At 58.2% G+C, this 57,671-nt stretch carries 48 protein-coding genes (2 of these 48 running past the window's edge); 13 read left to right on the plus strand and 35 right to left on the minus strand.

Translation table 11 applies throughout. The features are described from left to right. On the plus strand, positions 1-636 hold the end of the coding sequence (locus QP381_RS02415) for a sensor histidine kinase (RefSeq protein WP_219585570.1). 1,551 nt of this gene lie to the left of the window's left edge; only the last 636 of its 2,187 coding nucleotides appear in the window; the start codon falls outside the window, past its left edge; its stop codon occupies positions 634-636. Beyond that, positions 633-1,103, plus strand: coding sequence for a response regulator (locus QP381_RS02420; RefSeq protein ID WP_006680625.1), 471 nt, complete (start codon positions 633-635; stop codon positions 1,101-1,103). Before QP381_RS02415 ends, QP381_RS02420 begins: the two co-directional genes overlap by 4 nt. A 221-nt stretch (positions 1,104-1,324) precedes the next feature. On the opposite strand, the gene QP381_RS02425 is transcribed toward QP381_RS02420, so the two are convergent. Next, positions 1,325-1,738 (minus strand): hypothetical protein, encoded by a 414-nt coding sequence (locus tag QP381_RS02425; RefSeq protein WP_006680626.1) that lies wholly within the window; start codon positions 1,736-1,738, stop codon positions 1,325-1,327. Between the two features lie 231 nt (positions 1,739-1,969). Between QP381_RS02425 and QP381_RS02430 the strand changes: the two genes are divergently transcribed. Both QP381_RS02430 and QP381_RS02435 read left to right on the plus strand, forming a co-directional pair. Then, positions 1,970-2,752: an NADPH-dependent oxidoreductase gene (locus tag QP381_RS02430; RefSeq protein WP_285067703.1), complete on the plus strand. Its 783-nt coding sequence runs from the start codon at positions 1,970-1,972 to the stop codon at positions 2,750-2,752. Positions 2,753-2,921: 169 nt separating this feature from the next. Then, complete coding sequence (locus tag QP381_RS02435; RefSeq protein WP_006680628.1) at positions 2,922-3,578, plus strand: hypothetical protein; 657 nt, start codon at positions 2,922-2,924, stop codon at positions 3,576-3,578. Positions 3,579-3,688: 110 nt separating this feature from the next. Here the strand turns inward: QP381_RS02435 and QP381_RS02440 are convergent, their stop codons facing one another. From QP381_RS02440 to QP381_RS02465, 6 genes are all read right to left on the minus strand, one after another. Further along, positions 3,689-4,462 carry an amino acid ABC transporter ATP-binding protein gene (locus QP381_RS02440; protein WP_103632854.1) on the minus strand — a complete coding sequence of 258 codons (774 nt, stop codon included), beginning with the start codon at positions 4,460-4,462 and terminating at the stop codon, positions 3,689-3,691. Beyond that, the gene (locus QP381_RS02445) at positions 4,462-5,310 is read right to left on the minus strand and encodes an ABC transporter permease subunit (protein ID WP_103633003.1); all 849 of its coding nucleotides are present in this window, start codon (positions 5,308-5,310) and stop codon (positions 4,462-4,464) included. Before QP381_RS02445 ends, QP381_RS02440 begins: the two co-directional genes overlap by 1 nt. Before the next feature lie 103 nt (positions 5,311-5,413). Next, positions 5,414-6,283, minus strand: a complete 870-nt coding sequence (locus QP381_RS02450) for an ABC transporter substrate-binding protein (protein WP_103632853.1) — start codon at positions 6,281-6,283, stop codon at positions 5,414-5,416. 124 nt (positions 6,284-6,407) lie between these two features. Next, positions 6,408-6,941, minus strand: coding sequence for a cupin domain-containing protein (locus QP381_RS02455; protein ID WP_103632852.1), 534 nt, complete (start codon positions 6,939-6,941; stop codon positions 6,408-6,410). Further along, positions 6,938-8,239, minus strand: coding sequence for an amidohydrolase family protein (locus QP381_RS02460; protein ID WP_103632851.1), 1,302 nt, complete (start codon positions 8,237-8,239; stop codon positions 6,938-6,940). The genes QP381_RS02455 and QP381_RS02460 overlap by 4 nt, the downstream gene beginning before the upstream one ends. Further along, positions 8,232-9,974 (minus strand): adenosylhomocysteinase, encoded by a 1,743-nt coding sequence (locus QP381_RS02465; RefSeq protein WP_285067704.1) that lies wholly within the window; start codon positions 9,972-9,974, stop codon positions 8,232-8,234. Before QP381_RS02465 ends, QP381_RS02460 begins: the two co-directional genes overlap by 8 nt. Before the next feature lie 152 nt (positions 9,975-10,126). Here QP381_RS02465 and QP381_RS02470 point away from each other — a divergent pair, with 152 nt between their 5' ends. Further along, the gene (locus QP381_RS02470) at positions 10,127-10,999 is read left to right on the plus strand and encodes a Cof-type HAD-IIB family hydrolase (protein ID WP_285067705.1); all 873 of its coding nucleotides are present in this window, start codon (positions 10,127-10,129) and stop codon (positions 10,997-10,999) included. 329 nt (positions 11,000-11,328) lie between these two features. Here QP381_RS02470 and QP381_RS02475 read toward each other — a convergent pair whose 3' ends face one another. After that, the gene (locus QP381_RS02475; RefSeq protein ID WP_103632850.1) at positions 11,329-11,958 is read right to left on the minus strand and encodes a hypothetical protein; all 630 of its coding nucleotides are present in this window, start codon (positions 11,956-11,958) and stop codon (positions 11,329-11,331) included. Between the two features lie 142 nt (positions 11,959-12,100). Between QP381_RS02475 and QP381_RS02480 the strand changes: the two genes are divergently transcribed. Then, on the plus strand, positions 12,101-12,622 hold the full coding sequence (locus QP381_RS02480; RefSeq protein ID WP_285067706.1) for a peptidylprolyl isomerase: 522 nt from the start codon (positions 12,101-12,103) through the stop codon (positions 12,620-12,622). Positions 12,623-12,874: 252 nt separating this feature from the next. Further along, positions 12,875-13,729 (plus strand): rhomboid family intramembrane serine protease, encoded by an 855-nt coding sequence (locus tag QP381_RS02485; RefSeq protein ID WP_285067708.1) that lies wholly within the window; start codon positions 12,875-12,877, stop codon positions 13,727-13,729. Between the two features lie 148 nt (positions 13,730-13,877). On the opposite strand, the gene QP381_RS02490 is transcribed toward QP381_RS02485, so the two are convergent. Further along, positions 13,878-14,141: a cell division protein CrgA gene (locus tag QP381_RS02490; protein ID WP_285067709.1), complete on the minus strand. Its 264-nt coding sequence runs from the start codon at positions 14,139-14,141 to the stop codon at positions 13,878-13,880. A gap of 252 nt (positions 14,142-14,393) precedes the next feature. Between QP381_RS02490 and QP381_RS02495 the strand changes: the two genes are divergently transcribed. The 3 genes from QP381_RS02495 to QP381_RS02505 are packed head-to-tail and all read left to right on the plus strand — an operon-like array spanning position 14,394 to position 16,130. Next, complete coding sequence (locus QP381_RS02495; protein ID WP_131367625.1) at positions 14,394-15,161, plus strand: DUF881 domain-containing protein; 768 nt, start codon at positions 14,394-14,396, stop codon at positions 15,159-15,161. An 18-nt stretch (positions 15,162-15,179) separates the two neighbouring features. Further along, complete coding sequence (locus QP381_RS02500; protein WP_219585845.1) at positions 15,180-15,929, plus strand: class E sortase; 750 nt, start codon at positions 15,180-15,182, stop codon at positions 15,927-15,929. Positions 15,930-15,977: 48 nt separating this feature from the next. Next, positions 15,978-16,130, plus strand: coding sequence for a hypothetical protein (locus tag QP381_RS02505; protein ID WP_006680642.1), 153 nt, complete (start codon positions 15,978-15,980; stop codon positions 16,128-16,130). A 384-nt stretch (positions 16,131-16,514) separates the two neighbouring features. Here QP381_RS02505 and pknB read toward each other — a convergent pair whose 3' ends face one another. From pknB to QP381_RS02560, 11 genes are all read right to left on the minus strand, one after another. Then, the gene (pknB, locus tag QP381_RS02510; RefSeq protein WP_103632845.1) at positions 16,515-18,521 is read right to left on the minus strand and encodes a Stk1 family PASTA domain-containing Ser/Thr kinase; all 2,007 of its coding nucleotides are present in this window, start codon (positions 18,519-18,521) and stop codon (positions 16,515-16,517) included. Next, the gene (locus QP381_RS02515; protein WP_179370098.1) at positions 18,494-20,158 is read right to left on the minus strand and encodes a serine/threonine-protein kinase; all 1,665 of its coding nucleotides are present in this window, start codon (positions 20,156-20,158) and stop codon (positions 18,494-18,496) included. The genes pknB and QP381_RS02515 overlap by 28 nt, the downstream gene beginning before the upstream one ends. Further along, the gene (locus tag QP381_RS02520; protein ID WP_006680645.1) at positions 20,155-21,609 is read right to left on the minus strand and encodes a peptidoglycan D,D-transpeptidase FtsI family protein; all 1,455 of its coding nucleotides are present in this window, start codon (positions 21,607-21,609) and stop codon (positions 20,155-20,157) included. The genes QP381_RS02515 and QP381_RS02520 overlap by 4 nt, the downstream gene beginning before the upstream one ends. Then, positions 21,606-22,997 (minus strand): FtsW/RodA/SpoVE family cell cycle protein, encoded by a 1,392-nt coding sequence (locus tag QP381_RS02525; RefSeq protein WP_006680646.1) that lies wholly within the window; start codon positions 22,995-22,997, stop codon positions 21,606-21,608. The genes QP381_RS02520 and QP381_RS02525 overlap by 4 nt, the downstream gene beginning before the upstream one ends. Continuing rightward, positions 22,997-24,319: a PP2C family protein-serine/threonine phosphatase gene (locus QP381_RS02530; protein ID WP_285067714.1), complete on the minus strand. Its 1,323-nt coding sequence runs from the start codon at positions 24,317-24,319 to the stop codon at positions 22,997-22,999. The genes QP381_RS02525 and QP381_RS02530 overlap by 1 nt, the downstream gene beginning before the upstream one ends. Continuing rightward, entirely contained in the window at positions 24,319-24,813 is a 495-nt protein-coding gene (locus QP381_RS02535; RefSeq protein WP_006680648.1) for an FHA domain-containing protein FhaB/FipA, read from the minus strand. Before QP381_RS02535 ends, QP381_RS02530 begins: the two co-directional genes overlap by 1 nt. Further along, positions 24,810-25,514, minus strand: coding sequence for an FhaA domain-containing protein (locus tag QP381_RS02540; RefSeq protein ID WP_006680649.1), 705 nt, complete (start codon positions 25,512-25,514; stop codon positions 24,810-24,812). The genes QP381_RS02535 and QP381_RS02540 overlap by 4 nt, the downstream gene beginning before the upstream one ends. 265 nt (positions 25,515-25,779) lie before the next feature. Beyond that, positions 25,780-26,742, minus strand: coding sequence for a class 1b ribonucleoside-diphosphate reductase subunit beta (gene nrdF / locus QP381_RS02545; protein WP_006680650.1), 963 nt, complete (start codon positions 26,740-26,742; stop codon positions 25,780-25,782). Between the two features lie 219 nt (positions 26,743-26,961). Then, positions 26,962-28,320: an alpha/beta fold hydrolase gene (locus tag QP381_RS02550; protein ID WP_285067718.1), complete on the minus strand. Its 1,359-nt coding sequence runs from the start codon at positions 28,318-28,320 to the stop codon at positions 26,962-26,964. Between the two features lie 182 nt (positions 28,321-28,502). Continuing rightward, on the minus strand, positions 28,503-29,447 hold the full coding sequence (locus QP381_RS02555; RefSeq protein WP_103632836.1) for a ribonuclease H family protein: 945 nt from the start codon (positions 29,445-29,447) through the stop codon (positions 28,503-28,505). After that, on the minus strand, positions 29,444-31,822 hold the full coding sequence (locus QP381_RS02560) for a S9 family peptidase (RefSeq protein WP_006680653.1): 2,379 nt from the start codon (positions 31,820-31,822) through the stop codon (positions 29,444-29,446). Before QP381_RS02560 ends, QP381_RS02555 begins: the two co-directional genes overlap by 4 nt. 56 nt (positions 31,823-31,878) lie before the next feature. Between QP381_RS02560 and QP381_RS02565 the strand changes: the two genes are divergently transcribed. Then, positions 31,879-32,073 (plus strand): hypothetical protein, encoded by a 195-nt coding sequence (locus tag QP381_RS02565; protein WP_006680654.1) that lies wholly within the window; start codon positions 31,879-31,881, stop codon positions 32,071-32,073. 315 nt (positions 32,074-32,388) lie between these two features. Here QP381_RS02565 and QP381_RS02570 read toward each other — a convergent pair whose 3' ends face one another. From QP381_RS02570 to QP381_RS02615, 10 genes are all read right to left on the minus strand, one after another. Then, positions 32,389-34,944, minus strand: coding sequence for an ABC transporter permease (locus QP381_RS02570; protein ID WP_285067722.1), 2,556 nt, complete (start codon positions 34,942-34,944; stop codon positions 32,389-32,391). Next, on the minus strand, positions 34,941-35,702 hold the full coding sequence (locus QP381_RS02575) for an ABC transporter ATP-binding protein (RefSeq protein ID WP_285067723.1): 762 nt from the start codon (positions 35,700-35,702) through the stop codon (positions 34,941-34,943). Before QP381_RS02575 ends, QP381_RS02570 begins: the two co-directional genes overlap by 4 nt. 108 nt (positions 35,703-35,810) lie before the next feature. Then, positions 35,811-37,574, minus strand: coding sequence for an ABC-ATPase domain-containing protein (locus QP381_RS02580; protein ID WP_285067725.1), 1,764 nt, complete (start codon positions 37,572-37,574; stop codon positions 35,811-35,813). A 155-nt stretch (positions 37,575-37,729) separates the two neighbouring features. Next, positions 37,730-41,281: a bifunctional proline dehydrogenase/L-glutamate gamma-semialdehyde dehydrogenase gene (locus tag QP381_RS02585; RefSeq protein WP_285067726.1), complete on the minus strand. Its 3,552-nt coding sequence runs from the start codon at positions 41,279-41,281 to the stop codon at positions 37,730-37,732. Between the two features lie 200 nt (positions 41,282-41,481). Continuing rightward, positions 41,482-42,978, minus strand: coding sequence for a sodium/proline symporter PutP (putP, locus tag QP381_RS02590; protein WP_179370100.1), 1,497 nt, complete (start codon positions 42,976-42,978; stop codon positions 41,482-41,484). A 284-nt stretch (positions 42,979-43,262) separates the two neighbouring features. Further along, the gene (locus tag QP381_RS02595) at positions 43,263-44,117 is read right to left on the minus strand and encodes a hypothetical protein (protein WP_285067727.1); all 855 of its coding nucleotides are present in this window, start codon (positions 44,115-44,117) and stop codon (positions 43,263-43,265) included. A 268-nt stretch (positions 44,118-44,385) separates the two neighbouring features. Next, positions 44,386-46,542 carry a class 1b ribonucleoside-diphosphate reductase subunit alpha gene (gene nrdE / locus QP381_RS02600; protein ID WP_006680661.1) on the minus strand — a complete coding sequence of 719 codons (2,157 nt, stop codon included), beginning with the start codon at positions 46,540-46,542 and terminating at the stop codon, positions 44,386-44,388. Next, positions 46,512-46,928 carry a class Ib ribonucleoside-diphosphate reductase assembly flavoprotein NrdI gene (gene nrdI / locus QP381_RS02605; RefSeq protein ID WP_006680662.1) on the minus strand — a complete coding sequence of 139 codons (417 nt, stop codon included), beginning with the start codon at positions 46,926-46,928 and terminating at the stop codon, positions 46,512-46,514. The genes nrdE and nrdI overlap by 31 nt, the downstream gene beginning before the upstream one ends. Before the next feature lie 194 nt (positions 46,929-47,122). Next, entirely contained in the window at positions 47,123-47,386 is a 264-nt protein-coding gene (gene nrdH, locus QP381_RS02610; protein WP_101628451.1) for a glutaredoxin-like protein NrdH, read from the minus strand. A 554-nt stretch (positions 47,387-47,940) separates the two neighbouring features. Then, positions 47,941-49,692 (minus strand): L-serine ammonia-lyase, iron-sulfur-dependent, subunit alpha, encoded by a 1,752-nt coding sequence (locus QP381_RS02615; RefSeq protein WP_285067728.1) that lies wholly within the window; start codon positions 49,690-49,692, stop codon positions 47,941-47,943. Positions 49,693-49,745: 53 nt separating this feature from the next. Here QP381_RS02615 and mtnN point away from each other — a divergent pair, with 53 nt between their 5' ends. Both mtnN and QP381_RS02625 read left to right on the plus strand, forming a co-directional pair. Continuing rightward, complete coding sequence (gene mtnN, locus QP381_RS02620) at positions 49,746-50,498, plus strand: 5'-methylthioadenosine/S-adenosylhomocysteine nucleosidase (protein WP_285067729.1); 753 nt, start codon at positions 49,746-49,748, stop codon at positions 50,496-50,498. 43 nt (positions 50,499-50,541) lie between these two features. Next, the gene (locus QP381_RS02625; RefSeq protein WP_040318353.1) at positions 50,542-51,030 is read left to right on the plus strand and encodes a low molecular weight protein-tyrosine-phosphatase; all 489 of its coding nucleotides are present in this window, start codon (positions 50,542-50,544) and stop codon (positions 51,028-51,030) included. A gap of 24 nt (positions 51,031-51,054) precedes the next feature. On the opposite strand, the gene QP381_RS02630 is transcribed toward QP381_RS02625, so the two are convergent. The 5 genes from QP381_RS02630 to QP381_RS02650 form a co-directional block, all read right to left on the minus strand. After that, entirely contained in the window at positions 51,055-52,425 is a 1,371-nt protein-coding gene (locus tag QP381_RS02630; protein WP_285067730.1) for an MFS transporter, read from the minus strand. Positions 52,426-52,484: 59 nt separating this feature from the next. Next, entirely contained in the window at positions 52,485-53,351 is an 867-nt protein-coding gene (locus QP381_RS02635) for a phosphoribulokinase (RefSeq protein WP_336619913.1), read from the minus strand. Further along, a complete protein-coding gene (locus QP381_RS02640; RefSeq protein WP_103632824.1) occupies positions 53,300-53,857 on the minus strand; it encodes a phosphoribosyltransferase in 558 nt (185 codons plus the stop codon). Before QP381_RS02640 ends, QP381_RS02635 begins: the two co-directional genes overlap by 52 nt. 242 nt (positions 53,858-54,099) lie before the next feature. Further along, positions 54,100-54,606, minus strand: coding sequence for a SprT-like domain-containing protein (locus QP381_RS02645; RefSeq protein ID WP_040318354.1), 507 nt, complete (start codon positions 54,604-54,606; stop codon positions 54,100-54,102). A gap of 1 nt (position 54,607) precedes the next feature. Further along, positions 54,608-57,671 carry the 3' portion of a DUF3418 domain-containing protein gene (locus tag QP381_RS02650; protein WP_442953395.1) on the minus strand. 2,171 nt of this gene lie beyond the right edge of the window, so the window shows 3,064 of its 5,235 coding nt (coding positions 2,172-5,235); its start codon lies off the right edge, out of view; its stop codon occupies positions 54,608-54,610.

Below are 57,671 nucleotides of genomic sequence, written 5' to 3' on the forward strand. Positions count from 1 at the left end.
CGTCCCGACGCGGTAGAACTGCACCCCATCGATGTGCGTGAAGGAGTCGATGACGTTATTCGGTTGACCGGATACAGGATGCGTGACATCGTCGTTACCCGCGACGAGGAAGATGTTCCACCGATCATGGGGATTCCCTCGAGGCTTCAGCAGGTGTGGACCAACATTCTGGTCAACGCTGCCGAAGCGATTGACGATGAGCGCGACGCTATCAAAGATCGGCGAGCGAAAGGTGAAGAATGTGCGCCTGCCCGCGGTGAAGCCCCCGCGCAGATCGACATCACCACCCGGGTTGAGGATGGTCACGTCTGCGTCGTCATCGGCGATAACGGGCCTGGCATTTCGCCGGAACTGGTGGATAAGATTTTTGAACCACACTTCACCACGAAGGCGGGCATGGTTCGATTCGGCTTAGGCATGGGAATGTCCATTGTTCGGTCGATCATTGCCGACCACGGTGGCGAGCTCACTGTTGAATCTCGCCCAGGGCGTACGGTGATGACAGCCCGATTCCCGATGATTGGTGATTCTGCTACTGAGAGTGTCACTGGTACCCATTCTTCTCAGACCGGCGCAGATTCCCCCGCCGACCATTCAACCCACGAAGCGTCCACACCAATGGAGGTAGAACGATGACACTGGCAATTCTGGTTCTCGAAGACGAAGCAGACGTGCGCGACGCGATCGAGCGTGACCTTGAAGAATTCTGGTCGAAGATCAGGCTTGAGGTCGCCGAAGATGCGGACGATGCGTGGGCTGCGGTGGAAGATATCGAGGCGGACGACGATCAGTTGGCGTTGGTCTTGTCGGACCATCGGCTGCCCGGTCGTTCCGGCGTTGACTTCCTCATTGAGCTGACGAAGGACTATCGCTTCGAGCTGGCTCGCACGGTCTTGGTTACCGGTCAGGCTGATCAAGATGACACGATCCGTGCACTGAACGAAGCAGGCTTGGACCACTACATTTCCAAGCCGTGGGATGCAGATGCTCTACGCGCCGTTGTGCGTGATCAGTTGACAAGTTTTGTCCTTGAGGCTGAGGTTGATCCGCTACCGTACATGCCACTTCTCGATGGTGTGCGAATCATGGAGGCTATCCGCTAGTTTCTGTATTCACGAGGACGGGGCCGGGGGCGTTGCACCCCGGCCCCGCGTCGTTTCAGCTAAGACTGTATTCGTTGCCATTGCGACGAGTTGTGCAGGTGTCTTCTGGCTGATGAGCCCCGTGGAGCTCGGTGTGGTGGGTGCATCCATATGAAACTCGGGGGCGGGTTGTCGTAGCAACCCGCCCCCGAGGACAGTCGTATTGAGTTCAGGTGATCGACTCAGCGAGCGCCCGGAGTAACCGACAGGTCGAAGGTGATGGTTTCACCCTCGGGGGAGGTCAGTGTTGCGGTCGTGTCGCCTTCAGCCAGAGGCTTGATCATCGGGGCATCGGAATCGGTGCCGGCAACAAACTCTGCGATCGACGCGTCTTCAACGGTGCCGGTCCAGTGTGCGGCAGCTACCTGATCAACCTTGAGAATCAGGACGCGCTTGATCGGAAGAGTCACCAGCGCACCGGAAATGGTTGCGGGATCCTTTTCGATGGTCAGCATCTGGGTCGACGCGGAAGCGGACTGAGACGTTGCAGCGGAACCCGAAGAATCGGCGGTCTCGGTTGAAGCTGACGAGCAACCTGCAAGAAGAGCGGTTGCGAGAGCAATTGTGCACAGAGAAATAGAGGTTTTCTTCATCATCTTTCAATCATACGGGTGCATTATTCTTGAAAATCCGCAGAGGTCACGTTTGAGTCCCATTTTAAACGTGACCTTTCATTCATCATTGCCAAGACCTAAAGATTAAGGAAAGACCAGTAAAATCAGGCGGAAAGTATCGGAATAGATTTGACCTGCATCGTGCGTGTATCACCCGATCATCGTCGAAAGCGTAGATGCTTTGCAAGAGCCTCGAAGAACATGGAGAAGGACATGGTTGATCTGAATACCCGCCCATCAGCACCCATCGAAAACGACACGATTGCCACTCAGCTTGGGCACCGGACAATCCGAGCTTTCACTGACAGGGCGCTTACCGAAGAAGAACTGACAACACTGTTTGAGGTTGCACGTCAGACTGCCTCTTCTTCATTCCTTCAGCAGTGCACCATCCTGCGGATCACGGATCCTGAGGTTCGTGAGAAGCTCCATCAGGCTTCCGGACAGCCATATGTTGGTGGCACGAAAGGCGAGCTTCTGGTTTTTGTCGCTGATCAGTACCGCAATGCGCGAATTCGCGAAGAAGCGGGGATCGCAGACGCCCCACTTCACACGGTCAACTTGTTTCTCACCGCCCTTCACGATGCTCTGCTCAGCGCGCAAAACGTTGTTGTCGCTGCTGAATCGATGGGCTTGGGAACGTGCTACCTCGGCTCAATTCACGCGAATCCGGAACTGGTTATCGAGGCCCTTAACTTGCCGAAGCTAACCTTCCCTGTCCTCGGCTTGCTCATTGGCCACCCCGACCAGTCGCCTCAGTACAAGCCTCGCCTGCCCCTGTCGGTCACGGTCGCCGATAACACGTATCCGTGCTTGGACTCGTATGAAGAAGCTTTGGCTGAATACGACCAGGCGATCACCGAGTACTACGACCTGCGTGATACGTCCAAGCGCGTCGAGTCATTTTCTACTCTCGTACGTACCAAAGTTGGTATCGGCGGTGCACAGGTTTCAGACATTCTGAGAGTTATCCACAAGCAGGGGTTTGACCTCTAAACAAAAACCATTGTTTCGAGTACATTCAATCTCAACAGATTTGATGTAAGCGCCACGCAACACCTGAAGCAATTCGGGGGCGTTTCATTCAATGACATCGAATGAGATAAACAACGGTAGTTTCTCGCACAACAATGCGGGTGACACAACGACCTTGAGGATGTGCGACATGGAAGGCTTCGCCTACGGATTCTCGACCTACGTTTTTATCGAGCGAAACTCAGCCAACTCGGCAGTACTTCATCCCTATCCGGAAACCAAGATTGAAGCAGTCCGAGATGCGTTGGATGATGCTGGCTACGATATGGAGATTCTCGGCAAGGGAGATATCAACACTGGGCGCGAGCGCGCTGGTGAGGGCATCTACTTCACCGAACAGCCTTTCCCTGACGAGGTCCTCGGTGACTTGGCAGACGCTCTGATTGTTCGTGGTTTCGGTGCCTTTGCGTACTCGTTGATTGAATCCTCCTTCGATTCGGGCGCAAAGATCTCGCTCTTTACCCGCATGGGGAAGAACATTGTCGAGGCCGGCAATCGTGTGATTATGACCCACATGTATATCGGCGAGATCGAAGGTAGGAAGGAAGCGCGTACCTGGTTTTTCGGTTCCCCGACCGATTTGGCTGAAGCTGAAATGCTGTTGCTGTCTCGTTTTTCCACTCAGCCGGTACATGACGTTCACGGCATGGCGGCAATTGAGATCGTGCACGCGGACTACTCACAGGGCTTCCTGTCCCACACCGAATTGATGAGCGCGATGCTGAATGTGCTTGGCAAGTCCGGGTATAACGGACCCGCGTTCGTCACCGATTCGTCCATTATCTAGCGGGGGTTATGGGCTCTCGCCCAACACATGTCCTGAACATGGATGTGGGGCTCCGCGCCTTGGCGCGGAGCCCCACATCCATGTTTTATTCCTGCACGTACCTGACAGCGTTAGTGCAGGATTCGTGACAGGAAGTCTCGAGTCGCGTCTTCCTGAGGATTGTCGATCACCTGCGAGGGTGTTCCCTGCTCGACGATGCGACCGTGCTCAAGGAAGACAACGCGGTCTGCAACGTTGCGCGCGAAGCCAATTTCGTGCGTGGCCATGAGAATCGTTGATCCTTGCGCTTTGATTTCGCGGACGAGGTCCAGAACTTCGCCGACCAAGACGGGGTCAAGTGCGGATGTGATCTCGTCCAGCAGAAGTAGTTCGGGGTTGGTGGCAAGCGCGCGGACGATAGCGACGCGCTGTTGTTGGCCACCGGACAGACGATCGGGGAATTCCTTCGCCTTGCTTTCCAAACCAATTCGGCTGAGAAGTTCCATGCCACGCTGGTCAGCCTTTTCGCGATCCCATCCGTGGACCTTGCGTGCCGCCAGAGTGACGTTGGCAAGAACGGACATGTGGGGGAACAAGTTGTAGTGCTGGAAGACAACCCCGATACGTGAACGAACCTTGTCGACGTTCACTGACGGATCAGTGATGTCTTCGCCAGCAAGGAAAATCTGGCCGTCGTCAACGCGCTCAAGCAGGTTGGCGCAGCGCAGAAGTGTGGACTTACCGGAGCCGGATGCGCCGAGCAAGACGACGACTTCGTGCGAATTGACTGCAAGGTTCAGCCCGCGAAGCACGACGTTGTCGCCGAATCGTTTGACGACGCGCTTGGCTTCAAGGACGGGCGTGCTTGCGGCGTTCAAAAAAACGTGGGCTGTGGGGGTGCTCATCAGACGGTGCCTTCCATTTGTTCGCGCTGGCGCAGGCGTGCCGTGTACCAGTCAGACAAGCGGATGAAGGGGAATGACATGACGATAAACAGCAGGCCAGCAACGACGTACGAGGTGAAGTTGTACGTCATTGCCTGGTAGATCTGCGCTCCGCGGATCGCGTCGACAGCGCCGAGGACCGAGATCAGGCCGACGTCTTTCTGCATTGAAATGAAGTCATTCATCAATGCCGGCGTGACCTTACGGATTGCCTGCGGGACGATGATGTGGCGCAAAGTCTGGCCGTGCGTCAAGCCAAGCGAACGCGCAGCGTAACGCTGGGACGGGTGAACCGATTCCAGACCTGCGCGCAGGACCTCGGCAACATATGACGTGTAGGTGAGGATCAGCGCGACCGTGCCCAAGAACGCGACTGGGATGCGCGTTGTCGGGTTGAGTGCCGGAATACCAAAGCCAATCAGGTAAAGAACCACCAGGAACGGGACACCGCGGAAAATATCCGTGTACGCAGCCGCTAAGAATCGGACGGGGAAGAAGATCGGGCCACTCAAAGTGCGTGCCGCAGCCAACAACGTTGCGAAGAAGGCAACGCCGATGACGGACACCAGAAGAATCCGGATGTTCAGCCACAAGCCTTCGGCAACCTGCGGGAGCGCTTTGATGAAGTGCTCGCCTGAGAAGAAGGTTTCCTGCGTGCGTTCCCACCCGGGAGAGCGGGTGATAACGAACCACATGACCAGTGCGAAGACCAGTGTCGAGGCCATGGAGATCAGAATCGATCGTGTTGCACGCTTACGCCGATACGCGCGACGGCCGAGCTCCACGTCAGAAACGGGGAGCCCGGCCATCACGTCGGTAGCATCAGTGTTTACTGCTGGGGACACGTATTGTCCTTCGTTATCAGTGCCGGCTATCGTCCGAGCCGGCAGTCAAACTGCGGTTGACGAAACGTCACTTGATCAGCGGGACCGCGACAGTGTCAGAGAGCCACTTGGACTGGAGTTCAGAAAGGGTGCCCTTGTCACGCAGGGAATCAACGGCTGCGGTGACGGCTGCGGTCAGCTTCGATCCCTTCGGCAGAACAATGCCATAATCGTCGCCATCGGAGGTGGCCTCGAACTGGCCGACAATGACACCATTATCGATCTGAGCGCTGGTCATGTAGAACGCGGTCGGAAGGTCGACGACGATCGCGTCAACCTGGCCGTTCTGCAGGGCAGCAAGAGTGTCGTCGGAGTTGTTGTAGATCGAAGCCTGCTTGGACAGCTGATCACCAAGCGTGTTCGTGATGAACTGCTGCGAGGTGGTGCCGGCCTGAACGCCGAACTGAACATCCTTCAGTTTTGCGATGCTCTGAGCGGAGGCAGCAGCGGAGCCTTCAATGGCAACAACAGCCTGAGAGGTCGTGTAGTACGGGCTGGAGAAATCAACGGCCTGCTTACGCTCGTCCGTGATGGAGAACTGCTGAAGGTTAATGTCCCAGTCCTTTGCGCCCGGAGCGATCGACGAATCGAAGGTTGCGCGGGTCCACTGGACGTTTTCCTTGCTGTAGCCGAGTTCTTCGGCGACAGCGTATGCGACGGCTGCTTCGAAGCCTTCACCGGATTCGGGAGCGTTATCGATAACCCACGGGGAGTAGGCTGGTTCGCCGGTGGCGATGGTCAGCTTGCCGGGGGTGACGGTTTCAAGCGCACCAGACTGAGTGGCGACCGATGTGGCAGATTCCGACGAGGTGTCAGCAGAACCCGAGCATGCGCTCAGGAACAGTGCAGCAGACGTTGCCAGCGCGAGAGCGGAGAATGAACGGACAGAACGGCGCATCACATGCCTCCAGTTAGCCTGATGGGAAACTCAGTCGCAGTTTTCCGCGACCTCTTCAGCCTACGGGGCGACCATGTACAGATTCGTCTGCAATCTTGCTTCACGGACGTTTGTGACAAGAAAATCACACGTTTTCTGCGAGTCTCCAGTCTTCGTAGGTGAATTCGGGTGAGACAACACACGTTGCCAATGCAACGCTATCGCGTGCGAACGTTCGCTGCCATGTTCCTGCTTTCACCAGGACCTGAACAGGGTTCGCCGCGTCGGTGGGCACCTGCGGTGTTCCGGCCTGATCAGGTGAAGGCGATGCGGACTGGGTTCCGGCCTCGTTCCCCGTCGAAACCTGGGGTGCACCCAAGATGATGGTTTCGGGTTGGTTGCATGGCGCGTCCCCGGTTCCGCCGAACTGGATTTCGAGCGCGCCCGGCCCATGCCAGAGCCACAACTCATCGGAGCGGACGACGTGCCAGCGGGCTTCCATGTCCTGGTCGAGCAGGAACAGGATCGCGGACGCGGTCGCTCGTCGCCCACCCTCCGTTTCCACGACCGCGGGCGCTGTCCATGTTCTGCGGAACCAGCCACCCTCGGGGTGTGGCTCAAGGCAAAGAGAGTTCACGAGGCCGATCGCCTCGGTGGAAACGTCTAGCTGATCGGTCATCGGAGGCTTCCGTCGCGCGAGAACCTGACCTGACCTGCGATCACTGTTTCAACTTGGCGACCCGCGCCGTAGCGAACAACGTCTTCGATTGAGCCCGTGATGTCGGAAACAGGGACATCGATGACGCACAGGTCTGCCACCGCGCCCGCTTGAAGCTGACCGACGCGATCCGGTCCCGTCGCGAGTCCCATGGCCCACGCACCCCCTAGTGTTGCGGCGTTGAGTAACCTACGTGCCAGGTCGGACGCGCGATACCCCTGGTTGCGTGCGATATCGAACAGGACGGCAACATCTTCCATTACGTCCAGCGAGGGCGACGATGACAGCGAGTCGGTGCCGACAGCAATCATATTGCCCTCATTGAGGTAGGCGGCCACGGGTGGCGCATCCAAACCAATGACACGGTTCGAACGCGGGCAAAGCGCCACGGCAGTCGAACGAGAACGCAGACGGCGACGATCATCTGCCGTCATGTACACGCCGTGCGCAACGTGGCAGTCGGGGCCGAGAACGCCCAGCTGGTCAACGAACTGCGTCGCTGAGAAACCGCCACCGCGAGCGCGCATCGCCGTGAACGACGACGAGTCACCAGTGCGCCAGAGGTCTGAGAGTTCGCCCGTGCGGCCTTCAGCCCATTCGGCTTCCGAGTGTGATTCACCGAGGTGAATGTGCAGTCGAACTCCGCGTCTGCGCGCCAAGTCGGGCAGATCGAGTAGTGGGTCAGCTTCGAGTGAGTAGGGGGCGTGTGGCGAAATGCCGACGGCAGGAGGGGTGGGCATCGCGTCGAGAGCCTTCTCGACGGTTGCGGGCCCACGCTCTTTCCAGTCGTCGTTCGTCCAGTCCATGACCTCCCAGTAGGCGATGCCGTGTAAGCCAGCGTTGTGAAGTGCGGACGCGGCTTCGGGATCGGTCACTACGTCGGCGGCGCTGGTCGTGCCCGCTTCGAGGAGCATGTGCGCGCCGGTCGACGCATCCTTACCCCAATCCAAACCGCCTGCGTCGTAGACGGCGTTGAACCCGCTGATCCAGTCGGGCATCCCTCTGTATTGCTTGACACCAACTTCGGCCATTCCCGTGTACTGCAGGTGCGTGTGCGCATTCACGAGGCCGGGAAGCAAAACCCCATCAAAGTGTCGCTCCGAATATGACAGTCCGCGCTCGGCCAGCGTTTCCAGAACCCAGTCGCGCGCCCCAACGTGCTCGATGCGACCATCTTTCACTGCGACAGCGCCATCCATGACGGACGGAGCGGTAATCGGGATAACCAGTCCGGCAGACCAGACTTGAACGTTAGACATGAGTTTCCTTCGCGAAAGAAATCGGTTGGGGTTCGGTCGTCCACTGCAGGGCGAGCGTGCGCCGTGCGACCAGATTATCTGCATCCTCGGGCAGGGAGTGCACGCCTGGTGATAACGGATCGTGTGTGGGGTTCTCGTGCGTGAGCAGTTCGCGCAGTGAAGACACCTGGACGGCGAAGCTCATATCCATGATTTCGATAGCATTGCCTTCGCCGGCTGTGCAGTTAATGCACCCGCCCTTGTCGAGGATCGTGATGTGGCGGTGGGTGGCCTCGTTCCCCTGCGCACTACCTGGGAGAGCAGGATCTGTAGCCGTCGCGGGAACGTAGAGCAGACCGACTGCGCGATCATCGCTATCTGCCCAAGTCCAACCGGCTTTGAGAGCCTCTGAAAGGGCAACTTCGTCGGTTACGCCACCGGATACCGTCACCACGCACCCGTCGGGCATTGCAGTGAGGGCTTCGAGGGTGATCGTGTCACGTTCGCCGGTTGCGCTCATCACCCAATCGGCGTTCGCGCAGGCATCGAGAAGCGAGGCTGTCTGGAACCCGTCCATGCGAGCGCGCAGTTCGCGCACCGGATCGAGCTCCACCACCGTCACCAGAGCGCCACACGCGCGGGCAAAGCGAGCACCGCCCATGCCAACATCGCCGTAGCCCACAACCACGAAACGCTGATTCCAGAGCGGAACCCCCTGTAACTGCGGATCAACGAGGTCCAGAGAAGTCAGCAAACAGGACTGGCCCGTCGCATACGCGTTATCGAAAAGAGTCTTCGAGCGCGCATCATTCGATGCCATCACCGGGATGCGTAACGGAAAGCCCCGAAGCGGACGAATCCCCGACGTCGTCTCTTCCGCGGCACCCTTCAAGGTAGTCAGAGCGTTAGGAGCGCGCGTCTCGTCATGCGCCATGCGGATCAGATGCGATCCATCATCGAGCAGGAACTCGATCCCACTGGTCAGAAACTGGCGAGCAAGCTCTTCTTCACGCTCCGGTGTCGCGCTCGACTCCGCAAAGACGGCAAGCCCTGCCGCACGAAGCTGATCCGCCACATCGTCCCGAGTTTCATCTGCGTGCCCAAACACGCTGACCATCGCGCCCGCTTCCTTCAGCAGGAGAGCGAGCACCGCCGTCTTCGGCTCCAATACCAACGCGAGCCCGACATGACGACCCTTAAGAGCGCCCGTTGCTACAAGATCACTGACCGTCGCGCGCGTCACCGGCATGAATGATCGCGCCCACGCCAGACGACGCTGCGCATAACTCGCATCATTCTTAGGATCATAGGGATCCCGAAGAAGCTTCCCGTCCGAATCAAGAACCTGAACGTGGGGAGGAATCTGGCGAACATCAGGCTCCTCATCCACATTCACATACATGCCAACCTGCGACGGATTCACACGCACAACGGGCGCCTCATTCACGCCCACCACCACACTAATGTGCCCTAACGATTGCTCGTCAGCCTCTTCGGGACGTACAACCACCGCGTCAGCGGTGGCCTCGTCAACCGAATTCACAAACCTGACATGCGCGCCAAACCCCGAGAGCAACGACCCCAGTGCCTCGTACACCTCGCACCACCATGGCGAGGACGCGCTCGCGGACGTCAGAATCGCAAACGAGCGACCAGCAACCAGCAGATTCGTCGTTGCCGCAAAACGACGCACCACAACCTGCGCGATGGCACGCGAATCAGAAGAGGTCGAAGCAAAAGGACGAACGTATTTCATACCAACGACGCTAGCAAGACGTAGTCTCACGCACAGTCAGAGCACAAGAATTCGAACACAATCGCATAAACGTCGACAATCTCACGCATGAAATGAGACCGGGAACAGCTTTCGTGTCGGATACGTCCCCAACAATCGGGGACAATCGAAGCATGACACTGCTTGAACCCACCGACCTGTCATCCCTCGCTACCGACTGCGACCTGCGTCTTGTCGCTGTCGACATGGACGGCACCCTGCTCGATGACGACAAAAACTTCCCCGAGAGACTCCCTGAACTCCTCGACATCATGGATGAGCGTGGGATCGTGTTCGCCCCATCATCAGGACGCCAAGTATGGACGTTGCTCGACATGTTCCCCGGACGCCCCGGAATGACAGTCATCGCTGAAAACGGTGCGATTGTCATGAAAGACGGCAAGGAAGTTTCATCCAGCCCCATCGACCACGAAACTCTCCACCGTGCCATCGACATGGTGCGCGACGCCGTCTCAACCGGAATCAACGGTGGCCTAGTCATGTGTGGCAAGCAATTCGCCTACGTTGAACGCACGGACGACCTATTTGTTGACGGCGTCCTGCCCTACTACCACCGCACCAAACGAATCGCCGATCAGCACGAGATCATCGACATGATCGATTCCGGTGAAATCGACGACGACATCGTGAAGCTCGCCGTCATGTGTCTTGACCCGGTGGGCCCGCTGGCTGAAGCAACACTTGCGAACTTCGCGGACACTCACCAGTATGCGGTTTCCGGAGATAACTGGGCTGACCTGCAGATTCGTGGCGTCGACAAGGGTGATGCTGTGCTCGCACTGCAGGACGCTCTTGGCGTGACGCCCGCGCAGACCGCAGCATTCGGCGACTTCCACAACGACATCTCCATGTTCAAGTACGCCGACTGGTCGTTCGCCATGGCGAACGCTCACGCTGACGTTGTTGCGGAAGCCCGATATATTGCGCCGTCCAACAATGAGGATGGTGTCGGCCAGGTTGTTCGCACCCTGATAGGAGATGACTGATTTTCGCGAAGTGACCCCGACTGCGCTTGATGCGACACTTTTGTCCTGAAATGTGTGGTTGTGTCGCGTGGGGTGTAGTTGGTGACGCGCGACGAGAGAAACGCGCGAGCAAAGCTGGTGACCCACAAACGCACAACTGATGCTTCTCAAACACAAAACTGGTGGTCACGCGACATCAATCGCATGACCACCAGCTTTAACGTGTGATGGCGAGGGGTGTGAGGCTCAGTTGCGCTCTTCCGAGGGGTTCACTTTCCCGTGAATTCCACTTCGCTGTCATCTTGTTGCGCCGGAGGCTCACTTCTGAGTGAACTCACTTCGCCGAGAGCTCACTCTTCGGTTGCGGTGTCAATCTGCTCGACGCCTTCGACCTTTTCAGGTTCGGTGGTGGGAAGGTCGACAGTCGTTTCCAGGTCGGCCCAGTATTCTTCGGCCCAGGGATCTTCGATCGGCTGGCTACGCTTCCAGAGCACGTAGCCGGCGCCGGCGACGGTTGTTGCAAGGGCGGTCCATCCGATGGCGCGGAGGAAGCGGTGTTTCTTCACGATGACCTTCTTTGTCGGGGTGGTGAGAGCTGCCTGCGATGCTTCGCTGGCGTGACGTGCGCGTTCAAGCAACGGCGTTCCCTCTGCGGCGAGCGCTGCGCCACCTTCGTGGACGGCTCGCTGGATGCGCGGAATGTAGTCTTCGACGACCTCTTCGCGTGCCTTTTCGAATGCGGGGCGTGCGCGGTCTGCTGCGTCAACGGCGCGAGCGGTGACGTCTTCGACGACCGGTGTTGCGCGGTCGATTGCTTCGTTCAGTGCTGCTTGGGCGCGAGGTGCTGCCCAGTCGATGCCCTGTTCAGCGAGTTCGGTGGCTTTCACTGCCACCCGTCCGGCGTGCACGGCGACCGCGTCGCGCAGTTGGAGTGCTTCGTTGCGAAGTTTCTCCGTGTCGAAGTTCGGTGTGTTGGCCATAGTCCGAATCCTTCCAATAGTTGCTGCGGTTTGTACCGCGTCTTCCCATTGTGCACCGAAGTTTTGTGATCTGCACCCCTAGCGACAAAATCGGGTGGCTCCAGATCATGCCTTTTGGCGCCTTTTCTGGGACGATGAAGACATGGAAGCAACACTGCACACCTCTATGGGTGATATCAACATTGAACTGTTCCCGAACCACGCACCGAACACGGTGAATAACTTTGTCACGCTGGCTCGTGGCGAGCGCGAGTGGGTTGACCCGATGACCGGCCAGAAGACGTCGCGTCCGCTTTACGACGGCACGATTTTCCACCGCGTTATTTCGGGCTTCATGATTCAGGGTGGTGACCCGCTGGGCACCGGTACTGGTGGCCCGGGCTACCAGTTCAACGATGAGATCCACCCGGAACTCAACTTCAACAGCCCCTACCTGCTGGCCATGGCGAATGCTGGCAAGCGTATGGGCAAGGGCACGAATGGTTCGCAGTTCTTCATCACGGTTGCGTCGACCCCGTGGTTGCTGGGCAACCACACCATTTTCGGTGAGGTCAAAGACGAAGAGTCGAAGAAGGTTGTCGACGCGATTGCAACGACTGCGACGGGCGCGAATGATCGTCCAGTGAATGACGTTGTGATCGAGTCGGTTTCGATCGTCGACTGAGTGTGAGGTTGGCGTGTCTCGTGTTCGGCGTGGTTTTCCGCTTGAGTAATTGTTGCTGATTGGCGAGGCCGCCTCCACTTGATCGATCACGTTTTCTTCATTGTGGGGCGGATGGGGGAGCGGATCCCGTGTGGATTCGTGCGTCTGTCCGCCCTAGGTGTATTCAGACGGTAAGAGCGATTTTGGTTGCTCGTGAGCGTCGGGAGCGGGATGGTGTGTCTGGTTTCTGGCGGTGTGTGGAGGATATAGAGCATGTCGACGCCTTTGTATGGACAGCGTTCGAACCCGTATGCGGCTCCTGAGTGCCCGCGTCACCCGGGTGTACGTTCGGTGGATTATTGCAAGAAGTGCAATCGTCCGATGTGTGTTGATTGCACGGTGCGGACCGAGGTTCGTTCAGTGTGCGTGGAGTGCGCGAACGTTCGCAGACCACGTGTTCCCAGTGGTCAGCCGGTTGTGACGTACACGCTGATTGGTATCAACGTTGCGTTGTTCATCTTGTCCTTCGTGTTGCCGTTGGTGGGGAATTGGCTGTTCTTTAACCCTGCGGTGGGTTACCGCCAGGTGTGGCGGTTCTTGACGACTGCGTTCCTTCACAGCGGGTTCATGCATATTGCGTTCAATATGTTGGCTTTATACTCGGTGGGTATTGAGCTTGAGCAGGTGTTGGGGCGTACCCGGTACTTGTCTGTTTATCTGCTGAGTGCGATTGGTGCGTCGCTGTTTGTTTTGGCGTGGGTCTTGATTCAACCGTCGTCGCTTGGGACGGTGACCGTGGGCGCGTCCGGCGCTGTGTTCGGTTTGTTCGGTGCGATGTTCGTTTTGCAGAAGCAGTCGGGTATGGATACGAGGGCCGTTGTGGGCCTCTTACTTGTGAACTTGCTGATCGGTTTTATTGTCCCGAATGTGTCGTGGCAGGGGCACGTGGGTGGCCTTGCCACGGGCGCGTTGGCGACGTGGATTTATTGGCGTCAGGGGCGTGCAAAACCTGGAATTACTGCGAAAAAGCAGGAACGTCAGACCTTGTGGATAACTGTGGGTATGTATGTTGCTGCGATCGCCTTGATCGGCTTGACCTACGAAGTAATTTTCGAGGTTCTCGGATAAATTCGTTGAAATCTCGAGGTTTATGCGAGTTATCCACAATCTGTGTGATTGCCTAAGTTACACGGATGTAATTTATCCCCAGGTGTGGAAACACCTGGGGATAACTCTTGTGATTGTTGAAATCTAGCGGGAAACCTTTATCAACAGGTCATCGCCAGCGGAGCGTCATCAGGAAGCCCACCATCATGATGCCCAGGCCGATCACCATGTTCCACCAGTCGATGCCGGGAATCGGGTAAACGCCCGAAGAAATGTAGTAGACCATCAGCCACACAAGGCCGATGAGAAGAAGGGCAACGAAAGTCGGTGCCCACCAGCTGGGGCTCAGCGGAATACCTGCGGTCCAGGCGTTGAGATCCTGATCTTCAGGAACCTGGTGCTTCGTATTCTTGCGCTTTTTGTTCTCAGCCACGTTTCTCCTCAATTGAACTTTGGTGCCCTTGCCGACTACTTCTCGGAAAGGCATCGCAGAACGCTAACCCCTTTAGCGTAGTCTTCCAAGTAACGACAAACCAAAGTGCAACGCGGGAAGGAGGCATTGATGGCACACAATCAGGACGATTCGCCCCATTTGACTCCACCCGAGGCGTCACAAAAATCCGATTCCTCGACCCCACCCGCCTTTGAACCGAGGTCGCGTTCGAAAAAGAAGGCGGCCTCGTCGATGAAACCCAAGCCCCACATTTCGCACTTCGACGGCCCCTGGCACGTGGCCCTGCGCAAGCTACGGAAGTTTGCGCCACTGTCTCCACGCGCGGCCACATCCGTTTTTATTGTCACCGCTGCTTGTGGCTTGCTGTTCATCGTTTCAGCGCAGGCGAAGAATGACGCCGACAACCTCGGGCGAGATACCAACCTGATTTCGCTGGTACGAGCCTCGCAGGATGAAGTCGAAACGCTTGATTTTGAGGTGAGCGCACTGCGCGACATCGTCTCTCAATACGCCAACTCGTCCGGCCAAACGCAGACCGAGGATACGTCCATTACCTCACTGGCAGCACAGCCTGTGACCGGCCCAGGTGTGACTATTACGCTCACGGACGCACCCCAGCAGGCGATTCCCGACGGTGCTACACCGAACGACCTAGTCATTCACCAGCAGGACATTGAAGACGTGATGAACGCGCTCTGGAATGGTGGCGCGGAAGCCATGACTGTCCAAGGAGTACGCGTGACCGGACAAACAGTGATCCGATGCATTGGCAACGTGATTCTTGTTGACGGACAGCCTTTTTCTCCGCCATACGTGGTGGAAGCCATTGGTGATCCGAACGCGCTCACAGAGAAGGTCAACGCAAATCCCCGTATTGTTAATTACAAGGCCTACGTTGCTTTGTATGGCCTTGGCTGGGATCTGGAGACGAACAAATCCCTTCATCTTCCCGCGGCTAGCGTGAAGACATTTAACTCATACGCACAGGTGGTGGACTAAAACATGACAAGGCGTTCCATGGCAGGCGCACATATTGCCCCCCAAAAGAAGGCCTCGCCGCTCAGCGTCGCTCTTGGAGTGATTGGTGAACTCTTCATTACCGTCGCCATCGTTTTGATTGGTTTCGCACTCTGGCAGCTCTACTGGACGTCTTTCAAAGTTGAAGGACCTCGCCAGCAAGCGATCGAAACATACGCCCACGCGCACGCGCCCGCTACCACAAACGTTGGTGAGGAACGCGCGGATGACCCGCCGTCAATGACCACCAGCGTTGACCCGAACCAGATCTACGGCCTTATTCATGTCCCAAAGTGGAACTGGATGAAGATTCCGTTGGCGGAAACCACGTCGACATTCGTCCTAGACCAGGGTTTCGCAGGCCACTATGAGGACACCGCTCAGCCCGGCGACATCGGCAACTTCTCTGTTGCCGGCCACCGCCGCACCTACGGTAATAACTTCCGCTGGATCGACCGCCTGTCCGTCGGCGACCCCGTTGTTGTCGAACTCGACAACCACTACGTCACGTACACTATGGAAACCAGCGAAATCGTTGAGGCCAATGACCCGGACAACTACCGCGTCGTCGCCCCCGTGATTGATGATGTCACGTGGAGCCAGGTGCCCACGGAACGTTGGATGACCATGACTACGTGCCACCCCGAATACGGGAACTCGCAACGTTTCATTGTTCACCTGAAGTTCAAGTCATGGACTCCTAAGGACACTGGCGTGCCCAGTGCGCTGGCGGACGAACCCGCAGCCTGATCCCATTTTCTCCGCTTGAACATCGCTTGAAAAGGACATTTGATCCACATGTACGCTTGGATTTTTCGTCATCTTCCCGGACCGACATGGTTGAAGGTGATTGAGTCGTTGGTTCTGATTGGCCTTGTTGCCTACGCTCTTCTTGAGTGGGGTTACCCGTGGGCCCAGGAATACTTAGAGTTGGGCGAAGCGTCCGTCTGACCTGTTCACCCGTTGACGCTTTCGCCGTTTCAGGTGGCGTTCGGCTGATACTTTTCCGCATACGCGCGGATGGTTCGTGCCGGTTCGTTTGATCTTGGTGTCGTTGTGACGCGTTGCCAACGTGTTCTGGCGCGTGGAATCGGCGTGATTCTATCAGGGTGGCTTAAGGGGGACGAGGCCACGCCTGGACGGGCGCGGAGCTTGAAGCCTGTTGTAGCTGAGCGGAAATACGCCACTATGAGTGAGGGCGCATAGTTAAGGTTTGCATCTGTTGATGTTGCGGTGAAAGTTCCAACAACCTTCAGCGTAACCTGGCGGGGATCATATGATCCCCGCCAGGCCTCGTCAATCAAATCCACCCACGGTGAATCGGATAACTACCCACTAGCTACCCGAGTTCGCCTGACCGGAATTGTTCGGATTAGCCGGAGGAGTCTGCGGACCCTTCGACACCGTAAGGTTCACGGTCGAACCCTGGGCGACAACAGAACCCTCAGTCGGATTCACCGCCAGAACACCGCCAGCTTCCAGATTGTTCGAGTACTGCTCCGTCACCGATGTGCGCAAGCCAAGCTCCTGCAAAGTCTGAACAACATGCGCCTGGTCGTAACCAACCAAACCTGAAGGAATCGTGATCTTGCCAGAAGACACAGTCAACGTGACCGCCGTGTCCTTATTAACCGACGTGCCAGCAGCCGGGTTAGTGGAAATCACTAGACCTTCCTTCTGGCTCGGGTCATCCGACACCTGAACGGAACCAACCGTCAAGCCCTTCGCAGCCAGAGCCTCGCGCGCCTGATCCTGCGTCATACCCGTAACATCCGGAACCTCAACGCTCTTCGGGCCCGACGACAGACTGACCTTCACGGTCGATCCCTTCTTGACCTTCGAACCAACCGACGGGTTCACCTGAGCAACCTTGCCTTCTTCCACATCCGCAGAAGCAACAGGGTCAGCGGTCTGTTCATACACAAGCCCCAGAGCCTCAATTGCCTGCTTCGCGGCATCCGGGCTCATACCCACTAGATTGTCAGGAATAACAACGGATTCAGCGCCACTCGACAACTTGGCTGTCACGGTCGAACCAACCTCAACCTGATCGCCCGACGGCGGATCAGTCTCGGCGACCTTGCCTTCTTCAATCTCGTCAGAGGCAACCGTCTCATTCGAAATCGCGAACACCAAGCCAACAGACTCAACTGCGGACTTCGCCTCCGCCTGCGTCATTCCGATCAGATTGTCGGGGACAGCGACCATCTCTTTATCCGAAGAAGCATGCGACAGTGCGTACCAAATACCGCCCATCAGTAGCAGAGCCACAATGACAAGCGCGACAATAATGCCCTTCTTCGACTTCTTTTTCGGTTCTTCCTCAAACTCCTGCGTCGCAACGGGCGCAAAGGTCGTTGTCGCATTTGACGGGGAAGCAACTGCCGGAGGCAACGTTTGAGTCGGCTGCGAATTAGCTACGTTTGCCGCAGCCATCGGAACCGTGTCCGCCCACACCGCAACGGCTGGAGCATTCACGTGGCCACCGTGCGACGCTCGCATCAAATCAGCCAGCATAGAGGCAGCTGACGTGTAGCGGTCTGTGCGATCCTTTGCCAGAGCCTTCATGACGACGCGATCAAGTGCCTCGGGAACATCCGGGGTGATCGACGACGGTGTGGGAGGCAACTGCTGAACATGCTGGTAGGCAACGGCAACAGCCGAATCGCCGGTAAACGGCGGACGACCGGTCAGCAACTCAAACAGGACAACGCCGGTGGAGTACAAGTCGGAACGCGCGTCCACCTGCTCACCGCGAGCCTGCTCGGGCGACAGGTACTGGGCAGTGCCAACGACAGCGTTCGTCTGCGTCATCGTCGCCTGCGAATCGGTGATCGCACGCGCGATACCGAAGTCCATGACCTTCACCTTGCCGTCATTCGTCAACATGATGTTGCCCGGCTTGATATCCCGGTGCACCAAATGCTGCGAATGGGAGTATTCAAGCGCGCCCAACACGCCGGATACGATGGCAACGGCCTCGTTGATCGGCACCGGAGTACCGTCAGCGAGCAGTTCCTTGACCGTGTGCCCCTCAACGTACTCCATCACGATGTACGGCACGGAGATAGCACGACCGTCAGGGCCGGTCAGCATTTCCTCGCCCGTGTCGTACACGGCCACAATATTCGCGTGGTTCAAAGAAGCAGCCGACTGCGCTTCACGCCTGAAACGCGCCTGGAACACGGAGTCTCGTGCTAGGTCAGAGCGCAGCATCTTGATTGCGACAACGCGTGATAGGCGCGTATCGAAGCCCAGGTGGACTTCCGCCATACCGCCACGCCCGATCAGTGAGCGAACCTCGTACCTGCCGGCTAGACGGCGGCCCATGGAGTCTGCCATGTCTGAACCTCCTTCGTGGTGGGGAGCCCGTCACTGAGAAGCGACGTGAGTGACCCGAACATGTGCTGAAGAATGAAATATGCGCCCGCGAGAATCGCGATGATTATCAGGGCAATGATGATTGCTTGGATGATGCGTCGACCCTTTGAAACAGGTGGCGCAACCACCGACCTGTTGTACTGAGTCGGAGTCGGGGGCACGGTGCTCACCGGTGGCGCATTCCGCTTCGACACGGAGTACCAGACCTGCCTGCTCGCCTGGCTCGACGGCTTCGGTCTGACCCGCTTGGGTGGTGGCGACGACAGTTTCTGCTGGCGCGTCTTCGTCTGGGGGGACGAGGTCACGGCCTGCGTTCCTGAGCGCTTGGCTGAATCGATGGCCGAACGTTTGTCGGTGAGAGCCGGTGGTGGTGGAAGTGTCGGCGACACCGAAGCGTGAGCCGTGTCAGCCTCTTCGCGGACGCGAGCACGTTCCTTCAGTCGTTCACTGAGCTGACGACGACGCACCGCGGTTGGATCTAAGTCCACATCCCCCTTGTTCGATGGCATGGCATCTCCTGAGAGCGACTGTGAGTGTTCTGTCTGGGAGTTTACGTTTTGAGGATCCTGCGAATCTGACTGTTGCGTAAGGTTCTGCGGATCCGTTGGAGTATCAAGGCCCGCTGGGCGTTCCAGCAGTTCCTCGGGAAGACTGCGACGCTTCGTGTGATGAACCGGCGCTGCCACGGGAGACGGGTGAACCTGCGTCGGCTCCATCTTCGCCTCTGGGAATGGGTCGGGAAGCGGATGAGTTGCTACAGAAATACCCATCTGCTTTGCCGCCTTCGACAGCTCGCGGACCAGCGCCACACCAGAGTCGGGGCGCTTCTCCGGCTTCTTTTCCAGGAGGTGACAAATGATGTCAGCAAGCGGACGCGGCACGTCAGAAGGCAGGGGAGGAACAGGATCATTCACGTGCGAGAACGCAATATCAACTTGCGTCTTGCCAGTAAAGGGTCGCTGTCCGGCAGCAGCCTCGTACGCAATTACACCCAAGGCGTACAAATCACCCAACGATGTCGCGATTTCCCCCATTGCCTGCTCGGGCGGAAGGTACTGAGCCGTGCCCATCACCATTCCCGCGGCGGTCAGAGCCGCCTGATTATTCGAGCGCGAAATACCAAAATCGGTCAGCTTCACGATGCCGTCGGGGCGCACCAGAATATTCGCGGGCTTAATATCACGGTGGACAACCCCGGCTTCCGACGCTGCGCCGAGCGCCATCGCGACCTGCATCAGCACGGGGACGAGGTCCTGCGTGGCAATGCGATGACCGTCTTTCAAGTAGTGATTGAGGGGCTTGCCTTCAACCAGCTCCATGACGATCCAGCCGCGACCATCCTGCTCGCCAGAATCCTGCACGTTCGCAATATTCGGGTGCTGGATACGCATCGCATTATTCGCTTCGATACGCAGACGCGACAGGGACAACTCTTCGCCAGAGAACTCCGGGCGCAATACCTTTGCGGCCACCATGCGACCGGTCACCTGATCGCGGGCCTTCCAGACCTCGCCCATGCCACCTTGAGCAATCGGCGTGAGTAGCGTGTAACGACCGCCCAGCTTCTTGCCCGCTGAATACTTTGTGGAAGAACTCATTGGATACCTGCCTCTAGAAGCGCGCGAGCAATTGGGCCGGCAACGGTTCCACCGTGAGGAGCTGGATCCGTATCGTCACCCTCGACAAGGACAGCGAAGGCAATCTGCGGATCATCAGCGGGAGCAAAACCCACCGCCCACGCGTTCGCGTGTCCGTTAGTGCCCGTTTCCGCCGTGCCGGTCTTCGCCGCCACGGAAATGCCGTCGATCGCCATGGATGTGCCCGTGCCATACGGCTGATTGACAACACCCTTCATCATCTCGGTCAGTTGCGTCGCAATATCGGCACTAATCGGGGTGCGCAACACAGTCGGGTTGGTCTCGGACTGGACAGCCAAATCAGCATCCACAACCTGCGACACCAAGTAGGGCGTCATCATCTGACCACCGTTAGCGATCGTCTGAGCAATCTCAGCCATTTCAAGTGGCGTCACCTGAACTGAATACTGGCCGATAGCGCTCATCGCCAGCTGGGCCGCGTCCGTCGTTTCAGGGAAAACCGAAGGAGTCACAGCAAGCGGAATCGACTGGGATGCGCCGAAACCGAAACGCGACGCCACATCGGCAAGCTGATCGTGAGAAAGAGACTGCGCGGCAAGAATGAACGACGTGTTGCACGATCGTGCAAACGCTTCAGCCAACGTCGGATTCCCATCGCCACACGTCGAAGACTCAATGTTCGACACCGTCGTCTGAGTTCCGGGAAGCACTGTTGAAACGGGGGATTCCACATTCGTGGATGGTGAAGCGACACCATTTTCGATCAGAGCGATTGACGTCAAAATCTTGAACGTCGAACCGGGTTCATAGCGATTACCCGCGATCGCACGGTTTGATAGGGGCTCGTTCGGATCTTCCGTCAGAGCCTTATACGCGTCACTCACCGCCTCGGAATCGAAGGCGGCCAGAGAATTCGGGTCATAGCTGGGAGATGAATACATCGCCAAAATCGCGCCGGTCTTTGCATTCAACGCCACGACGGCGCCCTTGCGGTTACCCAACTGATCAGCGGCAATCTGCTGAAGGGTCGGATCCAACGTCAGCACCAAGCCGCCGCCCTGGCGAGAAGCGCCCGTAAACAGGTTGTGAAGACGCTGACCAAGAAGAGCCTGAGACTGTCCGTCCAATGTTGATTCAGCGGCCGACTCAAGCCCGGTTGCCTGCGAAAATGCGGACGAGAAATACCCGGTCACCGAAGCATAAAGCGGACCCTGAGAATAGGAACGCTGGAAACGATGAGAGCCCTCAATCTTCGTTGACGACGCAATCGCCGAACCCGCAACAATGATCGGACCGCGATCCGTTTCCGCCGCGTGCAAAATAGTGCGTTCATTACGCCCATCGGCGTTTAAAGACGGAGCCTGAAGGAACTGATTGTTCGTTGCAGCCAAACCAAGCAGAGCAAACATTGCGAAGATGACGATGGACAAGCGACGAATCTGATGGTTCATGCGTTCACCTCACGTGCAACTGACGGTTGGATACCTGAGTTCCACGGAGCAGGTGTAGCGGCGGGACGACGAGCCGCATCGGACACGCGAATCAACAGCGCGACAGTCAACCACGACGACACCATTGACGAGCCACCGGCTGCCAAGAACGGCGCCGTCAGACCCGTTAGCGGGATCAGGCGAGTAATACCGCCCAACACAACGAACAGCTGAATTGCCAGCGAGAAACTCAAACCCGTTGCCAGCAGCTTCCCGAAACCGTCACGAACGGAAATGGCGGCACGTAAACCGCGTTCAATCAGCACCAGATACAGCACCAGAATTGCGGCCAAACCGGTCAAACCCAATTCTTCGGCAAGCGACGAAAGAATGAAGTCAGAATTGGCAAGAGGAACCAACTGTGGGTAGCCACGACCCCAACCTGTCCCCATCAAACCGCCCGATGCCTGACCGAACAGCGACTGCACCAGCTGGAACGACCCGCCCGTCTGCTCATAAACCTCGGGATCCAACGCGTTCAACCACACCGAGAAACGATTCGCGACGTGCGGGAATGCCTTGACTGTCAGCGCAACAGCGGGCACGAACATGACGAAACCAATGATCAGCCACGACACTCGATTCGTTGCCACGTACAGCATTGCCACGAACAGGCTGAAGAACAGGAGCGAGGTACCAAGATCGCGCTGCAAAACAAGAATCGCAATACCGATCAACCAGACAAGCAGAATCGGACCCAAGTCGCGGGCGCGAGGCAATCGCATTCCAAGGAACTGACGTCCACCAATCGCAAGATTGTCACGATTCGTCACCAAGTAGCCGGCAAAGAACAGTGCCAGCGTGATCTTCACCAGCTCGCCGGGCTGGAACGACATCGAACCGATGCGGATCCAGACTCGTGCCCCGAACGTTTCGACACCGAGCCCTGGAATCATCGGGAGCAGTAGAAGGATCAAGGACAGGACACCGAACGTGTACGTGTAACGACGCAACGAACGATGGTCCTTCAACACGATCAGAATCAACGCAGCGACAGCAATTGCGATGCCCACAAACATTAGCTGACGCATTTCGACGGTCGCCTGACCAAGCGCATCGTAGGACATATCCAAGCGATAAATCATCGCCAAACCCAGGCCGGTGAGCGCTACTGCAATCGGCAGAATCACGGGGTCAGCGAAGGGGGCCAGGAAATGCATCCCCACCTCGGCGACAATCGCAATCGCCAGCAAAATACCGGCGTGCATTGCAAGATTGCCGGGCAACTCACCCGTGCGATTAATGCTGGTCAGAACATATCCGCCAATACCGACTGTCAAAGCAACCAGCAAAAGAATAATTTCAAGACCGCGACGAGGCTTCGCGGGAGCAACGGTCACAAGAGCCATCAGTGACCACCCGCCGAACTGTTATTCGTCGAACTTGATTGAGCCCCCGACTGTCTTGAGGACGCGGATTGAGCGCTATCGTCAGACTGAGAGTTATCAGCGTTCAGTGCAGACTTAAAGCTCTTCTTGTTCAGACGCAACTGATCAATGTACTGATCGATCTTCTTGCGCGACGAACGCAGAACAGGATCCTTCAGGCGTTGACGGTCCGCATCGGTCAACTCAGCCAACGAAAGATCCGTGACTTCGACGGCGTGCGAGAACTTCCACGGTCCCAACGACTGCGGAATGCCCTGGTAGATAACGACGTAGCCATCCTGGCCGATCACGTAATACTGGCTCTGCGTCCACGACCAACCAAGCCATCCGCCAACACCGAGCAGAACAGCGACAACAAGACCCAAAAGCGGGGCGAACCAAGCGCGATGCTTCGTCTGATCCTCGCCGTCATCTTCGTCAATCGCCAAACGGCGTTGCTTCCGCAAAGCCGCCGCGCGCCCAGCCGCACCCTCGCCACCGCGAGAAGCAGCATGACGATCAATCGCCGCCGCGCCCACAATCTGGGGAGGCCCAACCGGATACGAGCCGGGCTCGACAATGTCAGCAACAACGCACGTGATGTTGTCAGGACCGCCCGCGCGAAGCGCAAGGCGAATCAACTCTTCAGCGCACTCACCGGGATCATCAATTTCGGCAAGAACAGCACCCAACGTCTCGGGAGACACAACACCCGACAGGCCATCGGAGCAAAGCAACCAACGATCGCCGACAACCGCTTCGCGGATCGTCTCATCCGGAGTCACATCCGCCTGAGAATCGCCCAAAACACGCAAAACAACATTCTTATTCGGATGATGTTCTGCCTCTTCAGGCGTGATTTGACCGGACTCCACCAGATACTGAACGAACGAATGGTCCGTTGTTACCTGCGTGAGAGCCTCTCCACGCAAAACATAGGCGCGCGAATCGCCGATATGAACCATCGCCAACTTATTGCCCGAACGCATCACAGCAATACATGTCGTCCCCAGACCCTCAAGATCCTTGTCTCGACGAGAACGATCCGACAGTTCATCGTGCGCATCCATCAACGCTTCGCGAAGCAACGGCAGCATCTTGTCCGCAGGATACGAATCCGAATCCAGAGGAACAAGGTGCGCAATCGCAACGCTTGACGCAATATCGCCACCGGCAGGACCACCCATGCCATCGGCTAAAACAAGCAGGTTCGGACCCGCATAACCAGAATCCTGGTTATTGCTTCGAACCAACCCAACGTCAGAACGGGCCGCGCAACGGAATTCAATCGGGGCAGCTGCCATCAGCTCACCAATTCAAACGTGGTCTGCCCAATACGCACAACATCGCCCGAATGAAGCAGACGAGGCTCGCTAAGACGCTCATCATCAACGAAGGTGCCATTACGGCTACTCAAATCCTCGATCCACCAGCCTTGCTCAGAAGGCTGAAGGCGAGCATGACGCCCCGACGCGTACTCATCCTCAAGCACAAGCGTCGACGCGGGCGAACGCCCAATCACAATCGGTGTCGTTCCCAACGGAAGAACAGTTCCCACAAGCGGGCCACCCGTCAGCAACACGTTCCGTGGCACATCGGGCTCTAAGTTCCGAGCCTGGTGGCGGTTTCGTCGATTCTCTTTACGACGCTGATCAGCGGCCTTTCTGCCCTTACCACGCGGGGTAACAACCGTGCCAAACACGTCGCGACGCAACGTATTCACGGCACCCAACACGAGCAACCACAGCAGGACCAGGTACCCGATCCTAAAAACCGTAAACGCGAGATCCGAGGTCATTCATCACCCCCCGTTTCCGGGTGAGTCCAAAAGTCGATGACAGTACGACCAATCGTCAGCTGGTTACCATCCAGCAGGGTCGCAGCATCAATCTTGTGGCCCTCAACAAACGTGCCATTCGTGGAACCAAGATCAGTAGCAATCACACCGGTCGGCGTGATCCGCAGTTCAAGGTGACGGCGCGAAACGCCGGTGTCGGCGACGATAATATCGGCTTCGGTACCGCGACCAATCACCGTCACGGGCTCCGTCAGTAGCCAACGCTCGCCATTCACCTCAATGATCGGGTGCTCAGGCGAAGGAGACGAGGCAGTCGCTGGCGCGACACTCCCACGCTTATTCGAAGCCTCGACGCGCAACTTGCCCGCCTGCTCCTTGTCATCCTCGCGGAACTCAACGCTTACCGGGCCAAGCAGGGCGTACCCGTTGTCTGCAGCATGCTCGGTCGCCTGCGCTGCGAATTCGTCCGCAAGAACATTCAAGTCAGCTTCCAACGAATCCAAATCAGCCGGCGTAGCAAACACCGTGAAATGATTCGCCGCGATCGTGCGCTCCGTTGACAGCTCCTGCGCCGAATCGTCCATCGCGCGACGAATTGCCGAGTTCACATCAACCGCTTTAATGCCGGAACGAAAAACCTTCGAAAAGGCATCGTTGACACCACGCTCAACTGCGTTCTCAAAGCGATCAAAGATGCTCATGCTCGGTACTCCTAGGGACAGGCGGTATTGGACGCTTTTCTGGCGGTTGATCGCCGAAATATCGACTCTCTTCCAACGGAAAAACGCTTCGCGTGAGCGTAAATGCACACACGTAACAAAGACAGTTTAACCGTCAACGCGAAAGCGAGGGTTTTTTGCGGACGCTTCTCCGCGATTTCTAGGATAAATCCAGGGGTGAAACGAAAGGGCCCCGACAACCGTGCTGGTTGCCAGGGCCCTTGTCAGTTGTCTTGAAGGAGGGGCCTTAGAAGTCCCAGTCCTCGTCCTCGGTGTCGACGATCTCGCCGATGACGTAGGAGGAACCTGAGCCCGAGAAGAAGTCGTGGTTCTCGTCAGCGTTCGGCGACAGAGCCGCCAGAATTGCCGGGTTCACGTTCGTCTCGTCGGCCGGGAACAGGGCCTCGTAGCCGAGGTTCATCAGCGCCTTGTTCGCGTTGTAGCGCAGGAACTTCTTCACGTCCTCGGTGAGGCCGAGCGGATCGTAGAGGTCCTCCGTGTACTGCTCCTCGTTCTCGTAGAGCTCGTAGAGGAGGGAGTAGGTGTAATCCTTGAGCTCGTCGCGGCGCTCGGGAGAGGACTCGGCGACGGCGAGCTGGTACTTGTAGCCGATGTAGTAGCCGTGAACGGCCTCGTCGCGGATGATCAGGCGGATGAGGTCAGCGGTGTTCGTCAGCTTCGCGTGCGCCGACCAGTACATCGGCGCGTAGAAGCCGGAGTAGAAGAGGAAGGACTCGAGCATCGTCGAGGCGACCTTGCGCTTGGCCGGATCGTCGCCCTCGTAGTAGGACTTCACGATCTCGGCCTTCTTCTGGAGGGCCTCGTTCTCTTCCGACCAGCGGAAGGACTCGTTGATCTCCTCGGTGGACAGGAGGGTCGAGAAGATCGACGAGTAGGACTTCGCGTGCACGGACTCCATGAACGCGATGTTCGTGTAGACGGCCTCCTCGTGCGGGGTGCGCGCGTCGGGGATAAGGGAGATTGCGCCGACGGTGCCCTGCAGGGTGTCCAGCAGAGTCAGGCCGGTAAACACGCGGTTCGTCATCAGCTGCTCGTCCGGGTGCAGGGTTTTCCAGGACTGAATGTCGTTCGACAACGGCACTTTTTCAGGCAACCAGAAGTTGCCGGTGAGGCGATCCCAGACCTCGAGGTCCTTCTCGTCCTCAATGCGGTTCCAGTTGATCGCTTCAAAAACAGGCTGAGTGCTCACTGGTCTTCTTTCAATCCGGGGTGTGCTTCGTATCCAAGCGCGGGCGTTTTGGGGGTATGGACATAGCCTACCCGCGATGTGGGTGGGTAGGTGAGGTGGGCGGGCGGCCGATCTTGTGAGATCGGCCAGTTGCGCACACATCGAGTGTGCACCAATCGACGAGGCCGCCTGCCGATCTTGGCTCTGCTCTTATCGCAGGCGGAGCCAGGGAGTCGGTGCTCAGTCGCGTACCAACTCGAAAAGGTGGTCGATAACGTTCGTTCCGGACGCGCGCAGGCCGTCGTGCTGGTACTCGTTCGTGATCCACGTGCGTGCGCCACGGATTGTCGTCGCGGTATCGAGGGACAGTTCACGAGGCACAAACATGTCGTCGTAGTAGACGGCTGCTGCGACCGGGACGGTGTTGTGAGTCAGAACCTCGGGAATGTAGACGGCCGGCCAATCCGTGCGTGTCGCCAGAATGTCGCAGGCTTTGGCGAACGGGCGGAGGAACGGATCCTCGTCGAAGAAACGGCGCATCATGTGCTCGCCGGTCAGGTAGTAGGGCTCAGATTCGTCGAGTGGATCGGCATCCTTAGCGAAACCGGGGATTTCTTCGGCTAGACGGTCGGCGGACCAGTTCGTTGTCGTGCCCGCCAGGTCGGGGGTCGCACCCGCATAAATTGTTTCGTGCAGGACCGCGTACATGGGTGTACCTGCAATTTCCGCCGCGATGCCTTCGAGGAACTGGTGTGACAGGCGACGCTGCCCACGCACCGTCGTCCACGGGCCTTCGAGCAGGTAGTGCAACATGTCTGTGCGCGTTGTTGTTCCCAGGCCCATGCCGATCATGCGGAATCGTGCGGGGCTGAGGCGTTCTCCTGTTGGCAGTAGTTCTTCGGTGTCGCGCAGGTGAGCGGCGATTTCACGGATCGTGCGCTCGTCGGATGCGTAGCGCGAGAAGTAGGTCTGGTTACGCTTCGCCGTGGTGGCGTATGTCCGGCGATAGATTTCGTCAACGTGTGTAAGGCCCGGCAAACCACCCGTAAGTAGTGACTTTTCGAGGCCCTCTGGGGCGAGCGACAGATAAGCGGTCGTGATGAATCCGCCGAAGCTCTGGCCCAGAGTCGACCACTGTGCGTCGCCAGCCAGCTCACGGCGAACATACTCGGCATCCCAGACAATTTGATCCTGGCGGAAAAGCATCAGGTAATCAGCCAACGCCTGGTCGTTGATGGACCCATCCGGGTTATCGAAGCGACCGGACTCCACCAAACTGCGCGCATCAAGGCGTCCCGACTGGCCAGTGCCTCGTTGATCTAACAGAACCAAGCGGTGGTCGTCGAGCAGACGCCCAAGCCAGCCATCGCGGAAGTCACCCGAACGAGGCGCGCCAAAACCGGGACCCCCCTGCAAATACACCAAGTAGGGGAGGTTTTCGCCACCGGGGCGGATCACCTCGCGCGCGAAAACCTCGATCGTTTCCAGTGTCTGCGGAGTCGATGCGGGTGAGTTCAGCGTCTTCCGGTGATCCAACGGGACGACGAAACGGTGTTCATTGACGGTGCAAGAGTGCTGAATATACGAGTTCACGAGCATGAACCCACTGTATCGCGGGCGGCGATCCAATTCGCATACCCGCAACGATGTCAGTGAACCGAGAGCAAGCTGGCTCTTTGCGGGAGTGTGGTTGCAGGCTGGACATCACTCAGCAATTCTTGCGCGTGGGTCGCTACTGCTCGTTCGAGGGTCGCACCGTGGACGTCAGTGTGGCCTGCCTCTTAACCTTTCAAGGTTGTCTGATGATGAACCAGGCTCAGCCCACGCGAATTCTCACTTGGCTCCCAGACCGACAGCTCAACGCTGGCGCCGTTCTTCCATCGCATCTCGTAGCGAACAAGCCAAGCGCTTCCTGCGGGAGTCACCGTCATGCGACTGATCTTCGCGTCGAGGGGAACAGGGCCCTCCAACGTCGTGGTCACGTTCCCGTTCGGCCAAACGCGCGTGCAGTCCGAGGCTGCAATCTGCTTTAAAACCGATGATTCTCCTGTAAGCCAGGCGGTGAGGAACACCTTTTCATTCTCAATCAGACGCGACCTGTTGTCCGATCCGGAACCGTCACGCATCTCCATGAAAGAAGAGTCAGAAGAAGAAACCGCCGGCTCCGCGACTGCGCTCGCGGAATCATCGCCGAAATCACCGGTTTCGTTGGACTGCGAAGCAGGAGTTTCTCCCCCGCTACCAGCAAATCCGGGGCCAGGCTTGGGGATGCGACCCGCCTGATATTCCTCGGCGCATCCGCGCGCGAAGTCATCGGCGAGCTCGTTCATGGTGTGCCCAGCGTGGCCTTTCACCCATTCGAAGGTTACGTTCCGCCCAGCGATGACACGGTCAATTTCTTGAATCAGTTCAAGGTTCTTGATCGGCTTCTTATCGGCTTTCACCCAACCGCGCTTCTTCCACCCGTGCATCCACTGAGAGATCACGTTGATCGCGTACTGCGAATCGGCCAAGATATGGAGCTCACAGTCAGCAAACCCAGCAGCTTCCGTGGCCTTCAATAGCTCAAGAACAGCGGTGAGTTCACCCAGATTGTTCGTCCCCGATTCCCAGCCACCGGCATCCCAGCAAGTGGCGTCAACGACCCACGCCCAGCCGGCGGGCCCAGGATTCCCAAGTGAAGAACCGTCAACGGCAGCAACGATACGGTTACCTGCAGGCGTCATCGCTGATCACCAGCCTTGTCCATTGCTTCGGATGCTTCAGACGTACCTAGTTCCGATGCTGCGGGCTCGCGAACTCCGACCTGCCCGAGCGCGAAAGCGAACTCTTCGGCGCGAGCCTTCCAGCGCCCTTCACGGCCAGACGGCCCAGCATGACCTGCAACCATCTGAGTACGCAGAACAATCGGACGCGAGGCGGCAAGGTCAGCATCTGCGTTCTGCCCTGACGCTTCTCGTAGGCGTTGGACCCACTTGGTCGGCTCAACAAATTCAACGCGTGTGTCATTCACTGACGTTGTTGCCATAACTGCTGGCAGAGTGACGTTTTCTGGCACGTTCTCGTACGGCGTGTAGCCCTTCATAATCCGGAAGATCTCCGGGCTTTCAATGGGGTTACCCCACTCTTCCCATTCACCGACCGTCAAAGGAAGACTCGGATCCAAGATTGTCGTCAGAGCGTCGACGAAAGGAACACCAGCGATCACCGTTCGGTACAGGTCGGGAGCCATATTCAACACGGCACCCATCAACAGACCACCGGCACTTCGTCCCTCAGCAATGAGGCGTCCGGGAGCAACCCACCCTGATTCGACCATCCAACGCCCAACGTCAATGAAGTCGGTGAAAGTATTCACCTTCACGGCTTCCTTCCCATCGTCGTACCACGCGCGCCCCAGTTCGCCACCACCGCGGATATGCGCGATCGCAAACACCACACCGCGCTCAAAGATTGGCAGGCGGAGCGTCTCAAACTCGGGGTCATAGGAGACCTCGTACGACCCATATCCCAATTCCCACCCGGGATGTGTGCCGTCAGGTCGCACATCAACCCCGTGAATCAACGTAACCGGGATCTGAGTCTTCCCATCGCGAGCCGTTACCCACACACGCTCTTCCACCATCGTGGACGGATCCCAGCCGGGAGCCTCCGCGACCTTCAGTAATGTCGTTCCACCGCTGAACGGATCAACTTGGATCGTTGTTTCCGGTTGAATCTGCGACTGAACGCGCACGCGGAAGAAATGGTCATCAAAGCGCGGCCCATCGACGGAATCGATCGTGCGCACCGGAGCCTCGGCGTCGACGAAGTGTCCGCAGCCCCAGAGTTCGCCCAGTTCGTCGCCCGAAAGGGGACGAGGCCGGGCATCTCCACTGACGTCAAGAGCCGTGTTTCGTACCCGGTACTCCACTTGTGTCAGAGCATTCGAACGCATAGAAAGCACGCAGAACGATGCCCTAGCTTCCACTTCGAGCAGGCGTTCGCCTGTGCCCGCTTCGCGCACAGTGACCCACGCAGATGGGGGAGCAAAAGGCGCGGTTTCGTCAATCTCAATCGCTGATCCAGTTGCGCGATCGCCAAGAGAGCTACGTGAATAGTCAGCATCAACGGGAGTTGCCAGCGAAATAAGATCCGACGGATAAGTGGCAACGGCAAGCGTGCCCTCTTGTGACAGAGCAGTGTGCACCAGAAGCAGGTGATCGCCAGCAGAATCCACCGTCACCATCACACGCTTTGTCAGACCAGTTACTGGAAGTGGGCGCGTTGACGGACGATCCGGCAACCACACCCATGCCTGACCAGCGGTCGACGACATTGAATGAATGAGAACATGGAACGGGTCCCCACCATCGGAAATCCCCACTTCAAAACGCTCGTCAGGATCAACCAGAAGCAAACGATCCTGATCACGACCGGTGCCAAGCTGGTGCCACCAAACTTCGCACGCGCGCCACGCATCATCCACACCGATGTAAATAAACGAAGCGGAATCCGCCGCCCAGGCCAGCCCATAACCAGCGTCAACCACGGCTTCATCAACGATTTCGCCAGTATCGGCAACCTGAACAACCCACGTGAAGCGCTCATCCCCAGCAGTGTCCCGCGCCCACGCGATTAAGCGACCATCGGGGCTTGGCTGAATATCGGCGACCTTAAAGAACTCCTGTCCCTTTGCCAGAGCATTCTCGTCCAGAATCAGCGTCTCGCCAGGAAGAACATCATCAACACTGGGCTGAGGCGGAAGAGCAGACGCATCAACAATGCCCTTGCGATCGGCCGGCACACGATGATGCGTCGCATACGAATCGCCCTTATGCCACTTGCGGAAATACCAATAATCACCGTCCAAAACGGGAACCGAGACATCATCCAGAGCCGTATGCCCCTTCACCTCGGCTGTAATCGCTGCAGCCAATGACTCAGTTGGCTTACACACTTGATCCGCCCAGTGATTCTCTGCATCCAGGTGCGCGACCACATCAGCATTCGACTCATCGCGCAACCAATCCCAGCCATCATCAAAATGATCGCCGTGAATATCGCGGATGCGGTAGCCAAATCGACGTTCGGCCACAGGTGGAAGGGTGAATGTGCTCATGCACAGACTTTAACCCGCACCATGCACAATTGTTTTACATGGCCCCGTACGGGTAAATGAGCCTGCGCCTCAGCATCGACACCTTCACCGTCAATCCGGCAACCGCACGCGTCGGCGCGTTTAATGCTTCCCGTGGTCAAATGCGCTGGTTCGGCAAAGAAGACATGATGACCTTGGCCGACCTGCCAGCCAATGAGCGTTTGAACTCCCTGTTCACCGTTCTTACGGCATCGGTGCGCGCTCGAAAGTAGGGGACTGGTTGGGCTTTCACTGGCTGGTTTTGAGAGACTGACCGGTTTGCGTGCACGGGCTGCACCTGACGCGACGGTTTAGTGTCTGAGGGCGTGGTTGTGTCGCGTGGGGTGTAGGTGGTGCGGTGAGGAGGCGGGTTTTGTGCCCCGAACTGCATCTGACGCGACACTTTTGCCCTGAAAACCCCAGATCCGTCGCGCTAGGTGCAGTTCGTGTAGTTCCACGCAACACGCGAAAACCGACGAGGTTCGGGCTTGAACGAAACTCGGGGTGCATCCGAATGGATGCACCCCGAGCCCCGACACGGAGCCGTGTTACTCAGTCGTCAGTGCCTCCACGGGAGAGACCTTTGCAGCCTTGCGTCCGGGCAACCACGAGGCAATCAAAGCGGCCAACACGGACACAGCAACAACCGCAATCAGCGTTCCCCACGGCATGGCGATTGCAATGGTCACATCCTTTAAAGGCAGGGCGTATGTTCCCGCGATTCCAAAGATAATCCCCAGAATCACACCGATGGTTGACCCAGCCAACGCGATACAGACAGCTTCGACACTCAGCATTGTCTTAATATTCCGGCGGGTCATACCAAGAGCGCGCAACAGACCGTTCTCGCGGGTGCGCTCCGCAACAGACAGACTGAGCGTATTCGTCACACCGACCAGTGCAATCAGAACCGAAATACCGAGCATTCCGATCACGACCAGTAGGACTTGATCGATCGCCCGGTTGTAGGTTTCGCGTTCAAGAGCAGTACCGTTCACCGAGTACTGGTCGTTGAGCGACAGCAGAGCGGACTGTACTTCGGTAGCACTCGCCTGGTCGTCCAGCTTCACTTGAATCGCGCTTACGCCGGCTGATGAATCCAGTTTGCCGAGGGCGTTCGCAGAGATTGAAACGTAGTCAGCCGGGGAGCGCTCATCGATGAGAGCGGTGAAATCCGCACACTTTCCATTCGAGGTACACACCTGAACCGTGTCTCCGGTCTTCACTGTGCTGCTCGAAAACTTTGCGGTCGAATCATCCAATACGTCAACCGTGGAGTGTGCGACCGGATTCAAGTCGGGCACGCCGTCGATGAAGACATCAAGCGAATCAGTCCCCGCTGTCATCGTTCCGCTGGTCCCGTGAATCGCAATCGCCGCGGCAACACCTTGTGTTCCAGTAACCTCCGACAGAGCGGATGCGGGTAGCTCACTGCTGACAGACTGCACAGTCAGATCGTAAGGACGAGCAGAATCAACCTCGGAAGTGAGTGTCTCCCGCATTGATACTGCGCCCACGCTCATCATGGTGATCAGGGTGACGCCAATGGAGATAGCAACACCTGTTGCAGCGGTGCGACCAGGATTGCGAAGAGTATTTTCGCGTGCCAGCTTCGCCGTGGTTCCCCGTCCAAGACTGCCCCACAGACGTGCCAAGGCCGGGATGAAAACGATCGATGCACACATCATGGCGACCAGCGCGACCATTCCGGAAAGGAATGCGAGCAGGAAACCGCTGGTCGACCCACGCATGAACAGGCCAACACCCATACCTGCGAAGGCAAGCGCCGCAATGATGAGAGAAACAATGAAGAACACGCGATGCGACTTCTGCGAGGATGCGGTTTCCGCTTGATTACCCAGTGCCTCGATCGGAGACATGCGAGCAATCGAGCGCGCGGGGCGCAGGTTCGCGGCGATCGTCATCAGCGTGCCAGCCGCCCACGTGCCCGCCAAGGCGATCGGCGAGGCAGCCGAGACAACTGCGTCAGAGAACGAGACAATCCCGAACCCGTTCAGGATCGCAAACCCACCCAATGCGCCCACGGCGGTACCGACCGCCGACGAGATGAGGCCGATCAATGCGGCCTCGCGCATGACCAACGACCGAGTTTGCTTCTTCGTTGCGCCAATGGCGCGTAGCAGGGCGAGCTCGCGACGCCGCTGAGTCATTATCACCTGGAAGGTCGTCGCAACAACGATAATTGCGACAATCATCGAAATCACGGGGAAGATCAGGAATATCGCTCTGAGTGTTGCTGACCCGACGGCCAGTTGCTCAAGATCTCTTTCGTATGCCGCTTGGCCGGTCATTACTGTCAGACCGGTGTCATCGAGTGTCGTTGTCAGCGTGTTCGCCAACTTTTCTTGCTCAGCAATCGACGGGGAGGCGCTCGATGAGGCAACCAGAATGCTGGTCGTGTACTGCGAGTGATTGGACGCGGCAACCAAGCCGTCCGGTGTCATCATCGCAACACCTTGGCTCGTCGGCCCGGTTTTCATCAGGCCCGAAACGGTCAGGCTGGTCTTTGGAGCAGAAGCATCCTGCGTGTACGCAGCGCTTGCCTGAATCGTGTCGCCTACCTTCACGCCAAGGTTGTCGGCGGCGATCGTGTCGAGGAAGATCTCAGTGTCGCTGTTCGGAAGGGCACCTTCTGTTACTTCACTGCGGTGGAAAGGTTCCGGCTGGGTAGAGCTTGCCATGCGAACCGTGCGCTTAGCGCCATTCGACAGATTGAGGAAGGCCCGCTGTTGCGGTGCAATTGCCGTGACACCGTCGGTTGCCTTCAACTGATCGGTGACCTCTAAAAGATCCGAGTGGCCGGCATCGTAGAACTCGTCAGTAGCCTCGACCACCGCGGCAGCACCGTGGTAGGAATCGCGCGCACTCGCGGTCAGTGATGCGGTCATGCCGTTGCCGAGTGCCAGGAACACCATGATGAACGCGGTTGAAATCGCGACGGCGAGGCCGGTCGCCACGTAGCGATGACCGTGCGTCTTCACGTTGGCGCGGAGCAAGTGGCCAAGGGTTCCACGCGTTGTGGAAGCGTCGGTACGAGGTTCGGATGTAGGGGCGAAATCGCCCGGTTGTTTAATGGAGCTCATCGTGCAGCCTCGCTCAGCTGAGCTTCGGTCGGCTTGGTCAGATCGGCGCGGATCTTTCCGTCGCGCATCACCAGGACACGGTCGGCAATCAGAGCGGCGTTTTGATCGTGCGTCACCATGATGACGCTCTGCCCCAGCTGATCAACGGTGGCGCGAAGAAGTTGCAGGACCTCGCGCGAGGAAGCGGAGTCCAGGTTGCCGGTCGGTTCGTCGGCGACGATCACTGCTGGCTTCGATGCGAGCGCACGGGCAACGGCGACGCGTTGCTGCTGGCCACCAGACATTTCCTGCGGGCGATGCTTCAAGCGATTCCCGATGCCGAGCACGTCGATGATCATGGAGAGCCAACGGCGGTCAGGCTTTTGTCCGGCCAAGTGAAGGGGAAGCTCAATGTTTGCGCGCGCATCAAGAGTGGGAACAAGGTTGAAGCTCTGGAATACGAAACCGATGCGGTCGCGACGAAGACGGGTCAACGCGTCATCATCCAGTTGCGACAAGGTTTTACCTTCGATCCGAACCTCGCCACTGGTCGCCAAATCGAGACCGGCAAGCATGTGAAGCATGGTCGACTTACCTGAGCCCGACGGACCCATAATGGCGGTGAAGGTGTGCTCGTAAAAGTCGACGCTGACGTCGTCGAGCGCTGCGACGTGCGTATCATCCTGACCGTAAATCTTGGATACGTGATCAAGCGCGACAACGGGCGCGGACGACGAAACGGATGAGACTGACTGAGATTGTGGAAGTGAAATGCTCATGCTTCAACTGTGCGCCGAGCAACGAGCTACGCACTATGAGGGAAGCGCCCATTTCCACCCCCATTTTCTTGTGGGGGATGTCCCCGATTAACCTCGAATAGAGGGGGCTCAGTCCTTTTCCACGGAGTCGGTGGCGACAATACTGAGCCCGCGGAAACGGTTGATCGCGGCCCCAATGTCGACGCGTCGCGGGCGAGCCAAGAATGCCGGGTATGAGCGTGCCCCGAACTTTGTCAGCGCGTCCAAGCCTTCGGATGCGAACTGACGTTCAAGACGAGCAAGCAGTTCGGCTAGCGCCATCTTGCCGGCAGCATAGTTTTCCAAAACTCCTCGGACCGCCCACGCGATTGCTTCGGTCTGACCCGGATCGACGATTTGCTCCACGTCCGTCAGGGTGATTGTCTGGCGGTCGATCGTGATTTCGTCCAGGCCCGCGGACTTTGTCTTCGGGCGGTCGGACGTGGGGCGCAGGCAATGGGGGATACGAGGCGCGGGCAACGCGAATTCCTGCTTGTCATTACGAGGCCGCGGCATTTGTGCAGCTACATCCTTGGCGCGGGCGGTGACGTCCACGCAACGGTAAGTGTCAAGCATGAGGACGCAGTCGGCAACGTCCAGATAGTCGCCAGAACCGCCCATGACCATAATCGTTGAAACATTCTGCTTTGCAAGAGCTCCGATACGGTCAACGAGGGGAGTGATCGGCTCTTTTTCGGTGGCGACGAGGGCGCGCATACGCTCATCACGGATCAAGAGGTTCGTTGCCGAAGTGTCTTCGTCGATCAGCAGAAGAGGAGAGCCGAGTTCCACAGCCTCCATGATCGCCGCAGCCTGAGAGGTTGAGCCTGAAGCGTTCGACGTCGAGAAGTTCGTCGTGTCCGCGCCGGCCGGCAAATGTGAAATAAAGGGAGAAACATCGACTCCGGTCACGGTACGACCATCGGCTGCGCGTACCTTCATGGCATCCGGAAGAGTTGCTACGAGTTCGCGACCGTCGTTTGGAACATGCGCGTACACGCCTCGTTGGATTGCTGATAATAGCGTCGACTTGCCGTGGTAGCCACCGCCGACGATCACGGTGACACCGGGAGCAATTGCCATGCCACTGACTTTGCCCGCGTGAGGAAGGTTCACCGTCTGACGCAGAGTCTGCGGGGACTCAAAAGTTACCGCGGTATCGGCGTCCATCGGAACCTGCGAAACCCCCGACTTACGGGCAAGCAACGAGCCATCGGCGATAAAAGACACCCAGTTGTTTTCCGCCAGAGAATCGATCAGAGCGCAATGATCCTCGTACGTTGCAATGTGGGTTTTCAGGGCAGAAGTCTTGGCGATGGTGATGTCATCGTCAGACACAAAATCAAACGTGTCCATCACAATGTTCGGAATATCCACGTCGAAAATACGGGCAGCTTCGCGGCCCATGATCGTTCGACCTCGCGCAGGCATCTGAACCTGGAAACGGATCTCAACATGATCGGGCATCACCTTCGCGCTTGAACGTTGCAGGATCTCTGGACCCGGGTGAGCGATCCGAATGGCACCACCACGAATGCGGTTTCTGATTGCTGCCTCGAAGGCTCGCGCCAGGAAGTCAGCCGTCGCCAGACGAGCCTGACCATTCGCCAATGCTTCAGGTGGCAAGCCCATTCGATCAGGTTTCGCAGTTGCGCGAATCTGCGACGGAGGAGCGTAAGGGTCGGACTGAATCCGATCGATGCTCAGCGAAAAATCGCCGTAATCCCAGTCGCCGATCACCGACTTATACGACCCGTAGGAGCGACCATCCAGACGGTCGAGGTCACGAATCAACTCTGCGTCAGAGCCAGAGCGTTTGTGGAACTTATCGTCGGTGTGAAAGCGAGGGACCATGCCCCTATCGTATCGGGTCGCTCCACCCCGGGCACAGGTCGCGCCGGCGGGCATTCCACGCACATAACGTGGTCGCTTTCCGATGCCCGCCGGCGCTATTCCTCACTCACACGGTTGAGGAAGCCTGCGCAGTACCCCGCACAGGGGCACCTCAGTCAGCCCTGCAAGACCTGCGTCGACAGGGGAGTGCGATTACCGAAACGATGGTTCGTGATCGACACTGCCTGCTCGTGAACGAACGGCAGAACCTCTACACGGCCAGAGTTTGTGACGGGGCCATCCCAGACGGCCACGTCAATCGAGCCGCCCACGGCGCAACGCAGGTCGTCGCCGGCCTCGTCAATGAGACGAATACGCTCGTCGTAGTTGAATTCCACCTGTGTCAGACGCATAGTGAACTGATCGAAGTCTTCGACAACAACCCCGATACCCATGTGCGCCAGTAGCGACGTGATCGACGTGGGTAGCGGTGTGGTCGTGGAAACGGTCAGCTCAACATCGCCCCAACCGCCGCCGGTGGTCTCGCGAATCATTCCCTCACCCAGTGGATTCGAAGCGAAGGAACCCGTTGCCACGCCAGCCGAGATGACGCGCAGAATATCGGTCAGCGAAGCGCCCGCTCCGGCACGAATCGTTGCACGTGCCGGAATGTAACGCAGAATATTGCGCTCCGCGGGCACCGCGCTCGGGTCATGTAAGACGTCGAATTCGGTGAACGCGGCCTCGTTATCCGACGAAATTGCCTTCGTCAAACGCTCCATCTCTTCGCCGTCAAGCACCTCGGACGCCGAATCGAGCAGATCACGCAACTGAGGCTTCAACGTGTGCGTCGACGGAGCGGAATCGAGTGGCGCGGACGCCAGCGAACCGAAGCCCAGCAGGTAGTTTGGGCCACCGGCCTTCGTGCCTTCGCCGACAACTGAACGCTTCCAGCCACCGAACGGCTGGCGACGCACGATCGCGCCCGTGATACCGCGGTTAACGTACACGTTGCCAGCTTCGACGTTGTTCAGCCAGTAGTTGATTTCGTCCGGATCCAGCGAGTGTAGGCCGGCGGTCAGACCGTACTCGACCATGTTCTGCGCTTCGATCGCCTCATTGAGCGTATCGACGCGGATAATGCCGAGGATCGGGCCGAAGTATTCGGTCAAGTGGTACTCGCTACCGACCTGGACACCCGAGCGGACACCAGGACTCCACAGTCGGTTCGTGTCATCGAGAGGCTTTGGGGTGATTTCCCACTTCTGACCTGGTTCCAACGTGGTCAGACCGCGCAGTAGCTTTCCGGTCGGCTCGGTCGCCAGCGGACCCATCTGAGCGCTCAGGTCATCCGACCAGGCGACATGCAGGGAACGAACCGCGTCAAGCAACTGGTTGCGCACGCGCTTCGAGAAGCCGACCGAACCGACCAGAATCACATAGGAGCAGGCAGAACACTTCTGACCAGCGTGACCGAACGCTGAGTTCACAACATCCTTTACGGCCAGATCAAGGTCGGCCGACGGAGTGATGATGATCGAGTTCTTACCCGAAGTTTCTGCCATGATCTTCATCGTCGGATCCCAGGAACGGAACAGTTCAGCCGTCCCAGCCGCGCCCGTCAGGACAACGCGACCCACGCGTGGGTGCGTGACGAGGTCCTTACCCAGCGTGTCCTCGCCGACGGAGACAAACTGCAGGACATCCTTCGGGACACCCGCAGCCCACAGGCACTCGGCAATAACGGCGCCACAGCGACCAGCCGGATCAGCAGGCTTCAAAATGACAGCCGATCCTGCAGCCAAAGCGGCCAGAACGCCACCGGCAGGAATTGCCAGCGGGAAGTTCCACGGCGGAGTAACCAAGGTCAGATCCACCGGAGTGAACTGGGCGCCATCGAGTTTTTCGAGCTCCAGAGCAAGCTGTGCGTAGTAGTGGGCAAAGTCGGTAGCTTCGGAAACCTCGACGTCAGCCTGCTCCAGGGACTTGCCCAGTTCGGAGCCGGCAACCTCGATCAGATCCGCGCGACGACGGGCCAGCTCAACACCTGCGCGGTGCAGGATATCGCTACGCTCTGCGGCGCTACGGGCCGCCCATTCCTTGCCGGCGTTCGCGGTCGCCTCGACGAGGGTGTCCAGGGTTTCGCGATCAGTGATCGTCCCCGCTTCAAGGGTCGAAGTTCCCAGAGTTGAGGTCGGGATACGCTCGGCGATTTCACGTGCCCACTGCAGGTTGACCGGAAGAGCCGGATCCGAATCCGCAGTGTTCGCGAAGACCCAGTTACCGTTCGAGTCCTTCAACGGTGCAGCCAGGTCGTCGGCAGTTTCCGACGTGCGGTCCTGGGTACGATTTGCGCCAACACGGCTGATTCCCTCGCGCTTCATCTGCTCAACTGCGGCAAGGAAGCGAGTCTTTTCCTTATCGAATGACACTTGCGAGGTGCCGATATCGAAGATCGACGCCATGAAGTTATCGTCCGCGGAGTTTTCTTCCAGTCGGCGCACCAGGTACGCGATGGCAACGTCGTATTCGTCGGGGTGAACGACGGGCACGTACAGTAACAGGTTGCCGACTTCCTGACGAACTGCGGCCGCCTGCTGCATCGCCATACCGGACAGCATTTCGAATTCAACGTGGTCGGTAACACCGCGTTCCTTCGCCAGCTCCCATGCGCAGGCGACTGTGAACAGGTTGTGTCCCGCGACGCCGATGTTGACGTTCTGAATACGATCGGGGTGCATCGCCCAATCCAGGACTCGCACGTAGTTCGCATCCGTCGACTGCTTCGAATCCCAGGTCGTCAGATCCCAGCCATGCATCGCGGCATCGACGCGCTCCATTGCCAGGTTTGCGCCCTTCACGACACGCACCTTGATCGGTGCTCCGCCACGCGCTCTGCGTGCTGCTGCCCATTCCTGCAGATCCTTCATGACGTTCAGGGTGTCGGGCAGATAGGCCTGAAGCACAATGCCGGCACGCAGACCCAGGCATTCTTCACGGTCGAGGATTGTCTTGAACACGTCGACCGTCAGCTGAAGGTCGTGGTATTCCTCCATGTCCAAGTTGATGAACTTGCCACCGGCGCTGACCGCGTACTGGTAGAGCGGAAGCAGTTCGCGCACCGCATGGTTAACGATCTGGTCGTATCCCCACGGGTTGTGCGGGCCGGTCACCGCCGAAACCTTCAGTGAAACGTAGTCAACATCCGGGCGCTCCAGCAGACGACGAGTGTCGTCGAGGCGCTTGCGAGCTTCCTTCTCGCCCAGCACGGCTTCGCCGAGCAGATTCATGTTCAGGCGCGCGCCATCTTTACGAAGTCGCTCGATTGCTGGACCGAGCTTCTCGTCGGACACATCAACAACAAGATCACCAACAAGGCGTGCAAACACCTTGCGGGCAGCGGGAACAGCGATTGACGGAACTAGCGTGCCAGCCTTCCCGCCAATCAGTGCAGGGGTGCGCAGATACCACGGCAAGAACTTCGGGTTCTTCGCGCCGACCTCGGCAAGGTGGCGTGCGGCCACCTTCTGGTCTTCGGGGCGAACCACTCCGTCAACGAATGAAACGGTGTAATCCAAGCCCTCTTCGTCCTTCAACACGCCGGCCAGCAACTGTGCTGCCGTGTCAGTCGGGAACTGTGTCGATGATGTCGCCCAACGCCTCGCGGTAGCAAGCGCGCGGTCAACGATCGTTTCGAAATCCGTGGTGGGGTTTTCTGATTCAGACATTCTTCCTCGATTACTTTGTTCAGTGGTGTGTGAGTGAGTTGGAAAGATTCAGTGCGGTGATGTTCAGTCGACGAGGTCGCCCACCCCGTTTCAGGCCGTGGCGGTTCAGTGGGCGAGGTGGCCTCGTCAATTCTGAAATAGAGGGATCTGACTGCTTCGCGCCACCTGCATTCGTGGCGAAGTAGCGCGAAGCTGAGGCGTCAGATGCCCTGAGTTTCTGCGATTGTCTGGTCGAACTCGGCATCAATGTCCGGGTTTGGCTTCCACGTTGCACGCGACACGACGGCCGCAACGATGAGGTTCAGAAGGAAGCCGGGGACGATCTCGTACAGGTCGAAGATGCCACCCGAAATGTTGCCCCAGATGCCAACGACGACCGCGCCGGTCACCATGCCGGCGATTGCGCCTGCCGAGGTGAGTTTGCGCCAGTACAGCGACAGGATCACGATCGGACCGAATGATGCGCCGAAGCCGGCCCACGCGAACGCCACCAGACCCAGAATCGAGTCGGATCTTTGCCACGCCAGAAACGCTGCGATCAGAGCGATCACGCCAACCGCGATACGGCCAGCAAGAACACCGTCAGCGCCGTTCAGTTCGCGCTTCGTGTAGGCGCGGTAGATATCTTCGACCAGTGCGGACGAGGTCACCAGAAGCTGGGACGAAATGGTCGACATGATGGCGGCGAGGATCGCTGCAAGCATGAAGCCTGCGATGAAGGGGTGGAAGAGCAACTGCCCGAGGCTGATGAAGACGCCTTCGGGGTTCGCGAGCTTTCCTTCGTCATGCTGGTAGACGGCGATGCCGACAATTGCTGTCATGCCTGCACCAATCACGGACAGGAACATCCAACTGATACCGATGCGACGACCCTGCTTGGCCTCCGCGGTAGAACGCAGTGCCATGAAGCGGACGATGATGTGCGGCTGACCGAAGTAGCCGAGGCCCCACGCGAGCGCCGACACGATGCCGAGGATTGCTACGCCGGACAGAGCGCCTTCACCGTGAGTGAGCGAGAAGATCGTCGGATCGATGCGGTTCACTTCGCTCATCAGATTGGAGAAGCCACCAACGTGGATGACGCCCACAACCGGCACCAGGATGAGCGCGATCAGCATCATGATGCCCTGAACGACGTCGGTCCACGATACGGCAAGGAAGCCACCGACCAGCGTGTACAGCACTGTCGTCGCAGCGATGATGACCATACCCAGGTGGTAGTCCATGCCGAATGATGATTCGAAGAACGCGCCACCGGCGACCATGCCCGATGAAACGTAGAACGTGAAGAACACGGTGATGACAAGGCCGGCAACGATACGAACAATATTGGAGGTATCGCGTAGGCGTTGGCCGAGGAACGATGGAACGGTGATCGAGTTCGATGCGATCTTCGAGTATGCGCGAAGCCTGGGGGCGGTGAACTTCCAGTTCAGCCATGCGCCGAGGGTCAGGCCAACTGCGATCCAGCCTTCGATGAGGCCGTTGAGGTAGAGCGCACCGGGCAGGCCCATGAGGAGCCAGCCGGACATGTCGGCTGCGCCTGCGGAAAGGGCTGCGACGCCGGGGCCAAGATCTCGGCCACCGAGCATGTAGTCGTCAAGGCTCTTAGTGCGGTTGTATGCGAAAAGACCGATCATGACCATCGCCAATAGGTAGATGATCATCGCCACGGCCTGGAAAGTAGTCTCAGTCATAAGGAGCTCCTAGCGTTGTCGCATCATCGGGGCCCGAGGTGGTGGGCTCGGATAGTGGTGCGAGTTGGGAGCCAGCGTGCTAGCTGGGATGCCCCGAAGCGCCGTTGCGTCGGGTTGTGTTGAGCATAACACCTCTAGGACTTTAGTCGCACATGGTTTTGGGATGAGATATTGCGCGAAAAAAACAACCGCTCACTGCGACATTTCGGAGAATGCCTCCGAAATGTCGCAGTGAGCGGGAGAGTCAGTTCGGTGAATGCGGTGAGCTCACCAGCAGAGCGTCGCTAAACAAACAGTACGGTGAGCGCGGCGATCAAGAAGATCAACACGATAAACGCTGTCGCAACGCCCCACAAGGCAACACCGACAATGCCGAGAATGCGACCGACCTTCGCATTCGACACGATGTCGGCGCTGACCCCGTTTTCCTGAGCCTGGCGCAGGATCGAATTACCCCACAGCCACGCGGGAATCGAACCAAAGAGGCCGATGAGCGCCAGTCCGAGAATGCCGAGGATCAAGACGATGGTCGAATTCGACTTCAATTCCTGCGCCAGAGGAGTCATCTGGAACGTCATCCCATACGGTGCCTGGGCAAAGCCGTTTGCCCCATACGGTGCCTGGGCTCCATACTGACCGCCGTTGTACTGGCCGTATGGTTGCTCGGGCTGGACACCCGGTTGTCCGTAAGGATTCTGCTGATTGAACTGCGGTGCGGTGTAGGCACCCTGGCTAGCGGTTGTCGGCTGCTCGCTTGCCGGCGATGCCCACGGATTCTGTTCCCACGTTGGCTGAGTCGGGGTTGAATCCTCGACTACGTCCGCCTCAACGTCTTTCACTTCAGGGGCGGGTTCGCTGGCAAGTTCCGTCGTCTCAGCGGTTTCCTTAGTGGGAAGCACCATGGTTTCTTCGACAGTGCCCACAGTGGAATCGCCAACGGGAAGCTCAGTTGTCTCCTCGGTCGGGAGCAGTTCTGTTGCTTCTTCTAGCGGAGAATTCTTCTGTGCAACAGGCTCTGGCGAGTCAGTATCCGCAGGTGCTACCTCTGCTTCTTCAGCGTTCGCTTCAATGACCTGCTCTTCAGCTGGGGTGTCTTCCTGCTTTTCGGCTTCTTCGGGGTTCGGCTGCTGATCCGTCATAATGTCCCTTCAACTTGATGTTGATACCAGTCTAGGAAAGGCGGGTGCACCTCAATAGTGGGGACTCCCCTGATTAACCCCCGATCAACCCCCGTAACGTCCCCTTTCCGTCAGAGTGCAACAATCAAGCAATTCCCTAGTCGTTTGGGCAATGCACTGTGAAAGTGGGAAAAGAAATCCCGGCCTCGTGAATTCACATCAACGAGGCCGGGATTCTCAGTGGCCAACTACCACCGCGCCGGGGGGGGGCAGGTGGCAGACTGAATGCTTAGAGCATGCAGGACACGCACCCCTGAACTTCGGTGCCCTCCAGCGCCATCTGACGAAGACGCATGTAGTACAGGGTCTTGATGCCCTTCTTCCACGCGTAAATGTAGGACTTGTTAATGTCACGCGTCGTCACGGTATCCGGGTAGAAGAGCGTGAGCGACAGACCCTGATCCACGTGCTGAGTAGCAACCGCGTAGGTGTCGATGATCTTCTCCGGGCCGATCTCGTAGGCGTCCACGTAGTACTCGCGGTTCTCGTTCGTCATGTACGGAGCCGGGTAGTAGACACGACCGATCTTGCCTTCCTTACGGATCTCAATCTGAGAAACGATCGGGTGGATCGACGAGGTCGAGTTGTTGATGTACGAAATCGAGCCGGTCGGCGGGATCGCCTGCAGGTTCTGGTTGTACATGCCGTACTGCTTCACATCGGCGGCTAGAGCCTTCCAATCGTCAGCCGTCGGAATGTGGATCGTCGACTTTGCGAGCAGCTCACGGCACTTGTCTGTGGTCGGTTCCCACGTGCCATTGATGTACTTCTCGAAGTACTCGCCGGACGCATACTTTGAATCCTCGAAGCCTTCGAAGGAGACGCCGCGTTCTTTCGCGATCAGGCAGGACGCCTTGATTGCTTCGTAGGCGACAGCCAGGAAGTACATGTTCGTGAAGTCCAGAGCCTCTTGAGAGCCGTACATGACGTGTTCGCGAGCAAGGTAACCGTGCAGGTTCATTTGGCCCAGGCCGATCGCGTGGCTCATCGCGTTGCCTCGAGCAATCGAGGGAACCGATTGAATATCCGACAGGTCGGAGACAGCGGTCAGACCGCGGATCGCCGTTTCGATCGTTGTCGAGAAGTCCTCAGAATCCATCGTCTTGGCGATGTTCAACGAACCCAGGTTGCAGGAAATGTCCTTGCCGACGTGGCTGTAGGTCAGGTCAGCGTTGTAGGTCGAGGCCTCGGACACCTGCAGAATTTCGGAGCAGAGGTTCGACATCGTGATGCGGCCCTTGATCGGGTTCGCGCGGTTCACAGTATCTTCGAAGACGATGTACGGGTAGCCGGATTCGAACTGAATTTCAGCGAGGGTCTGGAAGAAACGACGAGCGTTGATCTTCTTCTTGTGAATGCGGCCGTCGTCAACCATCTCGCGGTACTTTTCAGAAACGGAGATTTCAGAGAAGGGAACGCCGTAGACGCGCTCGACGTCGTAGGGGCTGAACAGGTACATGTCCTCGTTGTTACGTGCGAGTTCGAACGTAATATCGGGGATCACAACGCCCAACGACAGGGTCTTGATGCGGATCTTTTCGTCAGCGTTCTCACGCTTCGTGTCGAGGAACTGCATGATGTCCGGGTGGTGTGCGCTGAGGTAAACAGCACCCGCACCTTGACGCGCACCCAGCTGGTTCGCGTAGGAGAAGGAGTCCTCCAGAAGCTTCATGACCGGGACAACGCCACTGGACTGGTTCTGGATCTTCTTAATCGGAGCGCCGGCTTCACGCAGGTTCGTCAGCGACAGGGCGACGCCACCACCGCGCTTCGACAGCTGAAGAGCAGAGTTAATGCCACGGGCGATCGACTCCATATTGTCTTCGATACGTAGCAGGAAGCAGGATACGAGTTCGCCACGCGCAGCCTTGCCAGCGTTCAGGAAGGTCGGGGTTGCAGGCTGGAAACGACCGGCCATGATCTCTTCCACGAACTGCTGAGCGAGCTTCACATCTCCGCGAGCCAAGTACAGGGAGACCATCGCAACACGGTCTTCGAAACGCTCCAGGTAGCGCTTACCGTCGAACGTCTTCAGCGTGTAGGACGTGTAGTACTTGAACGCGCCGAGGAACGTGGGGAAGCGGAATTTGTGCGCGTAGGCGCGCTTGAACAGGTCCTTGATGTCCTGGAACTCGTATTGGTCCAGAACAGCCTGCTCGTAGTAGCCCTCTTCAACCAGGTATTCCATCTTTTCTTCCAGGTCGTGGAAGAAGACGGTGTTCTGGTTGACGTGCTGCAAGAAATATTGGCGAGCTGCCTTACGATCTGCGTCGAACTGGATCTTGCCATTGGCATCGTAGAGGTTCAGCTGGGCGTTCAGAGCGTGGTAATCGAGCTCTGGGTTACTGATTTCTTCTACGCCTGTGTCGGTGAGATTTTCTGCCAAAACTCTTTCAGTCCTTCTCGAACTCGTGAGACGTCCTCGGGGGTTCCGAGTAGCTCGAACTTATACATATGGGGGACACTCAGCTTCGTTGCAACGATATCGCCTGCGAGGCAGTACGCGGTGCCGAAATTCGTATTTCCTGATGAGATGACTCCCACGCAGTGAGACCTGTTACCCGGGTCGTTGAGGAAGGCGATGACCTGCTTGGGAACCGCGCCCTTGAGGTTGCCCCCGCCGTATGTGGGAACAATCAGCACGTAGGGCTGGTCGACGTGCAGGAACTCGTCTCTTTTCAGCAGCGGGATGCGCTGCGCGGGCAGGCCAAGCTTCTCAACGAACCGGCGAGTATTCCCGGTTGCTGAGGAAAAGTAAACGATGTTCACCATGATGGACCTGCCGTTTGTGCTGCTGTGGTGTGGCGCACCGTGCGCCTAGGTGCGATTCGATTGTATTGACGAGGCCGGACATCTCAGTACTGTTTGAGAATGTTGCCGGGGATCGTCATCGCGTTCGTGAAACTCTGTCCTTGAACGCAGTTCGCCCCGGCCACCTCTATCGGTAACCGGGACGGAAGAAAAGATCAGGCCTGGCCGACTGCGAGGGGCGTTGCGGCAGCTGCCGCAACTGCGACGGCCTTGATGCGGTCCGGGCGGAAGCCACTCCAGTGGGTGTCGCCAGCCATGACGACAGGAGCCTGCTGGTAGCCGAGGCCCTTGATGTAATCGAGCGCTTCGAGGTTTTCCGTCACGTCGATCTTCGTGTAGTCAAGACCCTGCTTGTCGAGAGCGCGACAGGTTGCGTCGCACTGGGGGCAACGGGGCTTCGAGTAGACGGTGATCGTCATGGGATTCTCCTAATTAAAGAGATGGAAACGCGTATCTTCAGGGGGTATCCCGAAGACCTCTTAACACTACACCTTGTGGGTGCTTGAAGGAATAGGCACAACATGTTGTGGTCGTAACGTTGTGTGACTCAGACTGTGGATAGAGGGAGGCGGATCTGTGAATACGGTGTGGATGGGCTTACTGTTCATATAAAAATTGTCCGTTGAACCATGGGTAAATCGTTTTACAGAGCACCTCGAAGAGGGCATGATTATGCGGAAATCACACGATTGTCATTCTTCGGTTCCAGGTCCACACGCATGTGCATGGAGGCGAACACATATGTGCCTACCTGTGGATAACTTCGGATGCGAATGGAAAAAACTGCCTTAAAATTCGTGTGCGTCATCGGCGTGTCGCATATGCCAGACCCCTACATGTAGGGGGTGGATTGCGCACACCCTCCCTATATGTAGGGGTCGTGGTAGGTGAACCACTACTACTGGTGGCGCGCCTGTTGGGTACCGCTACGAGAGGTAAATGTCCCTATCGAGTGGGAGCAAATGATGTGAGCTCAGCATTCGACGACGTTCACGGCCAGGCCGCCCGTCGACGTTTCCTTGTACTTCGACAGCATGTCGTTGCCGGTTTGGCGCATCGTTTCAATGACGGCATCCAGCGACACCGTATGTCGACCATCACTCCAGAGGGCCATACGTGCCGCGTTAATCGCCTTCACCGCGGCGATCGCATTGCGTTCGATGCAGGGGATTTGAACCAGGCCAGCAATAGGGTCGCAGGTCAGCCCCAGTGAATGCTCCATCGCAATTTCCGCGGCATTCTCAACTTGTTCGGGGGTTCCACCCAACGCTTCGGCCAAGCCTGCGGCCGCCATCGCGGACGCTGAACCAACCTCGCCCTGACAGCCAACTTCAGCACCAGCAATCGACGCGTTCGTCTTAATCAGCGAGCCAATCGCCGTTGCTGCAAGCAAGAAATCATGGACTGCCTTACGCCTGCGCGCCCACGCCTCCCCGTGAATGTCGGAAGCGCCGAAACGCACATGAGCAAAAGGAGCCTCAGGTGAGTCGAACAGCGCCGGAGCCGATGCGGCACCAATCGTTGCACCAGCTTCAGGGCAGTAGGAGACCAGGTAGCCGAGGACCGCAGGAATCACGCCCGCAGCGCCATTCGTCGGCGCGGTGACGATGCGGTGGCCGGCAGCGTTCTCTTCGTTGACCGCCAGCGCGAACAGGTTCACCCAGTCCATCGCGCGCATCGGGTCGTCGGGACTCGAGGCCCAGGGAGCGCCGGGAAGCGGTTCGCAGCTGGTACGAGCACGTTCGGACAGTTTTGCGCTCAGTGCTTTCGCGCGACGAGGGACGTCCAAACCACCCGGAAGAATGCCACTGGCACTGGTTCCGGCATTCACGCACTCAAACATCGTGTCCGCGATCGCATCCAAATACTCATCGAGATCTTGAGCAGTTCGCACCGCTTCTTCATTACGACGAACCAACTCGGAGATGCGCAAACCAGACTGCTTACACTCGTGGAGCAGGCGTGCACTGGTCGTAAAGAGGAACGGCGCAGGAGCATCAATTGTCGCGGCGCTCATGCCGGTCGCCAGCGATGCGACCTCCGGATTATCCACGTCATCATTCATCTGCACCATCACGAAGCCACCGCCCACCGAGTAATAGGTGTGCTCCAGAATTTTCTCGTGGCCATCAGTTTCGCGCCACGCCGTGATCGTCAGAGCGTTCACGTGATACTTCAACACCGTGCGCGGAACGAAACGAATATCGCGCGCAATATCAAAAGGAACCTGACCGCACGGAGTCGGCAAGAAACCGGTCGCGGCAATCACCGGGAAAATACCCTCAACCGTATCGATCTCAACGCTCTCCGGGCTGTAGCCCGCAAGGCCCAGCAAGACTGCGCGGTCAGTGTTGTGCCCGCGACCCGTCGCGCCAAGCGAACCAAACAGGTCGATCGTAATGCGGCACGGCGCCTGCGACTTCGCCCCTTCTTCGGGGGAACGTTGAGACGTGGAGGCGGCCTCGTCCCCTTTATCTCTGGCGAGCAACGACGCCAACTCGCCTGTAAACGCAAGACCGGCGCGCATCGGACCAACCGTGTGTGACGACGACGGGCCGATACCGATGCGGAACATGTCGAAAACCGACAGGGGGTGCGCAGCCTGAGAAGCGGGAACCTCACCGGAAAGCACGGCAGCGGGCGTTGCCTCGCCAGCGTCGAAACGATCTGGCGTCACCTGAGCAAGCGGAAGAGCGGTCGGAGAATCGGCGGCGTCAAAAGTCATGCGAACTATTGTGCGCTTTCATCACCGTAAGAGCGAACCGTAGACTGGGCGCTATGACAACCAGCATCGAATTTCCTGCTCGTCCGACCGTCGTCGCCATCATCCAATGCGCCATGGAAATGGAAGCGGCACCCCTGCGCGCCGCGTTGCACCCCTGCGCCGGTAGTGACGCGGTCACCGAACTCGTCGTCGGAATTGAGGGCCACGCACAACAGCGTTTTGCGCTCGGTGCTCTTGACGGTCACGACGTTCTGCTTGTGCAAAGCGGAATTGGTCTGGCGAACTCCGCGTCCGCGACCGCGCGCGCCCTCACCCTGGTTGATAGTCCCATCATCATCGCAGCGGGCACCACCGGTGGACTCGCCGCGGACATCAACGTCTCCACCATCGCTGCCGGCACCTCGACCATCTACTCCCAAGCCGACGCCACCGCCTTCGGCTACGCCATGGGCCAGGTTCCGCAGATGCCCGAAGACTACCGATCCTCCGACGAAACCGTTGCTCGCGTCGCCCTGCTTGCCAAGTCCGACACCCTCACCGTCATGACCGGTCGCGTCCTGTCCTCCGACTCGTTCATCACCGCCCCCATCGCCCAGCCCATGCGCGAAAAATTCCCGGACGCTATTGGCGCCGACATGGAAACCTGCGCCATGGCGGAAGTCGCCTGGTCCAGCGGTGTTGACTGGGTCAGCCTGCGCGCCGTCTCCGACTTGTGTGGCCCCGCTGCCGACCAGGACTTCCACATGGACTCCGAAAAGGCAGCCGGCATTAGCGCGCTCGCGGTCCGCACGTTCCTGACGCTCTGACCTGCATTTTTTAATTGGAAGGATCCCAGTGAAACGAGTTCTGATGGTCTGCACCGGCAACATCTGCCGGTCGACGATGGCTCACCAGATTCTGCTTGAAGCCGCGCGCGATGCCGGCGTTGACATCGTCGTGGATTCCGCAGGAGTTTCCGACGAAGAAGAGGGCAACCCGGTCGACCGTCGCGCTGCCCGGGTCTTGCGCGAATACGGCCACGAGGTCCCCAACCATCGTGCGCGCCAGATCCGCATGAGTGAACTGGCGGACTGGGACCTGATCCTTGCCATGACCGGCCATCACCTGTCTGCATTGAACCGCCTTCGCGATCGCGCCGGGCTTCGTGCCGATGCGGCTTCTGATTCACGAGGCTCCGCTGGGCCTGATATCCGTTTGTTCCGTGATTTTGATCCGCAGGCCACCCCGTCAGACCATGATGTCCCCGACCCGTGGTACGGCGGATATCAGGACTTCGTCGAGACGCTCGAGACGATTGAGCGCACGACGCCGTTCATCGTGGAAGAGCTGTCGAAGTAGCGAAGCGACTAGGCAGTGACTGTGTCATTGTCTGTCACGCTGGGTTGCGGGTTGCCCGCTCATCTTCAGGACCTCGCGGCCGGGCTCAGCCATGAATGACACAACCGTGAATCCGAACGCGACGATGCCACTGATGATGAAGATCCACTGAATCGAGAATCGGTCAGCAAGCGGCCCGAACGCGATCATGCCAATTGGCATACCGAGCACTGCAACGATGTTGATCAGCGAAAACACGCGACCCATGTACGTCTGTTCGACCGTGGTCTGAACCAGTGTCATGACCGGCGCGGAGAAGAACGGGATCAGTAGCGCGATGATGAACATCAGTACGAACAGGGCGAACAGGCCGACGGTCGTCCCCAGGAATGGCGTCAGGCCAAGGGCGGCGGACAATAGGCCGAAGCTCCCGCACGAATAGAGAAGCATCCGGCTCTGATTCCACTTCACGGCAAAGGTCGCGATCGCCAGACCGCCCAGCGCCATGCCCGCTGAGAATGAGGTTTCCATGACCGTCAGCGGCCAGACAGCGTCGGTGAAGTCGCGCGCGATCATCAGTGGCACCATGAAGTTCGGTGCGACGATCAGCGTGAAGATTACTGTGTAGAGGACCATCAGCCAGAGGATCGTGCGGTGTCCCGCAACGTAGCGCAGCCCGTCCATCAGATCGTGAGCGAACGACTTTCCATCTTCGCCACCGCTTCGCACCGTCGCAACGGGGATCGTCAGGACAATGCCGACGCCGATCAGGGCAGTGACAACGTCGATCCAGAAGGTCGGAACCAGGCCACCCCAGCCGTAGACCGCGCCCGCGATCACCGGAGACAGCAGTGCCATCGCCGAGTTAATTGTCTGATTAATGCCGTTTACGCGCATGAGCTGACTGGTCGGGGTCAGCTGTGGTAAGAGAGCGCCAACCGCGGGTTGTTGGAAGCCGGCACCTACGGAGCGAATGAAGACCGCGCCGTAGATCAGCCAAAGTGAGGTTTCACCCGCAATCATTGCTACTGCCAACCCTAGGGTGACCAGCGCAATGATCGAGTCGGAAACGGCGATCACCGTTCGGCGGTTCATTCGGTCGGCAAGCGTGCCACCAAACAAAGACAGAATCGCTTGGGGGACGAAAGCGACAACGGCGTACAGGGTGATGACCCACCCGGTCTTGAGCGTCAGCGTCAGATACCACATGATCGCGTACTGCACGATCGAGGAGCCGAACAGGGAAATCGCCTGCGCGATCAGGAATAGGGTGACGCGACGCTTCCAATGCGGGTCGGTTTCCGCGGGTGCGCTGGGGGTTTCGTTGATCGACGAGGCCACCTCCACGGGATCCGCGTTCTCCTGGTCTAAAGGGCGGGTCTCATCGGCGTGAGGTGAGGTGAAGCTGTCAGTCATGTGATGAAACGCTAGCAATACCAAGGGTTATTGTGTGCGCCGAGCGCACGATGTCACAGTTACTCTCCTGTTTGGGGCGAGACGATCGCATCGGCGCGCGATGCGCATTCGGCGACCAATTCAATGTTGGGGGCGTCCACGGTGCGCACCCAGTGGGCGGCATCTGCGCGACATTTTCCGAATGCTTCGTGGCGGGTGACGAGGCGCCGCATGACAGCGTCTGTCGGCGTATCAATGTGGACGAGGAAGTCAATGTGCCCGCGAGCCTCGCGCCACCCCGGTTCGTCGAATGCCAGGTAGTTGCCTTCGGTGATGACGATGCCCTCAGTTGGAATCAGGATGGACGCTGCGACAGGTTCGTGCAGGCCACGGTTGTAGTCGGGAGCAAAAACGGGGTGCTCGCTCGCTTGAATGCGTGCCAGCAGGGCCTGGTACCCCCAGACGTCAAACGTGTCGGGAGCGCCCTTGCGGTCGTGGCGCTCCAAGTCGTCCAGCACGGCATTCGACATGTGAAAGCCATCCATCGGCGCGATACCAGCCACCGCAACATCGGCAGTTTCAAGGATTTCTGCGACGAGGGCTGCAACGGTGGTCTTCCCGGTTCCGGGAGGGCCGGTCAGACCGAGGACACGAATGTTTTCTCCGTTTGCCAGCCGGTGAAGGACAAGGTCAACGACCTGTTGAGCGACGGACAGCGACGCGGACGCGCGTTCAGAGTAGATGGCGTAGGGTGCGGATCCGCTGATGGAGCCAGCGGGTTGATTGTCTGCGGTGTCAGTGTGTGTGCTCATGGCCGAAACCTCGTCGTTCTGGGGCGGAGCGGAAACGGTAAATGAAAGAGCCGGCTGCGACGCGCGCAACCGGCTCGACACAATCAGGCGTTTGCTGTGATCGTCGGCAGTGTCGACCAGGGGAAGTTGATCCACTTGTCGGTTTCTGCCCAGATGTAGTCGGGGGTGATGATCGAGCGTGATTTCTTGTAGATGCAGACGCTGCGCGCGTCAACCTTCACTTGGTTTTCACCGTCGAGGGACAGGCCGTCTTCGGCGATCATGTCCATGACCATCTTGAGGGTCTTGCCGGAGTCTGCGACGTCGTCAACGACCAGGACTCGCTTGCCTTCCATCGCGGAAATATCCATGAGCGGAGGAAGTAGGATCGGTGCTTCGAGGGTTTCGCCAACGCCGGTGTAGAACTCGACGTTCATGGTGCCGCATGCCTTGACGTCCATTGCGTAGGAGATGGCGCCCGCAGGGATCAGGCCACCGCGCGCGATGGCGACGATCAGTTCGGGGATCCAGCCGGAGTCAACGATCTGCTGAGTGAGTTCACGGCTTGCAACGCCGAAACCTTCCCACGTGAGAACCTCGCGATCTGCAACGTTGGGAACGTCCGTGGACTGAGCAGTGGTGGTGTTCGGCTGATCCGTCATGTCACTCCCTGGGTAGCGGCTTTATGGTGGTCGGCTATGGGTGGGCCGTCTCAATAAACCAAATAAAGAACTTAGGGACAAGAGTAGTACTCCGCGCGCGGTGGGTGATACCGAAATTGGGTGCGGAAGTGATGGTCTCGTCACTGTTCGTGTTCAGTTGCGCAACTTCGTGCGCGTGGGGGACGAGGCCACGCTCGATTGCTCAGCCTGCCAGCGTGCTACCGGCGCGGTTTTGGGTGGCCTCAGGCGCGTTCGATGCGTCGCAGTTCTTTGAGGTAGGCGGTGCCGGGGTTACGTGGATGTCCTTTATATGTCCAGGTCAGAATGCGTTCGACGTCGAAGCGTCGCGCGCAGTGTCCGCAGGCGGTGACGCGACGCGGTGGCCGGTAGAGCTTGCGTTGTGCTCCGCATTTGGGACAAGTTCCGACCCAGGGTTCGTCCGGGGAAGGCAGATGCGAGGGGAGCTTTGCGTCATCGGGGGCGCCCAGACCGCGAGCAACCTTCCGCCACGTTGCATCGTGGTGATGGTCTGGGCCGACAAGGGCGTGCGCGATTTCGTGGAGGATGACGCCACGAACGGTGTCCTGATCATAGAGATCGGTGAGCGGTCCGGACAGAGTGATCGTCTTCGTCCGGTAGGCGCAGGATCCTGCGCGGCGTTTTGCTGTGTCGAATTTGAATGTCCAGTCGCCCAGTTCGGCGGCGTCCATCAGCATGCGCGCTTCTTTTCGTGCGATTCGTCGATCCATTTCAGATCGTCTCAATCAGGCCGAGGACGCGTTTCACCGACACCTTGTTGGGCGTGCCCAGCTGTTGGGCGAAGAAGGAGACGCGCAGTTCTTCAATCAACCACCGCACGTGCGAGATCGTTGTAGCCGACTTCGCGTTGTAAGGGTGCGCGCGAGCACTCTCTTCGGCTTCGCCCAAAGCGTCGAGGATGTCGTGGATTCGGTCCCTATTCTCCAGATCGCGATCGAGTGCTCTGGGGGATGAGGCTGCGCGTTCAATACGCATCGCTCCGGCTCTCAGATAGCGCGCCAGGTGAGGCATCGCCGATAGGGGCGTATCAAGAACAAAACCCGGATACACCAGAGAACCAACGTGATCTCGCACATCAGCAACTGTTTCGCGCATGGATTCTTCCGTGTGAGAGCGGATCGCGGACTCAATATCGCCGTGGGCTTCCATGGCTCGTACAACGTAGCCGAGAATCTCGTAGACCCTGTCCTCGTGCAGGTTTCGTGCACGATTGGCGAGGTCTTCGAATGAGGCTGCGTCTCGAATCGATCCGGGACCGGCCTGGCCTGACAATTCATCTACTAGCGAGAGGGCGGAAGCCAACTGAGTGTCCGCAATCAGTGCAGTGGTATCCGGGTAGGGCGATGCGGCGAGCATCAGAGCTTGGCGTCCCGTCCAACGTGTCGTCACTCGAGTCTGTTGCAAGCGAACTCGGCGAACCAACAGGCGTGCAAGGCCCTCGCGGTGATGGCGGTCAGCGTCGCTCGAATTCGCCATGAGTCTTACGCCAGCGCTCGGATCTGTGGCGCTACCTTGAGCGACAAGCGCGGGGAAGGCGCGCAGTGTTATCACCTGGGTACCTTGCGAGCTGGATGTTTGACCGGGAGAGTCAATCGACCGGGGAAGCGGGTCAGCTGGGAAATCTGTCAGCCCATCAACGTGCAGGTGGGTAGCAACCTCGGGGGAACCAGCGGAACCTGAATGCGCATGACCAGCGTTGTTCTTCGCTTCGCTGAAGCTCGCGCGCGAACTATCTGTGCGCGAACTGGGGTGGCTTCGTCGATTGGAGCGATCCTGTGTGGCGTCGAGAAGAGCCTCGGCGACAGCGCCTCGCACCGCGTCACGAATCGCATTGTCTGCTGACGATGCCAACGTGCGTTGCAGGTATGTGAGGTCGGTGCCCGAACCGAGTTCAGCGCCGTGCGAATCAACAACGCTGAATGTCATCCGCAGATGCGCGGGTAGGTTGCCGTGAGCGTGTGCAAGGTGAGAATCGCTCAGATCGATTCCGCGCAGAATCCTCACTGCGGTGCGGAAAGCCTCGCTGAATGAAGGGCGTTCTCTTGACCAATCAATCACCGTCGACTGTGGTGGGGTCGCGGGTGTCTCTTCAGCCTGAGGTTCTGGCATCGGCGCAGGCTTTTTTCCGCGATCCTTCTGCTTCGCATTCCCAGTCGTGGCACCCCAGCGAGCAAGACGATCCATCGCTGCCGTCAGGCTCATCGGATCGACCCCCGTAGAAGCCTCGTCACCGTTCTTGGATGACGTGGCTGCGCTGGAATGCTGCGAAGCGACGCCGGACTCGGCTTCGGTCAAGGTTCCTGCGAGCGCGCGCTCCATCCATGCTCCGGCCTGAGCGCCGACCTCGGGCGCGGGGGCAAGTAGACGACGCTGAGCCTTCGGCAGAGCGCGAATCGACTCAGTAATGAGCTCGATCAGCATGCCGGGAACCAACCAGTCCGTGCCAACATCATTGACGCGTTGCAGGACTTCGACCGGGATTATCATCGTGACGCCGTCGCGCGCACTGCCGGGCGTGAACGCATACGACAGATCAAGCTTCAGGCCGTTTGATTCCCAGGTATCGGGGAAACCGTCAGCATCTTGGCCGATCCCTCGCGGAAGAAGCAGGGAAGAAGTGTATGTCAGCAGGTCAGGATGCTTTTGGCGCGTGTGTTTCCACCAGCGATTGAAGTGCCCGGCGGACACAATATCGTCGGGAAGCAGGTCGTCGAAGAATGCGAAACGCGCGTCCTGGTCAGCAACCAAACCGTGGGTGCGTGAACGTCGTTCGACTTCGCGCGCCTGCTCCAGTAGCTCATCGTTCGTCTTTTGGAAGCGGTGGCGTTCGCGCCATTCGCCGTTCACCAGCGCGTGGCGGATGAACATTTCGCGGGCGAGTATTCGCGCCGTCAGCGCAGTGTCAGTGGTCGACGAGGCCGGGATCTTGACCTTATCGATCGGCGGGGTGGTGCTCGACGAAGATGCCCCATTCGACTGCTCGGGTGTTTCATTGCTGGGAGCCAGGTTCGCTAAGTCGTCACCATCGCTGGATGTATCGAAGCTGGTCGACGGCAGATTGAGGGCACCAGCCAATGCCATCGCGAGGAAGTCACGACCAATAGAGCCTATCTCGGTACGAGAACGACGATCCGACGTAGGTACACCCAGCAGGCCCTGAGCGATTCCGGCCAAGGAACCCGCCGTGACCACGCGAGACGAGCGCGAATCCGAACCCGCGTCAATCACGTGGTCACCCAAACGACCCAGTAAGACAGGACGGTCGGCAACTAAAGTCAGCCCGTAGAGAAGGACCTTTTCCTTCACCATTGCCGCACCCTTGGCGCTCGACCAGAAGGGCTCGGAATATACGCGCTTCAACAGTGGGCGAGCCACCGGCTCAATCCACGCCGGATCAATCCGCGCAACAGTGCGAGCAAAGAGGCGACTGGTCTCAACCAATTCAGCGGTCATCACCCACGCAGGATGTGAGCGCGCTAAACCTGAACCCGGCCAAATCGTGAAGTGAGTACCGCGGGCACCCTGATAATCACGTTTTGCCTGATCCCACGAACCCAAGTTCGACAGGAAACCAACAAGCAGTGATCGGTGAATCTGGTCGGCGTCCACACTGCGCGAACCATCCGTGAACGCCACAACCGCACGCGCTGCCGCATCAGTCAAACCGCCCACTTCCGCCGCATGAACAACATCGCTAGACGACGGAATATCAATCGGATGCACATCCAACCCGAGCGGACGGGCCATCTGCTGCAACTGAACAACAACGTCACGC

The organism is Pauljensenia sp. UMB6358, from assembly GCF_030216865.1.
In the GTDB taxonomy this organism is placed as follows: domain Bacteria; phylum Actinomycetota; class Actinomycetes; order Actinomycetales; family Actinomycetaceae; genus Pauljensenia; species Pauljensenia turicensis_A.

What these genes read in the sequence shown, in the direction of transcription:
- QP381_RS02420 (WP_006680625.1), top strand. Translation starts at nt 633, where the DNA reads ATGACACTGGCAATTCTGGTTCTCGAAGACGAAGCAGACGTGCGCGAC.
- QP381_RS02425 (WP_006680626.1), bottom strand. Translation starts at nt 1,738, where the DNA reads ATGATGAAGAAAACCTCTATTTCTCTGTGCACAATTGCTCTCGCAACC.
- QP381_RS02430 (WP_285067703.1), top strand. Translation starts at nt 1,970, where the DNA reads ATGGTTGATCTGAATACCCGCCCATCAGCACCCATCGAAAACGACACG.
- QP381_RS02435 (WP_006680628.1), top strand. Translation starts at nt 2,922, where the DNA reads ATGGAAGGCTTCGCCTACGGATTCTCGACCTACGTTTTTATCGAGCGA.
- QP381_RS02440 (WP_103632854.1), bottom strand. Translation starts at nt 4,462, where the DNA reads ATGAGCACCCCCACAGCCCACGTTTTTTTGAACGCCGCAAGCACGCCC.
- QP381_RS02445 (WP_103633003.1), bottom strand. Translation starts at nt 5,310, where the DNA reads ATGGCCGGGCTCCCCGTTTCTGACGTGGAGCTCGGCCGTCGCGCGTAT.
- QP381_RS02450 (WP_103632853.1), bottom strand. Translation starts at nt 6,283, where the DNA reads ATGCGCCGTTCTGTCCGTTCATTCTCCGCTCTCGCGCTGGCAACGTCT.
- QP381_RS02455 (WP_103632852.1), bottom strand. Translation starts at nt 6,941, where the DNA reads ATGACCGATCAGCTAGACGTTTCCACCGAGGCGATCGGCCTCGTGAAC.
- QP381_RS02460 (WP_103632851.1), bottom strand. Translation starts at nt 8,239, where the DNA reads ATGTCTAACGTTCAAGTCTGGTCTGCCGGACTGGTTATCCCGATTACC.
- QP381_RS02465 (WP_285067704.1), bottom strand. Translation starts at nt 9,974, where the DNA reads ATGAAATACGTTCGTCCTTTTGCTTCGACCTCTTCTGATTCGCGTGCC.
- QP381_RS02470 (WP_285067705.1), top strand. Translation starts at nt 10,127, where the DNA reads ATGACACTGCTTGAACCCACCGACCTGTCATCCCTCGCTACCGACTGC.
- QP381_RS02475 (WP_103632850.1), bottom strand. Translation starts at nt 11,958, where the DNA reads ATGGCCAACACACCGAACTTCGACACGGAGAAACTTCGCAACGAAGCA.
- QP381_RS02480 (WP_285067706.1), top strand. Translation starts at nt 12,101, where the DNA reads ATGGAAGCAACACTGCACACCTCTATGGGTGATATCAACATTGAACTG.
- QP381_RS02485 (WP_285067708.1), top strand. Translation starts at nt 12,875, where the DNA reads ATGTCGACGCCTTTGTATGGACAGCGTTCGAACCCGTATGCGGCTCCT.
- QP381_RS02495 (WP_131367625.1), top strand. Translation starts at nt 14,394, where the DNA reads ATGAAACCCAAGCCCCACATTTCGCACTTCGACGGCCCCTGGCACGTG.
- QP381_RS02500 (WP_219585845.1), top strand. Translation starts at nt 15,180, where the DNA reads ATGGCAGGCGCACATATTGCCCCCCAAAAGAAGGCCTCGCCGCTCAGC.
- QP381_RS02505 (WP_006680642.1), top strand. Translation starts at nt 15,978, where the DNA reads ATGTACGCTTGGATTTTTCGTCATCTTCCCGGACCGACATGGTTGAAG.
- pknB (WP_103632845.1), bottom strand. Translation starts at nt 18,521, where the DNA reads ATGGCAGACTCCATGGGCCGCCGTCTAGCCGGCAGGTACGAGGTTCGC.
- QP381_RS02515 (WP_179370098.1), bottom strand. Translation starts at nt 20,158, where the DNA reads ATGAGTTCTTCCACAAAGTATTCAGCGGGCAAGAAGCTGGGCGGTCGT.
- QP381_RS02520 (WP_006680645.1), bottom strand. Translation starts at nt 21,609, where the DNA reads ATGAACCATCAGATTCGTCGCTTGTCCATCGTCATCTTCGCAATGTTT.
- QP381_RS02525 (WP_006680646.1), bottom strand. Translation starts at nt 22,997, where the DNA reads ATGGCTCTTGTGACCGTTGCTCCCGCGAAGCCTCGTCGCGGTCTTGAA.
- QP381_RS02530 (WP_285067714.1), bottom strand. Translation starts at nt 24,319, where the DNA reads ATGGCAGCTGCCCCGATTGAATTCCGTTGCGCGGCCCGTTCTGACGTT.
- QP381_RS02535 (WP_006680648.1), bottom strand. Translation starts at nt 24,813, where the DNA reads ATGACCTCGGATCTCGCGTTTACGGTTTTTAGGATCGGGTACCTGGTC.
- QP381_RS02540 (WP_006680649.1), bottom strand. Translation starts at nt 25,514, where the DNA reads ATGAGCATCTTTGATCGCTTTGAGAACGCAGTTGAGCGTGGTGTCAAC.
- QP381_RS02550 (WP_285067718.1), bottom strand. Translation starts at nt 28,320, where the DNA reads ATGCTCGTGAACTCGTATATTCAGCACTCTTGCACCGTCAATGAACAC.
- QP381_RS02555 (WP_103632836.1), bottom strand. Translation starts at nt 29,447, where the DNA reads ATGACGCCTGCAGGTAACCGTATCGTTGCTGCCGTTGACGGTTCTTCA.
- QP381_RS02560 (WP_006680653.1), bottom strand. Translation starts at nt 31,822, where the DNA reads ATGAGCACATTCACCCTTCCACCTGTGGCCGAACGTCGATTTGGCTAC.
- QP381_RS02565 (WP_006680654.1), top strand. Translation starts at nt 31,879, where the DNA reads ATGAGCCTGCGCCTCAGCATCGACACCTTCACCGTCAATCCGGCAACC.
- QP381_RS02570 (WP_285067722.1), bottom strand. Translation starts at nt 34,944, where the DNA reads ATGAGCTCCATTAAACAACCGGGCGATTTCGCCCCTACATCCGAACCT.
- QP381_RS02575 (WP_285067723.1), bottom strand. Translation starts at nt 35,702, where the DNA reads ATGAGCATTTCACTTCCACAATCTCAGTCAGTCTCATCCGTTTCGTCG.
- QP381_RS02580 (WP_285067725.1), bottom strand. Translation starts at nt 37,574, where the DNA reads ATGGTCCCTCGCTTTCACACCGACGATAAGTTCCACAAACGCTCTGGC.
- QP381_RS02585 (WP_285067726.1), bottom strand. Translation starts at nt 41,281, where the DNA reads ATGTCTGAATCAGAAAACCCCACCACGGATTTCGAAACGATCGTTGAC.
- putP (WP_179370100.1), bottom strand. Translation starts at nt 42,978, where the DNA reads ATGACTGAGACTACTTTCCAGGCCGTGGCGATGATCATCTACCTATTG.
- QP381_RS02595 (WP_285067727.1), bottom strand. Translation starts at nt 44,117, where the DNA reads ATGACGGATCAGCAGCCGAACCCCGAAGAAGCCGAAAAGCAGGAAGAC.
- nrdI (WP_006680662.1), bottom strand. Translation starts at nt 46,928, where the DNA reads ATGGTGAACATCGTTTACTTTTCCTCAGCAACCGGGAATACTCGCCGG.
- nrdH (WP_101628451.1), bottom strand. Translation starts at nt 47,386, where the DNA reads ATGACGATCACCGTCTACTCGAAGCCCCGTTGCCCCCAGTGCGACGCA.
- QP381_RS02615 (WP_285067728.1), bottom strand. Translation starts at nt 49,692, where the DNA reads ATGACTTTTGACGCCGCCGATTCTCCGACCGCTCTTCCGCTTGCTCAG.
- mtnN (WP_285067729.1), top strand. Translation starts at nt 49,746, where the DNA reads ATGACAACCAGCATCGAATTTCCTGCTCGTCCGACCGTCGTCGCCATC.
- QP381_RS02625 (WP_040318353.1), top strand. Translation starts at nt 50,542, where the DNA reads ATGGTCTGCACCGGCAACATCTGCCGGTCGACGATGGCTCACCAGATT.
- QP381_RS02630 (WP_285067730.1), bottom strand. Translation starts at nt 52,425, where the DNA reads ATGACTGACAGCTTCACCTCACCTCACGCCGATGAGACCCGCCCTTTA.
- QP381_RS02640 (WP_103632824.1), bottom strand. Translation starts at nt 53,857, where the DNA reads ATGACGGATCAGCCGAACACCACCACTGCTCAGTCCACGGACGTTCCC.
- QP381_RS02645 (WP_040318354.1), bottom strand. Translation starts at nt 54,606, where the DNA reads ATGGATCGACGAATCGCACGAAAAGAAGCGCGCATGCTGATGGACGCC.